The organism is Candidatus Borkfalkia ceftriaxoniphila (assembly GCF_004134775.1).
GTDB lineage: Bacteria > Bacillota > Clostridia > Christensenellales > Borkfalkiaceae > Borkfalkia > Borkfalkia ceftriaxoniphila.
Genome location: NZ_SDOZ01000002.1, coordinates 1 through 57,671, shown reverse-complemented (window position 1 = coordinate 57,671; position 57,671 = coordinate 1). Strand labels below are relative to the sequence as shown.

The window sequence follows — 57,671 nt, the reverse complement described above, 5'->3', positions numbered from 1 at the left end:
AAGAGGAGGAGGGCGAATTTGCCGCCAAAGGCGAACTCATCGAGGCGCTTCGCAAAGATTTGAACGAACCCATCTCCGCGCTGCATAAAAAGCGCCGTTTGGGCGTTTCCGTGTACGAGGCGATCCTCATATATCTCAAAAATAAGGGCGCGCCCGACGTTTTGGACATCGAAAGCACGTTTTACGACAGTCTGACCAAAGAAAAACTGGAAACGTACGAAAAGATGCTCATGGAAGTCGCCGCCGCCGCCAAACAGTGCGGGGGCGTCTACCGCTCGCCCTTTGAAAACGTCAACCTGACCGAATTCGACAGCGACGTGCGCAATACTGTCTATTACAGCGCCGAAGTGATGATCGCGGAGATCCGCCATTTAAAGAATTATCTGAGTTTGTTCCTCGATTTTTACCGCCAGCGCGTGAGTGCCTTTACCGATAAAAAATTGCAGACGCTGGTACAACTCATCGAAGTGCTGCGCGGCGAGGAGATCAAGGAATATTTCGACTGCGATGAGAACGAGTTTTACGTGTTCTTCAACGCCAACCGCCGCCTCGACAGACTTTTGGGCAATTATTTCAAAAATTTCAAAGCGCTCATTCCCGTGGATGTTAACGAGGCTGTCATCGAGCAGGAACTGGATAACTGGGGCGACAATTACAAAAGTTCCAAGGTTTTGGGAACGCTCGCCAAACGGCTGAGAAAGGCCGCGATCGTCAAACTTTCTCCGCAGGAAGAGTTGAAGTATATCGGCATTGTCGCGCAGATATACAGCGACCTCAATCTGATCAAAACGAACACCCGTCTTTCCGCGAACTTTACCGACCGCGGAGGGAAGATCAATTTCAAGCGCCGCGAGGATTTCCTGGAACCGCTCATGCAGATGCACGCGCTCTGCGAAGGCGTGTTCATGGACTATAACGCGGACAGTTTCAACAGCGTTTTGGTAAAATCCGTCGGCAGCGGTTACGCCGTCCCCATTCTCGACGGTTTGAAACAGGCGATCGCGGGATTCGAGGCGGGCAAAAACAATTTTGCCGCCGCCGTCAACGCCGATCCCGAAGGGTGGTACGACGAAGATCTTCTCGATTATTTCAACGACAAGGCGAGCGCGCTCATCGACAATATCGATATGCTCGCGGGCTGGTGCATGTTCAAGCGTATCTCGCACGAACTGGACGAGGCGGGGCTGACTTTTATCACCGATTCGCTCGCGAGCGGCGCTATATCTTCGGATAATCTTCTGGATAGTTTCCGCAAAAACGTATACCGTAATTTTCTAGAAACCAACATCGGCGCGGATGCCGTGCTCTCCAAATTTTCTTCCAGCGTTTTGGAGGAAAAGATCGAACAGTTCCGTGCGCTCGACGAGCAGTATTCCGAACTCGCAAGGGAGCATATCCGCCGCGCGCTCATATCCCGACTGCCTTCCACTTCTACGGAGGGGGCGTTGAGTCTGGAAGTGCTCGCGTTCCAGCGCCATTTGAAGAGCAATCTGCGCGGCATGACGCTGAAAGGTTTCTTTGCGGATATTCCCGAACTTCTCACCGCTTTGGCGCCCTGTATGCTGATGAGTCCCGTCACCGTGGCGCAGTATCTCGAACCCGAACCCGATCTCTTCGATCTCGTTATTTTCGACGAAGCGTCGCAGTTGCCGACGAGCGAAGCGATCGGCGCGCTCGCGCGCGCAAAGAGCGCGATCATCGTGGGCGATCCGAAACAGTTGCCGCCTACCTCGTTTTTCAGTTCGGGCTATGTGGACGAGGAAAATCTCGATAACGAAGATCTGGAAAGCATTCTCGACGACTGTCTTGCTCTGAGCATGCCCGAAAAGCACCTTACCTGGCATTACAGGAGCAAACACGAAAGCCTGATCGCGTTTTCCAATATCATGTATTACGGCTCTAAATTATGTACGTTCCCTTCGCCCGACGCGCTCGAAAGCAAAGTGCGGCTTGCGCTCGTGGAGGACGGCGTGTACGACAGGGGCTTTACCAAGCGGAATAAGGGCGAGGCGGACGCGCTCGTAAACGAAGTGATCCGCCGCCTGAAAGATCCCAAACTTTCGCAGTCGAGTATCGGCATCGTCACGTTCAGCACGGCGCAGCAGGATTATATCGAAAGGCGGCTATCCGACGCGCTCATCAAAAACCGCCTGGAAGACGCGGCGTTTGAGAGGGAAGAACCCATCTTTGTCAAAAACCTCGAAAACGTACAGGGCGACGAGCGCGACGTGATTCTTTTCTCCGTCTGTTACGGTCCCGACCGTACGGGCAGGATCTCCCTTAACTTCGGACCTTTGAACCAGGTCGGCGGTTGGCGCCGTTTGAACGTGGCCGTGTCCCGCGCCCGCGAAGAGATGGTCGTGTTCGCGTCGATGACCTCGGCGATGATAGATTTGTCCAAGACCAACAGCAAGGGCGTCGCGGGACTGAAAGCCTTTTTGGAATTCGCGCAGAAGGGCAAGACGACGCTCGCCCTCAACGCGGAAGAATTGCAGAGCGCAAAGAGCGGCATCGGCAAATATATCGCGCGCGAACTGAAAACGTACGGCTACGAATGCCGCTACGACGTGGGTATTTCCGAATTCAAGATCGACTGTGCGGTCGTCGATCCCAAGAACAAAAAGAGATTTATCCTCGCCATATTGTGCGACGGTTCCACCGCGTTCCGTTCGAGCGCAAAAGACCGCTGTATCTTGCAGACGCAGATCTTGAAACACAACAACTGGAACGTCGTGCGGCTGTTCAGCATTAACTTTATCAACAATCCCAAGCGCGAGATCAAGCGTATCAAGGATATTCTCGACCGCTTAACGGGCGTGGAAAAGCAGACGCGCGACTATCTGACCAAATATAAAAAGGCGTACCGCTACGCCAAACTCGAACAGCAGAACAATCTGGCGCAGTTTGTGACTTCGGGCGAAAACGACGCGGAGATCGTGGCGCGGCTCAAAGCGATCGCCTCGGCGGAAGAGCCTTTCAGCGAACAATTTTTGATGAAGCGGTGTCTGAATTCTTTGGGCGTTTTGAAATACGGCGCGAAAGTGGAAGAGCGCATGCTCAATCTCATCAATCTTTGCGAATTGAAACGGGAAACGCTGTGCGGCAAAACGTATCTGCGCAAGACGGATAAATGCCTCGACTGCGACTTTTACCGCTACGAGGCGGGCGAGCCGATCCGTAAGACCGAACAAGATTTCACGCCTTACGAGGTCATCGCACTCATCAAAGGGCTTTTGGAAAACAAAGTCAGTCTGTATTGCGACGAACTGATCGCGCTCGTGTGCACCGAACTGAAAGTGGCGCGCCCGAGCGACCGCTTTACCGAATTTATCAACCAATGCATCATGCTGGGCGTGCAAAAGGGCATCTTTATCCGCTCCATCAGCGATCGGATCAGTTTCTGTTAATATGAACGATACGAAAGAAGAACGAAAGGGATGGCTCAAAGGACGGGGCAAATTATTCAATTTTCGTCCCGTCCTCGCAATATCCTCGGGTTTCGGCTTGGGGATATTTTTGTGCTATGCTTTTTCTCTGCACGCCCTTTGGATCGGCTTGCTCCTTGCGGTCGGCGGCGGAGGCGCAATTTGTCTGTTCCTTCGTAAAAAGGAGAAGAGCGCCTTGCCCGCGCTCCTGTTCGCCGCATTTTTACTGCTCATGTTTTGTCTGGGCGCGCTGTCCTTTTCCGCGCGCCTTTCTTCTTACAATGCGGACAACGCGGCGGAGGGGACTTATACGGTTTCCGCAACGGTCAAGGATATCGCGGGCAAAAACAGCCTGTATCTGACCGACGCGATGCTCACCGACGGGGACAGCGTCAGGGCGCTGGGCGGGAATATCCGCGTTTACGTGAATTCGTTGCCCGACGAAATAGGGATCGGAACGAAAGTTTCGTTCGAGTGCGAGTTAAAACCGTACGATTCTTCCGCGTACGGGCGTTTTAACGTGACGCCGATTTTGGAAAATACGAAATATATGGCGAGCGTTTCGGGCGACAAAATCATGGTACGCGGCGAGAAAAAGTTCGATTTGTTTTATGCAGCGCGCGAACGTCTGCGGAACGTCCTTTTCGGAACCATGAGAGAGGAAGAGGCTGCCGTTTGCTACGCGATGCTGACGGGCGACGGCAGCGCCGTCGAAAACGGGCTTTTGCAAAATTTCCGATACGGCGGGGTGGCGCATATTTTCGCCGTGTCGGGATTGCATATCGGAGTCATCTATGCGATTTTGTCTTTTCTGTTGAAACGTATTCGCATGCCCAAACTTTTGCGGTGCGCGTTGATATTCGCGCCTCTATTGTTCTACGTCGGCGTCTGCCGTTTTTCGCCTTCTTCGGTACGCGCGCTCGTCATGTGCACGGTACTCATGTTCTCTAATGCGGCGGGATTGAAATACGACGCGCTCAATTCGGTTTCGCTGGCGGCGCTCGCCGTGCTGATCATCAATCCCGTATATCTTTTCGGCGTCGGCTTTTTGCTTTCCATAGCCGCCGCGGGAGGGATCATTGTGCTCGGCGGCACTTTTACCCGCGCGTTTCAAAAAATCAGGTGTCCTCGAAAACTTGCCTCATCCGCGGGCATATGCCTGGCCGCGCAGATATCGACCTTTCCGCTTTTACTCGATTGTTTCGGGTACGTGTCCGCGCTCAGTCTGGTCACGAATCTACTGTTTATACCGGTCATCAGCGCCATATACGCGTTTCTCTTCGCCTTTTCGCTGCTTGCGTGCGTCATTCCCGCCGCCGCAGGAGCGCTCTTATATATCCCCGAACTCCTCGTGAGCGTCGCCGTCTTTCCCTTATCGGCGCTCGATATGAAAATTCTTCTCATCAGCGGCTTTTCGTTCGGCGGGTATATCGCGTTATGGTACTTCGTTCTGGCGGTCATGTCCGATAAGATCAATTTGCGCGCCGCACCGAAAGCGGCCGTCTGTCTGCTTTTGTCCGCCGTATTGATATGCGGTGTCGCTGCGGGAAACGGTGCGTTTGAAACGGGGAACGCGGTCTTTCTCAGCGGCGATTACAATGCAAGTTTTGTCTATATCCGTTCCGACGGCGATTATCTCGTCTGCTTCGGAAAGCCTTCCGCAGCGTCCGCGCAGTCTTTTTCCCTTCGCTATCGCCTCAAAGGGGCGGACGGGCTCATCGTGCTCGGCAGCGAAAAGGAAATCAACGCCGCCGTTCCCGTCATGCAGGCGGAAATCCCCGCAAAAACTTTGTACGCCGCGGAACGCGGCGATTATCAGCAAAGTTTTCATTCACTCGAAGTAAAAAATCCGCAGGGCGAGTTTTATCTGGGAACGGCGCGTATGCGTTTTATCGACGAAAACACGCTCTTTGCGGAAGTCGGCGGCGCGCGATATCTTTTTGCCGGTAAGAACGCGGCGGCCGTATCGGGCGAATACGACGTGGCGGTTTCCGCAAAGGAAGACGGGCTGGACGGCGTTCGCGCGAAGGAAAAGATTTGTTTTGAAAGTGCTTCCGACAAAATCAGCGTCAGGCACACGGGAGACTTGCAAATCCGCGCGAAAGATGGTATAATTTTTGTGAAAAGGCGAGGTGTTTGATGAAGTTCGTAATGTTCAAAAAAAGTCTGGAAGAGGGCGTTTCGCCCATTTATCTTTTCGACGGAGAAGAAGAATATTTTAAAGAGCGGGGCGAAGATATGCTCAAAGAGCGCTATCTGAGCGAACCTTCGCTCAATTACACCTCGTTCAACGGAGAAAATCTCAAAGGGAGCGAGATGATATCGCTCGTTCGCGGGGCGGAAAGTTTTCCCTTTTTAAGCGAAAAGCGTCTGGTCAAAGCCGTCGATTTTTACCCAACGGAAAAAGAATACGAATCGTATTTAAAGAGTTATTTCGAAAACCCGCAGGAAAGCACCATTCTTTTGATCATGAATTCCCGCGCGCCAAAAGGGAAAGTCATGGATCTCAAAAAGATCAAAACCGTGACGCACGTAGACTGCTCCAAAGCGGACGACGAAACGGTAATGCGGTGGATCTTTACGCAATTCAAGAGGGCGGGTATTTCGGTCGATGCCGAATGCTGCGAACGCATCGCGCGCTATTGCCTTTCGGATATGTCGCGCGTGGCGGGCGAAACGGAAAAACTCAAAGCGTATGCCTTGCAGGGCGGCGTGATCACTGCGCAGGTCGTAGACGACGTCGTGTATCGCGACACGGATTACAAAATGTACGAACTGACGGGCGCCATCGCGCGCAAAAATTACACGGCCTATTTGTCCGTCATGAACGAACTCATATCCAAGGGCGTGGACGAGATGAATATTTTGAACGGCGTCTGCAATTATTTCCGTACGCTGTTCGAGATCGTCGCCATGGGGCGCAGCGACGCGGACACCGCCAATCTGTTGGGGCAGAAAGAATATTTCGTGAAAAAACAGCGCCAGCAGGCAATGATGATGAGCAAACAGCGCGTCAAAGATTGTTATTTGAACGTGTTTAATGCCATTAACGACGTGAAAAACGGTAAAATTTCTCAAACAGGCGCGCTTCTTTGCGTCAATGCGGCGATTTTTTTCGGCGCATGACAGAAATTGCGCGGCAAGTTGTGCAATTTGCTTTCTTTTTTTCACAAATTCATGTAAAATAGATATGTGTAAAACCAGGTTTACGGAGACAGGGCGATGCAGGAATTTTTGCAAAAAATAACCGCGGTATTCGCGGATTTCAATATCGTCGACGCGTTGGAGATCTTTTTGTTCGCGTTGGTGTTTTATTACGTTTTCAGGATCTTGAAGATGAGCAACGTACGCCACGTCATCGCCATCATTTCGATTTTGGTGTTGGCGACGGGCACCGTATTTCTCTTTTCGGAAAACATTAACAATCAGATTTATTTCATCGTGCCTCTCGTTCTGGTGGGGTGGATCTTAATGACTTTTAACGTGGAAGTCAAGCGCGATATCCTAAGCATGAATACGTTCGTCAATTATACGGAACTTGCCAAGCATCAGACGACCGCTTCGAAGGACGAGGTGGAGCGCTATATCGGTGATATCATCAAGGCGTTGCAGAATATGTCCAAAGACAACATCGGCGCGCTGATCATTTTATCCAACGATAATCTGCCCAGGCAGGTGTTGGATAGCGGCGTCACGCTGGACGCCAATATTTCCACGCAACTCATCGAGGGGATATTTTTCCCCAAAGCACCTCTGCATGACGGCGCCATGGTCATCAACAATTATAAAGTACAGGCGGCAGGCTGCTTTTTGCCGCTGACGCAGAACGTCAACATTCCCAAAGAACTGGGCACGCGCCACCGCGCGGGGATCGGCATTACCGAAACTTCCAACGTGATCGCGCTTATCGTGTCCGAGGAAACGGGGATCATCACCATAGCCCAGCGCGGAAAAATTTCGCGCTATGCAGATTACGATCTGCTCAGGAAAACGCTCAACGATTATTACTGGAAAGATCTGAGCGCGGACGGGAGGAAAAAATTATGAGAGAAAAGAGTTTTTGGAGAAAGATCGCCGGAATTTTTATTGATAACGTGCCAATCAAATTGCTTGCGATCGCGCTCGCTGTCTTTGTGTTCATCGTGATCAATTTCTGACGGAGTATCGGATTCAAATGTACGAAAGCTGTATTAAAATACCCGAAATCTTATTGCCTGATGTGGAAGACATGACCGCGTGGGCGGTCATCGCCTGCGACCAGCATACCTCGGATGAAAAATATTGGGAAGAACTGGACGCTTCGATCGGCGAAAAGCCATCGTCGCTCCGTCTGATCCTACCCGAACTGTATCTGGAAAGCGACTGTGATAAAAGATGCGCGGCAGTCTTTGCCTCCATGCGGAAATACCGTGCGGAGAACGTGTTCAAAAAATTGCCCGCGGGCTTTGTGCTCGTGGAGCGCTCTACATATTTTTCGCCGACGAGGTTCGGCATCGTTCTCGCGCTCGATCTCGAACGCTATTCCTATGAGAAGGGGAACACCGCGGCGATCCGCGCCTCCGAGGCGACGATCGTCGAACGCATACCGCCCCGCCTGAAGATACGCGAGGACGCGCTTTACGAGTTGCCGCATATAATGGTACTGTACAACGACCCCGAAGATATCGTCCTGAAAGATTTGAAAGCGCAGCGTAAAGATCTCCCTTTGCTGTACGATTTCGATTTGAATATGAAAGGCGGTCACGCGAAGGGATATTTCGTGCAGGACAGCGAAAGAGTTGCGCAAAAACTCGATTCGCTCTGCAATGAGGACGGGCTGTTGTTCGTCGTGGGCGACGGCAACCATTCGCTCGCCACGGCTAAGGCACATTGGGATAAGATCAAACAGGATCTGTCGCCGAAGGAGCGTGCCGATCATCCCGCGCGCTTCGCGCTCTGCGAGGCGGTCAACGTCTACGACGAGGGCATCCGTTTCGAGTCCATCAACCGTATCGTCAAGGGGGTAGACGCGGAAAAGTTCGTTAAGGGTATCCGATTTACGGGCGGACAGGACGGCGCATTGTATATCAAAGGGAAAAGACAGGCCCTCAAGGTCGATGACGACATCGCCCGCGCCGTGGCGGAAACGGACGCCTATATCGATGCGTATATCAAGGCGAACGGCGGAAAAGCAGATTACATTCACGGGGAGGACGCCGTGCGCGAATTGACGGAGAAAAACGTCGGTTACGTCGGCATCGTTCTGCCGAAAATGGATAAAGGGGCGCTGTTTACGCAAGTCGTAAAGTACGGCAATTTGCCCCGCAAAACGTTTTCCATGGGGGAGAGCGCTGAAAAGAGGTACTATATAGAAGCCAAGGAGATTACGAAATAATCATGAGTTTAACAGTTTGCAAATTCGGCGGCACCTCACTCGCGGACGGCAACAATATACGCCGCGTCACAGAGATCGTGAACGGCGACCCTTCGCGCAGATTCGTCGTCGTTTCGGCGCCCGGAAAGCGGTTTTCCGACGATATCAAAATTACCGATCTGTTATACGCCTGTTATAAAGAGAGCGTGGAAAAGGGCGATTGTTCGGAAACGTTCGCCAAAATCAAAAAGCGTTTTCACGCCATTGTCGAAGAACTCGGTCTGGATATGGACATCGAGGCGATCCTGCGGGAAACGGAACGGGAGATCGACCGACGCAAGAGCGTGGATTTCACCGCATCCCGCGGAGAATATCTCAACGCGCGCATCGTAGCGGCGGCGCTCGGCGTTCCCTTTATCGACGCGCAGGACGTCGTGTTTTTCGATCGGAAAGGCCGTTTCGACGAAAAGAGATCCTATCCGCTGATCAGCCGCGCGCTGACGAAAGCGGGACGCGCGGTCGTTCCCGGATTCTACGGTACCGACGCGGAGGGGAATATCAAGACTTTTTCCCGCGGCGGCAGCGATATCAGCGGTTCCATCGTCGCGGCGGCGATGAAAGCCGACCTTTACGAAAACTGGACGGACGTGAGCGGTTTTCTGGCGTGCGATCCCCGCATCGTCGAGCATCCCGTCAAGATCGAACGCATATCCTATAAAGAATTGAGGGAACTCTCGTACATGGGCGCGAACGTTCTGCACGCGGAGGCGATTTTTCCCGTGCGGAAACTGGATATTCCCATTCAGATCAAAAACACCTTCCGCCCGCAGGACGAGGGAACGCTCATTCTTCCATCGAAAAAATATGTGGCGAGCGGCAACATCGTGACGGGCGTTGCGGGGAAAAAGGGTTTTACCGTCATTTTTCTCGAAAAATCTCTGATGAACGGCGAGGTGGGCTTTGCCCGCAAGGTGCTCTCCATTCTGGAAGAGGACAACATCTGTTTCGAACATATGCCGTCGGGTATCGATACGCTTTCGCTCGTGATCGAGAGCAGTTTTTTGAAAGAAGGCGTGCTCGATAAACTCGTGGAGCAGATCAAAGAAGCGGTTTCTCCCAGTTACGTGCGCGTGCTGCACAACGTGGCGCTGGTGGCGACGGTGGGGCACGGCATGGCGTACAGCGTGGGAACTTCCGCCAGGCTGTTCGGCGCGCTTTCCCGCGCAAATATCAACGTGAAGATGATCGATCAGGGTTCCAGCGAGATCAATATCATCGTCGGCATCGACAATGCCGATTACGAAAAATGTCTGAAAGCGATTTACGGCGAATTTTTCGGCGGCAACCGCTCGGAGAATACTATTTACTGAACAGGTGTATGTTGAAAGATTTGCTTATCAAAAAGTCACTGTATATCGGCAGTTATATTGTGGCGGCGCTGATCATCGAATTTATTACGTTCAACGTGATCGGCCTCGCCGTTTTCCCGACGTATTTTTGGCTCGATCTGGCGATTCTTCTCTTTATCGGCGCGGTCATTTTCATCGTGCCCAGTTTTGTCGCGCAATCGATACTGATCTGTCTTATGCTCTTGATACAGGTCGTGTTGGCGGTCGTGAACGAGGCTCTTTACAGTATGAGCAATATGGTGTTCAGTCTGACCATGCTCAATCTCGTGAAGGAAGTGGGCGGCGTTTTCAATAACGACTTCGTCAATTACTTTCTCGGCGCGGGGCTGCTGCTGATCGTGGCGGCGGAAGGCTTTCTTTTGTGGCGTATGCGTAAGATCGGCGCAAAGCATTCTTTCAAATGGCAGGCGGTCGTTCTTCTTTTGAGCGTATTTTGCCTTACGTCTGGCTTTTCGTCCGTGCTGTATTTTGTTTCGCTCGATTCCTTTATCACGACCGAGGCGTCGGACAACCTGTATATTTATAAGGACGATACATATCTTTTCGACACCCAGTTTATCGGGACGAAAGCGTATAAAAAATTCGGCACGTTCGGGTTCTACTATAAAAATATCGGGAATTTCGTCAGCGGCGACGGTAAAAAGAGCGCCGAACAACAGGACGAAGAGACGGCTTTAAAAGCGCTGGACGATTATCTTGCGGAGGGGCGTTTCAATTCCGATCTGGACGCGCTCGATCTGACGCCGTACGGCGGCAACGGGGCGCTGCGCACGGGAACGTTGAACGGTCAGAACGTCGTGCTCGTCGTGATCGAATCTGGCGAATGGTACGCGATCAACGGCGAATATACGCCCACTCTGTACGCGCTCGCCACGCAAGGCGTTTCGATGACGCAGTATTATGCGCGCGATAAGACCAATCATTCCGAGGCGATGTCGATTCTGGGCAGTTATCCCGCGCTCATCGAAAATACGATCACTTCCTCCGTCAGCAATCCGCAGGGGCTGATCGGACATTCTTTTGATTTTTCCCTTCCCAATATTTTGCAGGAAGGCGGTTATACGACCAATTATTTTCACGCGAACGACGGCGATTATTACGGCAGGAACGAAACGTTTGCCGATCTGTACGGATTCGACTACGCGCATTTTTTGGATACCATGGAAAGGTTGAAGGGCTATTACGACAAGAAAGAGTTCATCGATCTGGACAGGGACAGCGAAGTCCTTTCCCAGTACATAGACGATTTTTCCAAAAAAGACGCGGGCGATGAAAACTATTTTTCCATGATGATGACGCTCATCAGCCACGGCAGTTATAACGATCTGATCCAGTACGGCGATTACACCACGGTACTTTCGGAAAAAGAAAAAGAGGACTTTTCGAAAAATTGCTCGGTCAAGGGACAAGAACGCTATTACGAGCGCATCGATGATTTCCCGCATACGTACGTGAACGAGGCGCATCGTCTCAACGTTTCCAAAACCAACGAAAAGGGAAAACTGACGGACGCGTACCTGCGCTATAAGCGATATCAGGCGGGCGTCATGGATCTTGACGTAGGCGTCAACCGCCTTATTCATCAACTGGAGGCGAAAGGGGAACTCGACGATACGGCGTTCGTATTCTATGCCGATCACAACTGCTATTACAATCAACAGAACTATCTGCTCAAAGATATCCCGACTACCGAATACTGGAATACGGAATTATATAATATTCCGTTCTTTATCTGGTCCGGGAATTGCATGGATCTGAATATCGGATCTGACTTGTACAAGGGGCTTACATATACGAATACGGACGAAAACGTGCATTCTTCCTATACAGGCGATTATTATTATGACATAGATCATCGCTGTGCGGGGGAAAATCTCGGCGGCATACAAATTTCTAAGTACTGCAATTCATTCGATATTCTTCCCACGCTGCTCGATCTTTTGGGCTACGATTTCAATTTGAACTTATATCAGGGCGTGAGCGTTTTCAAAGACGCCGAATCGGTATTTATCAGCCGCGAGTCGGGAATGTTCGATGCAAATATCTATTCGGACGGCGACAGCGTTTTTGTGAAGGCGCTGCCGAGAGCCTCCGAAACAGACCCGCTTTACTCGTTCGACGGGCAGATCTGTTTCAACGGTGACGCCGTATCGATACGGCTCGACGGCGAAGCCGTCGAGATGGACGCTTCCGGACTGGAAAAATATTTGTTTACAGACAGCGCGGGCGATTATATCGTGTACGATTTGGACGCGATTTTGAGCACTGCCCCCGAGGATGCCGACGCGGTAGATATGAGAGATTGTTTATCCGACGGTGTGAACGAGTTTTTACGCCGCACGAGCGAATATTATAAAAAACAGGAATTTTTGGAAATGATCTATAAATACGATTATTTCCGTACCCGTTCCGCAGAAGAACTGATTTTCAAATAAAAAGAAAGCCCGACGAAACATCGTCGGGCTTTTTCCGCAAAAAAACTGTGCAACCGCCTTTGAAATAACGCGCCGAAGCGTTAAAACCGCAGGTAACTCCTTCAAAGCTACCTTATGGCACACGAACAAATCCGCTTAGTGCTGCTATATCCCTATCCTGACACGGTTCACGGCGGTCCGTTGCATAAGACCTTGAAATCAACATCCCTTACGGAGCGCGGCCTTCCACGCGCTAATCCGGGGGCGGTATTCGGTTCTGCTGTAGCGGATTGCAGATACAGGGCACCGCTGACTCCCCACCTAGCACAGCGTAATCATTTTACCTTAAATCGCGGGATTTGGCAACTGATTTCGCCCGATTTGCATAAAAAAATAAAGGGCAAAATTATTTTCCGACTTTCTTCGCAAAACAGTTGACAAATAAATTTTTTCCTATAAAATAATACGAAAATATTATGTTTTTACAGGAAAAAATATGGGCGCATTTCGTTACGGGTTGCGGTATTGGAAAAAGCACGTTCCCGCGTCTTTGTTCGTCAAATTTTTAGGCGGCGTTGCGATCGTGATCGACTCTTTTTTCCCGCTCTTGTTTGCTCTGTTCGTGGATTACATCATCAATTACAATCCCGACGCCGTAAACAATGCGGGGGTTTTTAATTTTTTAATAAACGGTGATTTCGGGGCCCCTGAAACCTGGCAGTTATTTTTCAATATCGCGCTCTTTGTGGTTATTTTCGTAGTCGCAAGGCTTGCCATTCTCTATTTGAAAAACACGCTGTTCCAGTACAGGGGCTTAAAATTTGAATCGGAACTGCGCGACATCAGTTATAAAAAACTCGTTGATCTGGACAGCGCGACGATCACGCAGTACAACACGGGCGAACTTTTGACAACGCTCAATTCCGACGTCATCATCTATAAGGAAATGTACTCCCGCTACACGGTGGCGTTGAGCGACAGCATACTCGTACTGATCATAACGAGTATATTTTTGTGGCTGCAAAATCCTTATTTTCTGATCATTCCCGCAGTCATCGCGCCGCTTCTTGTGGTGGCGCTCGTTCGCTATATGCGAGCGGCGCGCCGCATTTCCGAAGATATCCGCAAGCGGAACGGCGAACTCAACTTGACCGTGCAGGAAAATATCGGCGGCGTCCGCCTGGTGCGCGCCTTTGCCAACGAGGACGTGGAGGAGAGCAAGTTCGACGCGCGCAACAACGGCATCAAAGACGCTTATATCGCGCAGGTAGATACTTCCTCCAAATACAATATGCTCTTCAATATTATCCGCCAGGTCGCCTACATTTCGGCAATCGCGCTCGGCGTCGTCCTGGCTTTTCAGGGACGGATATCTATCGGCGCCATGACCGCCTGTTCGACTTTCGTCGTCAAGATCATGGACCATATCACCGCGCTCAACAATAACCTGTACCAATTTCAGTACGGGCTGGTATCGGGCGGGCGCATCATGGAATTTCTCGAAAAGGAGAGCCGCGTCGCCGAACCCGACCCTGCGGAAAGCCTGCGTGAAAAGCCGAATATCGAATTCGAGAACGTCACCATTACCGCGGACGGAAAATCTCTGCTGAAAAATATCAACCTCAGCATTCCCTACGGAAAGAAAGTCGGTATCATGGGCGGAACGGGCAGCGGGAAGAGCGTGCTCTTAAAATCGCTCGTACGCATCTACGAACCCACGCAGGGGCGCATCAGTATCAACGGCAAGGATATCCGCAAATATCATTTAGACGATTTACGAAACGAATTTGCCTACGTGTTTCAGGACGTATTTCTCTTTTCCAATACCGTTGACGCAAACATCGCTTTTTATTCGCCTGAAACGGGAAAATCCAATATTTTAAAAGTCGCCCAACTCGCGCAGGCGGATAAGTTCATCAAGGGACTGCCGCAGGGTTATTCGACCATTGTCGGCGAAAAGGGCCTTGGGCTTTCGGGCGGACAGAAACAGCGCGTGTCCATCGCGCGCGCCCTGTTGAAAGACGCGCCCGTGCTCGTTCTGGACGATGCGTCCAGCGCGCTGGACGTTCTCACCGAGCGCAAGGTAATGAGCGGGATCAAAGAAAAGAGTCCCGACAAGACCGTGATCATCGCCGCGCACCGCGTGACTTCGGTCGCGGACTGCGACGAGATCCTGTATTTGCAGGACGGAGAGATCATCGAGCGCGGAACCTTTGAAGAGATGATGGCGCTGAACGGCAGATTTGCCGCGATCTATAAAATGCAGACGACCGAGGGCGATATCGATAACCTCGTGGCGGTGACGCAGTCCGAATCGGACAAAGAGGCGATATAATTATGGCACAGCGCAATACGTATTTTCAGGACGAAGAGGTCAAAGAGGAAAAAATTGACGTAAAAAATCTTCGGCGCCTTATCGGTTACGTCCTTCCGCACAAAAAACTGTTTATTTTGGTTTTATTGCTCATGCTGATAACGGTGGCGTCGTCGCTTGTATCGCCGCTGCTTTTGAAGTATCTGATCAATTTCGTCATTCCCGAATCCAGTTATAAAAAGTTTTTCTGGGTGCTCAGCGGCTTTGTCGTCGCGGGGCTCGTGGAAATATTTATCACTTTCTATCAGCAGCGCTCCATGGGACGCATGGGGCACGGCGTCATCGCGGAGATACGCAAGGATATCTTCTATAAATTGCAGACGCTGCCGTTCGATTATTTTGATAACCGCCCTGCGGGAAAAATTTCCGTGCGCGTGACCGATTACATTACCGAACTAGCCGATTTTTTCACCAACTACCTGATGAATTTTATACTCAATATCATCAAAATCATCGTGGTGACGGTGTTCATGCTCGTGCAGAGCCCGTTCTTGACGCTCGTCGTCTATTCGGCGATCGTGCCGCTCACGGTAGGGATCATGCTCGTCCGCAAAGTGATCCGAAAACTTTTCCGCAAGAGCCGCGCGCAGTCGTCCAACCGCACCGCCTACATCGTCGAATCGATCATGGGCGAAAAGATCATCAAAAATTACAACCGCAGTCTTTACAACGAACAGGTTTACCACGATATCCAGCAGGATGCGTGCAATACCTGGTTCAAGATCGTCCGTATCAACGAATTGAATACGCCCATCGTGGAAATTTTCTGGTACTACGGCTCGATCATGCTGTACGGAGTTTCCTTCTTTTTGATGAGCCGCGGCATGTGGGGCGTCGATACGGGCACGGCGGTCGCTTTTGTCAGTTATATGGGCCTGTTTTCTACGCCGCTCACGCAACTTTCCGCCATTATTCAGAATCTCGCGCAGGTTTCCGCAAACCTCGAACGTATTTTCGAAACGATCGACACGCCGTCCGCCATCAACGACGAGGGCAACGAGATCGAGTTGAAAAACATCGCGGGCAAGATAGACTTCGACGATGTCACTTTCGGTTACGAAGAGGGCATCAATATTCTGGAACACTTCGATCTGCACGTGGAACCGGGGCAGAGCATCGCGCTCGTCGGACCTACCGGCGCGGGCAAGACGACCGTCATCAACCTTCTGACGCGCTTTTACGACGTCAGGGAAGGGGCCGTGCGCATCGACGGCGTGGACGTGCGCAGCGTCAAACTGAAATCTCTCCGCCGCGAGGTCGGCGTGCTCATGCAGGATCCCTTTATCTTTAAGGGAACGGTCATGGAAAACATCCGATACGGCAGGCCCGACGCGACCGACGAGGAGTGTATCGCCGCCGCCAAACAGATATTTGCCGACAGTTGCATCGAGCGTTTGCCCAACGGCTATTTCGAAGAACTCGCCGAAAGAGGCGAGGGGCTGTCGGCGGGCGAAAAACAACTCATCAGTTTTGCGAGGATCGTCGTGAAAAATCCCTCCGTCGTCGTTCTGGACGAGGCGACGAGTTCTATTTCTTCGGATATGGAGATACTCATTCAGCGCGCATTGGAGGCGCTGTTGAAGGGGCGCACCAGTTTTATCGTCGCTCACAGGCTTTCCACCATACGCAATTCCGACCGTATTTTGTATATTTCCAATAAGGGGATCGCCGAATCGGGCACGCACGAGGAATTGATGGCGAAAAAGGGATTGTATTACGCGCTGAATAAAAAAACTTAATCGAAAGGAGAAAAAAGATGCCGCATATCGGAATCAAAATGCTCAAAGGGCGTACGCCCGAGCAAAAAGAAAAACTTTCCGCCGCGCTCGTAAAGACGCTCGTCGAACAATTGGGCTGTTCCGAGTCGCACGTGAGTTGCACGATCGAAGATTTCACCGCGCAGGAATGGCAGGAAATCTTTGAGCAGGAAGTCACGGAGAAATCTGGAAAACTCTATAAAAAACCTGAGTACAACCCCAAAGATTTGTTATAAGGAGAAAAGAATGTCAGAAGAATGTACGCACGAGTGCGGCAGTTGTTCGGAAAACTGTTCCGAACGCGATATGCATAAAAAGCCGCATGAATTGAGCAATATCAAAAGGGTGATCGGCGTAGTCAGCGGCAAGGGCGGCGTGGGTAAATCGCTCACGACGGCTCTGTTGGCTGTTACCGCGCAGCGGAACGGGCTGCGCACCGCCGTTATGGACGCGGATATCACGGGGCCTTCCATTCCGAAAATGTTCGGCATATCGGAAAAAGCGTCGGGTACGGAAATGGGCATTTTGCCCGTGATCAGCAAGACGGGCGTGGAGATCATGTCCATGAACGTACTATTGGACAACGACTGCGATCCCGTCATCTGGCGCGGCCCAGTTATCGCGGGGACCGTCCTGCAATTCTGGACGGACGTCATCTGGAACGACGTGGACTATATGTTCGTGGATATGCCCCCGGGAACGGGCGACGTGCCGCTGTCGGTCTATCAGTCTTTGCCTCTCGACGGTATCGTGGTCGTCACGACCCCGCAGGAACTCGTTTCGATGATCGTGAAAAAGGCGGTGAATATGGCGGAAAAGATGAACATTCCCGTTTTGGGCATTGTCGAAAACATGAGTTACGTCAAATGCCCCGACTGCGGAAAGGTCATCGAGATTTTCGGGAAGAGCCGCGCGGACGCGCTTGCGAAAGAATTAGGCGTCGAAAACGTCGCTAAGATCCCTTTCGACAACGCGCTCACGACGTGCAGCGACAGGGGGCTTATCGAACTGTTCGAAGGCGATTATTTTCAGTCGTTTTTCGAAAAACTGGAAAAGAGCGTCGGCGAATAAAAGTCTTGGAAACCCACGAGGCGAAAGAGCGCTTATGGCATTCGGGCGATGAAACGTACTATCCCGAAGGGGGGCGCGACGCAGATTACTGCGTGCTGAAATTCACTGCCGAAACGGGACGGTATTACAGCAACTTCCATTCGGAAAACTTCGATATATAAAAAAAGACCGCCGAAATTTTCGGCGGTCTTTTTTACTTTTATTACTCTTCTTCTTCCACAACGATGACTGCCGTCATCGCAAAGCGCTTGACCGAATCAATGGCGTTTTCGCAACTCGATTTGCTCTGGTATTGTTCGCCCGTGCTCAAAAGGTGGCCCGAACCGTTCAAAAGACGGAAATAAAATTCGCCTTTTTTGTTCTGCGCAATGGTGAAATTATCCTTTTCAATGTTCGATTTGTAGGTTTTAATGCCGTTTTTTGCGCCCTGCACCGATTTATAATCGACGCTGGAAAGCAGTTTTTCGCCGTTGGATGCGCGCAGTTCGAAACTGTAAGAGGGCGTACCGTCGTCGTTCTGTCCGCTGACGGAAACGACCCATTTCCCCGAATAAATTTTTGCGAGAGCCTCTTTGCTCTGTGTCTTTCTCGGCTTTTTCGGTGCTTGTTTTTTCTCTTCCGTTACCTGTACTTTCTCGGGCTGTTCTTCCGCGGCGATTTCTTTCTTCTCGGGCTCCGGTTCGGTTTCCGCGGGCGCTTGGACGGCGGGTTCGGGAACGGGCGTTTCCGCCGTTTCTTCTTCTTTTTCGTTCAGCTCCACGGGCATTTCTTCATAGGGGATCACCTGCTGCGGTTCTTCGTCCGCGGGTTCGGAAGTTTCTTCGACTGCGGTATCCGGCTGTTCAGCGTCATTTTTCTTTTTGCCGCTCTTTTTGCAGGCGGCTACGATCGCCCAGATGATGACAGCCACGAGTACGACGACCACGACGAGCAAAATGATGCCGAGGATGGGGTTGTTCTTGAAATATTCTATGATTTTATCCACAGTTTTCACTCCCTTTCGTTATTTTTCTAATATAATGGTAATACAAATTCGGTACAAAGTCAAGTATTTATAAATTTTTCAAATGTGATTGACATTGTTTTTTAAATAATATACAATAAAACAGAAAAAAATAGGTGTTTTATGAAATTTTATGATACTGTGATTCTCGGGGGCGGCGCATCGGGCATGATGTGCGCGCTCCGTCTTGCCGAGCGCGTCTGCAAAAAAATCCTGATCCTCGAACGCAACGACCGACTGGGTAAAAAACTTTCGGCGACAGGCAACGGGCAGGGAAACGTGACCAACGCCGCGATGGGCGCCGAGCATTACTTTACCACGGAACAAGAAAAATTACAAAAGATCATAGAGGCGTTCGACGAACGCGCGCTGCAAGAGTATCTCGTCCGTCTGGGCGGTTTATTTTTTGCGGATGAGGAAGGGCGGGTTTATCCCTTGTCGCGGCAAGCTTCTTCGGTCACTGATCTTTTGCGCATGCAGATCGCGCGCAGCGAAGAAATTTCCGTAGCGTTGTCGGAAAAAGCGATCGGCGCAGAAAGGAACGGAAAGGAATTTTTCGTCCGTACGGAATCGGATACCTATCGCTGTGCGCATCTCGTGCTCGCTGCGGGCGGAAAAGCCGCAAGACATTTCGGTACCGACGGGAACGCCTACGCGTTGGCGAAAGCGTTCGGACATTCGATCGCGCCGCTCTCGCCCGCGCTCGTTCAGATGAAAACGCCGCAGGACCTGATCCGCGGCATGAAGGGCATACGGACCGATTGCGAAGTATCCCTGTATCATAAACAGAAATTGCGTAAAAGCGTGCGCGGCGACGTGATATTTACCGATTACGGCGTCAGCGGCAATGCGATCTTCAAGTTATCGTCCTATTTGTCGGGCGAAAACGATTTGCTGCAAATCAATTTTCTGCCCGAAATCGACGAACGCGCGCTCACGGAAACGCTCGAACGGAAAATCGCCGAATATCCCGATCAGCCCGCAGAATACTTATTATGCGCGATCGTAAACAATTCTATCGCCCGCAGCCTATTGAAATCGTGCGGAATCGGCGGCAATGCGCCCTGCGGAAAAGGCGCGGTGCCCGCACTTGTCGCATCGATTCGTGAGTTTCCGCTCGCCGTGACGGGCACGCTGGGGTTCGACTATGCGCAGGTGACGCGCGGCGGCGTGCCGACGGAAGAAACGGACGAACGCCTGATGAGCAGACTTTGTCCCGAATTGTATTTTACGGGAGAAATTCTCAACGTAGACGGCGAATGCGGCGGTTATAATCTGCAATGGGCGTTTTCCTCGGCGGAATGCGTCGCGGCTGCCATCGCGGAAAGGGGCTTTTCATGCGGGAACAAATAAAATTGAAATTGGGCGAATCGGAAACGCTCCTTCGTCCGCGCGTCGAGAAAAAATGCAAATGCAAGTGCGCGTATCTCAAAATTTTGAAAAAATCATTGGACGCGCGCGACAAAAATAATATTTTTTGGCTATATACGGTCGAAGCGTACGCCTCGAAGCCCGAAATCCGACCGCAGCCGCTTTCAAAAGTCAAACATCCGCCAAAATATGCGCTCGTCGCGGGCACGGGACCCGCAGGGCTGTTCTGCGCGGTGCGTCTTGTCGAACGCGGCATTCTCCCGATCGTATTGGAACGGGGCGGCACGGTGGACGAACGTGCGGCGCAGAACGAAAACTTTTTTAAAAATAAGATGCTCGACGAGAATTGCAACGTGCAGTTCGGGGAAGGGGGCGCGGGCACGTTTTCCGACGGGAAACTCAATACGCAGACGAACAGTCCGCTCAACAAAGAAGTGCTGGAAACGTTCGTGCGTTTCGGCGCGCCCGAGGAGATCCTGTATCTCAATAAACCGCATATCGGCAGCGACCGTCTGCGCGGCGTGGTCAAAAATATGCGCGCGTATCTGTTGGAAAACGGCGGGAAAGTGCTGTTTCATACGCTCCTGACCGACGTGGTATCCGATTCCGAAAACAACCGCATCAAAGCCGTGAAATGCCGCGATCTGAAAAACGGGGATGTTTTCGAACTTCCCGCGGAAGTTCTGGTGCTCGCAATCGGACACAGCAGCCGCGATACTTTTTCGATGCTCAAAGAAAGGGGCGTCAAAATGGAACCGCGCCAATTCGCCGTAGGGATGAGGATCGAACATTTGCAGGAAAAGATCGGGTTTTCGCAGTACGGCGAAAACTACAAAAAACTTCCCGCCGCCGATTATAAACTGGTCAGTCATGCGGGCGCGCGCACGGCGTTCACGTTTTGTATGTGTCCGGGCGGCTACGTCATGCCCGCGTCATCCGAAAAGGGCGGCGTCGTCACCAACGGCATGAGCGATTACGCGCGCGACGGTCAAAATGCGAACAGCGCGCTTTTGGTGCAGATCGATTTCTGCGATTACGACAGGGGAGACGTGCTCGACGGCGTGCGTTTTCAGCGGGAACTCGAACAAAGAGCTTTTCGTCTGGGAGGAGAAACGTACGCCGCGCCCGTGCAGCGGCTGGCGGATTTCATAGCGGGAAAAAAGAGCCGCGGCGCGGGAGAAGTCTTGCCTACGTATGCCGCAGGCGTGACCTATACCGACCTGAACGCGCTTTTTCCGCAATATGTGAACGAATCGCTGAAAGCGGCGGTTTGTGATATGGATAAAAGGCTGCGCGGCTTTGCCGACGGCGACGCGCTTTTGACGGGCGCGGAAACGCGATTTTCTTCCCCCGTACGGATCTTGCGCAGCGAAAATCTGGAAAGCGTGTCTTTGGAAGGCGTTTTTCCCTGCGGGGAAGGCAGCGGATATTCGGGCGGGATTACGAGTTCCGCCGCCGACGGGCTGCGCGTCGCGGAAAAGATCGCGGAAAAATATAACGAACATTGATTTTTTTTGAACGTGTCATATTTTTTTCATAAAATAATCATATTGACGGGTTATAATACAGCCATACAAAACAGATTACACAAAACTTTTTTCATATTCTCTCACTATAGTATAAGCGCCCGCGAAAGCGGGCGCTTATACTTTTATATCTGTTCGATGTTGATGACGTTGGAATTTCCGGGCTTGCCGTTGGGATTGCCGCCCGTAATCACGATACGGTCTCCCTTTTTCACGAGTCCCGTCGCGACCGCCGCGCGTTTCGCGTGGTAGAAAAGCACGTCCATGGAAGTGAACTCTTCGCTCATGACGGGGATCACGCCCCAGGATAGGGCGAGTTTTCTGTATGAAAGGGGTTCGACGGTCATGCCGATGATATCCATTTTCGGACGGAAACGGGATACGAGCCTTGCGGTGCCGCCCGTCCTCGAACAGACGACGATGGCTTTCGCGCCGATATCTTCCGCCAATACGCACGCGGAATGAGAGAGCGCGTCGCTCGGATCGGGCGAGATCAGGCAGCGGCGGTCGCCGTACTTGTTATTGAGGTGCGATTCGGTTTCCAAGGCGATCCTCGCCATCGCTTCCACAGCCTGCACGGGATATCGTCCCGCGGCGGTCTCGCCCGAAAGCATGATGGCGCTCGTTCCGTCGTAGACCGCGTTTGCAACGTCGCTGATCTCCGCACGGGTGGGACGGGACTGGTTGATCATGGATTCCAGCATTTCAGTGGCGGTGATACAGCGCTTGCCGCTTAAGCGGCATTTATCGATCAGATGTTTCTGAATGGCGGGCAACTCCTCAAAGGGGATCTCCACGCCCATGTCGCCGCGGCCGATCATGATGCCGTTGCTGACTTCCAAAATTTCGTCGATGTTGTTCACGCCCGCGCGGCTCTCGATCTTTGCGATCAGATCGATATCGGGATTGCCGTTCGCTTTTAAAAGATTGCGTATATCTATGATGTCCTGTGCTTTGGATACGAAAGAACAGGCGATAAAATCGATCTCCTGTTCAATGCCGAACAAGATATCCGATTTGTCCGCTTCGCTCAGATAGGTCATCGTCAGAAGTTTGTCGGGGAAAAACATACTCTTTTTATTGGAAAGCACGCCGCCGATCTCGACGACGGTCCTGACTTCGGTTTTGGTGACTTCGGTCACTTTAAAGACCATCAACCCGTTGTTCAATAAAATGGTGTCGCCCTTGGCAAGGTCGTTGACGATGCCTTTATAGGAGACGGAAACGCGCGTCTGGTCGCCCTCGATCTCTTCTGTGGTAAAGGAAAAGGCGTCGCCCTCTTTCAAAGTGATTTTTCCGTCTTTGAAAGTTTTGATGCGAAGTTCCGGTCCTTTCGTATCCAGCATGATGGGCAGGGGGATATGCAGTTTTTCGCGCACTTTTTTGATCAGATCGATATTTTTTTTGTGCTCGGCGTAATCCCCGTGCGAGAAATTCAGTCTTGCAACGTTCATGCCTGCAAGCGCCATTTTCGTCAGTGTTTCTTCATTCTGGCAGGCGGGACCCATCGTGCATACGATCTTCGTTTTTTTCATAGATTTTTACCATCTCCAAAAATTAAAAATTTTTCCTTATACATTGTATTACAAAACGCTTGAAAATTCAACTGTTTTGGCGGTCCCGCCGTAAAATGCCGCAGCCCCCGTTTGCTTGACAAACACGATAAAAAGAGTTATAATGATCCGACAATCGATTCGAGTAAACTATACGGTCGCGTGACGGAAACGCCATGAGGAAAGTCCGAGCACCAGAGAGCAGAACGCCGGATAACGTCCGGTGAAGGCGACTTCAAGGAAAGTGCAACAGAAACAGACCGCAGAGCAATCTGCAAGGATGGAAAGGGGAGGTAAGAGCTCACCGACGGCGCAGTAATGCGCCGTGCCGTGCAAACCCCGTTCGGTGCAAGATTGGGCATATGTCGCATGGGCTGCTCGCCCGATATATGCTGTGAATATCGCTCGAACGCATCGGCGACGATGCGTCTAGATAGATGACCGTACCAGACAGAACTCGGCTTACAGGTTTATCTCGGATTTATTGTGCCAACCGAAAAAGGCGCGACTTTTGTCGCGCCTTTTTTACTTTAAACCAAACGCATCGCGTTGTCGTTGAACTTCTTTCCCGTCGCCAACTGATAGACTTCGTTCGCCTGAAAATCCTTTTCGATGAGCGCCTGCGCCGTTTTGGAAAGTTCCGCAAGGTCGGAGCGCCTCGCGATCAGCGGGAACTGAGATTTTTTTAAAGCCGCCAGGATATCCGCCGCCTTTTCCCGATTGACGGCAAGTATTTTTAGATACAATTTGTTTTTCAGGCTCTGGCGGATGAGTTCTTCGGTAATATTCAAAACCGATGCGGCGAAGATACGGCGGATCCGAGAGGAGATGTAGCGCTTGGTCGTGATCTTTTCGATGAGCGCGCCGTAGTCGGGGTTATCCTTGGCGAGTGCCTGAATGCGGTTTTCCAGCCCTTCCGTACAGTCGGCGATCTTTTTCAGTTCGGAGGCTGGCTTGCTCATCACCGAATAGACTGCGATCTTTTCGTACAGCGCGGGCGAGGTAAAATTTTTCACGTCGCGGAACACGTATTCGGGCACGTTGCGTCGGATAAAGCGATACTTTTTATCTTCCGCCGCTTTGCGGATCGCCGCCGCCGAGGAATAATCCGCGTACTGCTTTGTATCGGTATAACCCGCGCCCACGCGCGGAATGGGTAAGATCTGCGCGCCGCATTCAAATTGAAAGAGCGCTTTTTGGTATTCGATCCCAAGAATATTGTTGGGGGAATTTAAAAGATCCATGTCCACTTCGGGCGGCGAAATCTGTTCAAGCGCCTCCGCGCGCGCCCGCACGGGGCTGAGGCCTGTTTTCAGTTTCTCTTTGACGGCGGCTTTCAATTCGCGGCTCTCCTCGGATAGCGCTCTGGCGGTCGCGGCAAAACTTTGCGCCGTGCCGCTCTCCGCGCCGAATGCAAGCGCGGTAAAATCGGGGATGGAAGATAAGAGTTTCACGCCGCCTTTGGCAAAGAGTTCCGCGGGCGATACGGCGAATGCCGCGGGAAGTTCTATGACCGCGTCGGCGCCGCCCCGCACGGCGTATTCCGCGCGGGAAAATTTATCCGAAACGGCAGGTTCGCCGCGCTGGGTAAAGTTCCCGCTCATCACGCAGACCAAAAAATCGCACCCGCTTTGCTCCCGCGCGCGGTCGAGCATATATTTGTGTCCGTTGTGGAAAGGATTATATTCGCATATTACGCCGCAAATCTTCATTTTTAACCCGAAAACCTTTACTTTTTTTGAGAAATATACTATAATACTGTATGGTAAACGCACTGATATATAAAATTATTATATACCAAAAGCGAAAAAAAATAAAGCGATTGGAGCATAGGAGAAAAATGGCTACTTTCATGGACAACATCAAAGCGAAGGCGTCCGCTTTAAACAAACGCATCGTTCTTTGCGAGGGGGAGGACAGCCGCGTCGTAAAAGCGGCTGCCGATACCGTTCGTCAGAAGATCGCAAAGATAACCCTTCTCGGCGTAGAGGAGGAGATCAGAAAGGCGAATCCCGACGTCGATCTGACGGGCGTGGATATCGTAGATCCCGCGAAGAGCGAAAAGAGAAAGGAATATGCGGCGCTTTTGTATGATCTGAGAAAGTCAAAGGGCATGACGGAAGAAGAGGCGGAAAAACTTTCTTACGACAATACGTATTTCGGCGTTTTGATGCTGAAAGCGGGCGACGTGGACGGGCTCGTTTCGGGCGCGTGTCATTCGACGGCGAATACGCTGCGTCCCGGTTTGCAGATCGTGAAGGCGGCGCCCGGCGTTCCTTTGGTTTCCAGTTATTTTCTGATGGTGGCGCCCGAGGGCGGCAACCAATACTGCGAGGACGGCGCGTTCGTATATTCCGACTGCGGTCTTAACGAAAACCCCACGTCGGAACAACTCGCGGAGATCGCGATCATATCCGCAAAGACCGCCGAGCGGATCGCGGGCATGGAGCCGCGCGTCGCGATGCTCTCCTTCTCCACGAAAGGCAGCGCGAAACACGCCGATATCGACAAAGTGACGACGGCGCTCGCGCTCGCGAAGGAAAAGGCTCCCTCTTTGAATATAGACGGAGAGTTGCAACTTGACGCAGCCATCGTCCCGTCCGTCGCAAGTTCCAAGGCGCCCGGCTCCAAAGTCGCGGGGCATGCGAACGTGTTGATCTTCCCCGATCTGGACGCGGGAAATATCGGATACAAACTTACGGAGCGTCTCGGCGGGTTCCAGGCGATCGGACCTCTCTGCCAGGGATTTGCCAAACCCATCAACGACCTTTCCAGAGGCTGTAAGTCGGACGACGTCGTCGCCGCGGTGGCGATCACCGCGTTGCAAACGCAATTATAAAAATTAAACGAAAAGGGGTGTTATAGAATCATGAAAATTTTGGTAGTAAATGCCGGAAGTTCTTCTTTAAAATATCAACTCATCGATATGGACACCGAGGGCGTTATCGCCAAGGGCGGCTGCGAGCGCATCGGTCTTCCCAAATCCATTCTCAAACACAAGACGGACAAGGGCGAAAAGATCATCGAACAGGATATGCCCGACCATAAAGTGGCAATCCGTCTGGTTCTGGAGGCTCTCGTCCATCCCGAATACGGCGCGATCTCTTCGATGAAGGAGATCGACGCGGTGGGGCACCGTCTCGTACACAGCGCCGAAGATTTCAACTGCTCCGTGCTCGTCAACGACGAGGTAATGGAAAAATGCCGCAACAATATCGAGTTGGCGCCCCTGCACCAACCCGCAAACATCACGGGTATCGAGGCGTGCATGGAAGTCATGCCCGGCACGCCCATGGCGCTCGTGTTCGACACCGCTTTCCATTCCACCATGCCCGATTACGCGTATATGTACGCCATCGACTACGACGATTATAAAAATTATAAGATCCGCCGCTACGGATTCCACGGTACCAGCCATAAATTCGTATCGCAGGAAGCGGCGAAGTATCTCAATAAAAAGCCCGAAGATTTAAAGATCATCACTTGCCATTTGGGCAACGGATCTTCCATCAGCGCGGTGAAGGGCGGCAAGTGTGTGGATACGAGCATGGGCTTTACGCCCCTTTGCGGCGTGCCGATGGGCACCCGTTCGGGCGACATCGATCCTTCCGTGGTCGAATATCTCTGCCATAAAAAGGGTTACGATTTGGCGCAGGCGATCGAGTATCTCAACAAAAAGTGCGGCGTTGCGGGCGTGAGCGGCGTTTCCAGCGATTTCCGCGACCTGACCAAAGCGGCAGCCGAAGGCAATGAGCGCGCGCGTCTTGCGCTCGATATTTTCAATTACCAGTGCAAAAAATATATCGGCTCGTACGCGGCGGCGATGGACGGCGTAGACTGCGTCGTGTTTACCGCGGGCATCGGCGAAAATACGGCGGAGGTGCGCAGCGCCATCTGCAGGGATATGGATTTCTTCGGCATCAAAATCGACGAAACTAAGAACCTGACGAAAAACGACGGCTCCATCCGCGATATTACCGGAAAAGGCTCAAAGGTGAAAGTTCTCATCATTCCCACCAACGAAGAACTGGTCATCGCGCGCGAAACGAAAGCGCTCGTGGAAGGCAAATGATTTTCGCAAATTCCGATAAAAAAAGTTGACAAAGATTTTTAAATATTATATAATTTTTAAGGTCAATCAAGATTTGAACGGAAAATAGTTAATAAAGAGGTGTATAAACATGGCGGTACCCAAGGGAAAACAATCGAAGCAAAGGACTAATACCAGATTTGCCAATTTCAAGGCAACGGCGCCTACCCTCGTGGAGTGTCCCCACTGTCACGAGTTGAAGCAGCCCCATAAGGTATGCAAAAAATGCGGTTACTACGACGGCAAAGAAGTTGTTTCCGTGGAAGAGAAAAAGTAATCGACGAATTAGTTTTTGTTTGCGGCGGATCCAATCGATCCGCCGTTTATTCTATGGAGGAGTGAGATGTTAACTATACATAGCGGTGCGCGCGTCTTATTCGACGGCGACAGCGTAACGGACTGCGGACGCGATCGGCAGGATCGCCACAGCTTGAGCGGTTATAACGACAAGATCGCAAGAAACGCGCACGCGGGCGTGGAGTTTTTCAACCGCGGCATTTCGGGCGACCGTTCCAAAGATCTTTTGGCGCGTATCGAAAGCGACCTGCGGGATACGAAGCCGGACGTCGTTTCCATTCTCATCGGCATCAACGATACCTGGCGCCGATACGACGAAAACGATCCCACGACGGCGCTTGCCTACGAGCAAAATATGCGCGGAATTTTGAAAACGGTGCGCGCGTTCGGCGCTAAGATCATACTGTTGGAGCCGTTCCTGCTGCCGACGCTGGAAAGATTTCAGATCTTCCGCGAGGACTTGGATTTCAAGATAGACGCGGCGCGGAAATTGGCGCGCGAATTTGCCGACGCGTACGTGCCTTTGGACGGACTGTTTGCCGAGGAAACGCTTACGACCGAACCCGCGCTCCTTTCCTTCGACAGCGTGCATCCGACAGAACTCGGCAACGAAAAAATTGCGCGTTGGTGGCTCGAAAGGGTCCGTTTCGAAGTTTAACGAATTGTTTTATTGGATATAAATCTCCCGAACGTTTTTCATCGGGAGATTTTTTTCTTGACAAATTTTGGGAACGGTATTATAATAATTGCAAGTAAATCAGTTGCAATTAAACGAGGTTAATCAGAATATGACGGAACAGAAATTCGATATCAGCGGCATGACCTGCGCCGCGTGTTCGGCGGGTATCCAAAAAACGGTCGGTAAAATGGACGGCGTGCGCGTTGCGGAAGTCAGTCTGATGGGGGAGAGCATGCGTGCGGAATTCGACGAGAACGCAGTCAGCAGCGAAGATATCGTGCGCGCGGTGGAAGCGCTCGGTTACGGGGCGCGTATCGCCGCGGATACGCCTGCGGGCGAACGCGTGACGGAAGAAATTCCGCATATCGTGGATGAAGCGAAAAAATTGCGCACGCGCTTTCTGCTCTCGCTGATCTTTTTGATCCCGCTCATGTATTTTACGATGGCGCATATGCTCGTAGGCGCGCCGCTGCCCTCTTTTGCGAAACCCGCCGTCAATTTCGCGCTCGTGCAACTCGTACTCACCACGCCGATTCTCTTTATCAATTACGCCTTTTTTACAAGCGGCGTCAAGGCGGCGATCAAGCGCGTTCCCAATATGGATACGCTCGTTTCGCTCGGTTCGGCCGCTTCCTATATTTACAGCGTCGTCGTTATGTTCGTCATCGGCGTGCGCATGAATGAGGGAGATATGTCATCGGCGCATAAACTGGCAATGGACGGAATGTTTTTTGAATCGGCGGCGATGATACTGACGCTCGTCACGCTCGGTAAATGGCTGGAAGCGCGCTCCAAGAAAAAGACGGGCGAGGAGATCGAAAAACTTTTGAAACTCGCGCCCGACACCGTCACGGTGGAGCGGGAGGGCGAACAGGTGCAGATTTCCCTGCGCGATCTGAAAATAGGCGATATCGCAGTCGTCAAGCAGGGCGACAGTATTCCCGTGGACGGCGAGATCGTCTTTGGCGCGTCCTTCGTCGATAAATCCGCCATCACGGGCGAGAGCCTTCCCGTGGAAGTTGCGGAGGGCGACTACGTGACGAGCGCTTCGGTGAACAAGGGCAACATACTCAAAGTGCGCGCCGAAAAAGTGGGCGAGGACACCGTCCTTTCCAAGATCATCAAACTTGTGCGCAGCGCGGGTACGAGCAAAGCGCCCATCGAGCGCACCGTGGATAAGATCGCGGGCGTGTTCGTGCCCGTCGTCCTTCTCATCGCGCTCGTGACGTTCATTGTTTGGGTGATCATCGGCGCGGCGGGCGGAAACGTGCAAATTTCCCGCGCGCTGAATATGGCGATCAGCGTTTTGGTGATCTCCTGTCCCTGCGCGCTCGGGTTGGCGACGCCCGTGGCGGTCATGGCTGCGACGGGCCGCGGCGCAGCGCTCGGCGTCTTATATAAGGACGCAGAAGCATTGCAAAAAGCGCGCGGCATTCAGATCGTACTTTTGGATAAAACCGCGACCATTACCGAGGGAAAACCGCGCGTGACCGATATCGTCGCGTTCGGACGATATACGCGGGAAGACGCGCTGTCAATGGCAGGCGGCATTGAACTCAATTCCAATCATCCCTTGGCGGAATGCGTGGTGGCGAAGGCAAAGGAAGAAAAAATTTCTTTCCGCAAGATCGAAGATTTCGTCTATTACAGCGGCAAGGGCGGATCCGCCCGCGCGCAGGGAAAGGTATGTCTGATCGGCAATGCCCGTTTGATGAAGGAGAACGGCGTCGCATTGAAAGAGTGCGAAGAAGAGGCTGCAAAACTTTCGGGCGAGGGAAAGACGGTTCTGTACCTTGCGGAAGGCGGGGACTTGGTCGCCCTCATCGGCGTGGCGGACACGCTGAAAGAGGGCAGTAAAGAGGCGGTCGCACGTCTCATAAAAGAGGGGCTTACGCCCATCATGCTCACGGGCGACAGTCAGTCCGCCGCAAAGGCGATCGCGGCGGAGGTTGGCATAGAGCGCGTGTACAGCGAAGTTTTACCCGAAGACAAACTCGCGGCCGTACGCGAAAATCAGAAAGAAGGTATGACCGCGATGGTCGGCGACGGCATCAACGATTCGCCCGCTCTGAAACAGGCGGACGTCGGTATGGCGATGGGCAACGGCACCGACGTAGCCATCGACTCTGCGGACGTGGTGCTCGTCGGCGGCGATTTGCGCTCGGTCAATTCCGCCATCGAATTGAGCCGCGCGACCGTGCGCAACATCAAAGAAAATCTCTTCTGGGCGTTTATTTACAATGTGTTGGGGATCCCCGTCGCGGCGGGCGTGCTGTATTCGGTGGGTGTCGTCCTGAATCCGATGATCGGCGCGCTGGCGATGAGTTTAAGTTCCGTATTCGTGGTGGCGAACGCGCTGCGCCTCACCGCGTTTAAACCCAAATCGGGCGCGAAAATCAAGAAAAAAGGAGAAAGGAACATGAAAAAGATCTTAGTGATCGAAGGCATGAGTTGTTCGCATTGCAGTGCGCGCGTGGAGAGCGCGCTCAACGCGATCGAGGGCGTGCATGCGAGCGTAAACCTCAAAAAGAAGACCGCGGAAGTCGACGGCGACGCCGCGGACGAGATCCTGATAAAGGCTGTGGAAGACGCGGGCTATTCCGTCAAAAAAATCAAATGACAAGAAAAGCGGGCCACCCTTGACAGGCGGCCCGCTTTTCTTTGTTGGGAGTATTGAGTTATCGAGGAATGAGCAAAAAATCAGTTTCCGCAGCCGCACGAATTGCCGCAAGAGTTACCGCCGCCGATACGGTTGTTTCCGCATCCGCAGCCGAGGTATTGCATTGCGATCAGCGCCGCAAAGCATGCCAACTCCGTATTGGAAATGTTACACGAACATTTCAATAAGTATAAAAGTGCGATCCAGAGAATAATATCAGAATTCATGAAAGAACCTCCTTTTGACAAATTTTGCGCAACTATGTTTTTATCCGACAAAATCGGTAATGTGCATATATTGACATATACGCCTCCGTCGTTTACAATGATAGTATACATTTTGGTATCGGAGGTGTTTCATGGAATGCGATATGCTTTTATTGGACAGGCGGACGCAGTCTTTGGTAGAGGATTATGTACCGAGCGGTGAGATCTTGGAAGGGATCGTCTGCTTTTTCTCTATTTTTTCCGACAGTACGAGGGTACGGATCTTATCCGCGCTCGCGATCACGGAAATGTGCGTGACCGACCTATCCCGCGTTCTCTCCATCAATCAGACCACAGTCTCCCATCAACTGCGCTTTCTGAAAAACGTGGGCATCGTCAAAACGGAGCGGCACGGCAAGATCATCTTTTACAGTTTGAAGAACGAAACGGTAAACGACGTCCTTTTAAAAGGGGTGGAATTTCTGGGATATTGAATACATAAACACGGATAAAAAGGGCGGCTTTTTAAGTTGCTCTTTTTTATTGCAAAAAGTCTCCGCTTGTAGTATAATTTATGGGAAGAAGAATACGAAGTTTTCTGCGCTTACGTATTTCTATATCATAATATGAACGTAATTCAAGAAAAGTTAAAACTTTTGCCCGACGATCCGGGCGTATATATCATGAACGATCGCGACGGCAACGTGATCTACGTGGGAAAGGCGCGCAATCTGAAAAACAGAGTGCGTCAATATTTTCATGCCTCGGTAAAGACGGAAAAGGTCATGGCGATGGTGCAGAACGTCACCGATTTCCATTATATCATCACCAAATCTGAGATCGACGCGCTCGCGCTTGAAAACAACCTCATCAAAAAATACAAGCCGAAATACAATATCCTCCTCAAAGACGATAAAACGTATCCCTATATCAAAGTCGCGATCTCCGAAAAGTTTCCCTCTTTTTCCGTTTCGCGCAAACTGAAAAAGGGAAGCAAATATTTCGGTCCGTATATGGGCGGCGTGCGGGTGCGCGACGTTCTGGAAATGGTCAACGTGGCGTTCGGCGTGCGGCTTTGTTCGACGAACGTCGGTGAAAAACCCAAAAAACCTTGTCTGAATTATCATATCCACCGCTGCCTTGCCCCGTGTGCGCATCTGTGCACCGCCGAAGAATACGGCGAGCGCGTGCGGCAGGCGATCAGATTTTTGGAGGGCGACGAAACGGAAGTGGAACGCCTTCTGACGGAAAAAATGCAGAAATTCGCCGCGCAGGAAGAATTCGAACTGGCTCTAGACTGCCGCGAAAAACTCAATATGCTCTCCAAGATCAAATTGAAGAGGATCACCGCGCTCAACCGCGACCTCAACGCGGACGTCATCGCTTTCGCGACCAACCAGATGTACGCCGCCGTCAATATTCTCATCACGCGCCGCGGCATCATGCAGGGCGCGAGCACGTTCGCCGTGGAAAATACTTCCACCGACGCGGAGGCGCTTTCGTCCTTTATTTCGCAGTACTACGCCTCGCACGAGATCCCCGACGAGATCATTACGCACGACTACTGCGAAAGCAAACTCATCGAGGACTTTTTCCGTTCTCGCTATCAGAAGAACGTAGCCGTGATTTCGCCGCGGCAGGGCATTCGCAAACAACTCTTGGAAATGGCGGAAAATAACGCCGCCGATTATCTGGAAAAGGCGATCGATAAGATACGCCATAAAGAAGATATGACCGTGACCGCCTGCGAGCGCTTGCAGGAAATTTTAGGGCTTTCGCGTTACCCGCGGCGCATGGAATGTTACGATATTTCCAACATCAGCGGCGTGGATAAAGTCGGCTCCATGGTCGTCTTTATCGACGGCGAGGCGGACCGTTCGAGTTACCGAAGGTTCCGTATCCGCACGGTGGAGGGCGCCAACGACTTTGCGAGTTTGCAAGAAGTTCTGACCCGCCGCTTGTCAAAACTCGGCACCGAGGAAGAGGAACGCTTTCCCAAGCCAGATCTCGTCATCATCGACGGAGGCAAGGGGCAACTCTCCGCCGTCAAGGAGATTTTCGATCGTATGGGCGTTGCGGATATCGATCTTATATCCCTTGCCAAACGCGAAGAGGAAGTTTTTACGCTCGATTCTAAGGAGAGCATACTGCTCGATAAGCGCGATTACTGTCTGAAAATGTTACAGCGCATCCGCGACGAGGCGCACCGCTTTGCCATCACCTATTTCCGCAATATTCATTCCAAGCGCTCGCTTTCGTCCGTTCTGGAAGAGATTGAAGGCGTGGGAAAGAAAAAGCGCGTCGCGCTCGTGGAAAAATTCGGCTCGATCGATAAGATCATGCATGCGTCGATCGGGGAACTGATGCAGGTGGACGGCGTCGGGGAAAATCTGGCAAAACAAATCAAAAAATTCTTTGAGGATAAAATATAAATGATAAAAAAATATCCGCTGATCGTTTCTGATTTCGACGAAACGCTGCGAAACGACGAGGGTACGATATCTCCCGAAAACGCGGAGGCGATCCGCAAATACATTGCCGCAGGCGGCATTTTCGCCATCTGTACGGGGCGCATGATGACTTCTATTCTGCCGCACGCCGAAAGTCTGCGGCTCGACAGCCTTCTCGTAGGCTATCAGGGCGCGCTCATACTCGATTTAAAGAGCGGGAAATATCTCCGCGACGAACATATGAGCGTGAAGGAGGCGGTGCGCGTCTGCCGCACGCTCGAAAAAACGGGGCTGCACATTCACGTGTACGATCGCGACAAATTTTACGTGAACGCGGACGACGGGCTTCTCGCCGCCTATGAACGAATCTGCAAAGTCAAGGGCAAGATCGTTACGAGCGGCATGGCGGATTTCGTCGTGCAGAACGGGATTCAGCCGCAGAAAATTCTGGCGATGGTAGAGCCCGAACAAAAGGCGGCGGTCTTTGAAAAGACCGCGCAACTTCTGGGCGAAGATTTTTACGTGACGACGAGCGCGGGCGCGCTCGTGGAAATTACGAAAAAGGGCTGTGACAAAGGGAGCGCCGTGCGATTTCTCGCAGATTATTATCGCGTCCCCATCGAAGACGTCATTGCGATCGGGGACAATATCAACGATATTCCCATGATCGAAGCCGCGGGGCTGGGCGTCGCGGTGGGGAACGCCGTGCAGCCGCTCAAAGACGCCGCGGACGAAGTGACGCTGACGAATAATCAGAACGCCGTGGCGCATATCATTGAAAAATACGGAATGGGGGAAAATCCATGAACGAAGTAACGCAGAGCGAAGACGTTTTGCTCGATTCTTTTTGCCGCGATCTGGGGCTGGAAGTGGTCTACGCGGGGCGGGGGAAAGTGACGCTGGATACATACAGCGTGTGCCGTCCCGGTTTGCAGTTGGCGGGCTATTTCAAATTTTTCGAATCGGAACGCATCCTCGTGCTCGGCAACGCGGAATATGAATTTCTGCGCGATCTGACGAGCGAAGTGCGCCGCGAGCGTTTAAGGGAGATCCTGTCCTATCCGGACCTTCCCTGCATCATCATGGCGCGCGATCTGCCCGTCGTACCCGAAATGATAGAGGAAGCGCGCAAAGTCGCCTGCCCCATCCTTCGAAGCGACCGCATGACGACCACGATCATCAACGACCTGTTTTTATATCTCAACCGCAAATTGGCGCCTTCCACAACGATGCACGGCGTTCTGATGGACGTATCGGGCGTGGGGATCCTGCTCACTGGACACAGCGGTATCGGCAAGAGCGAAACGGCGATGGAACTGATCAAGCGCGGGCACAGACTGGTCGCGGACGACAGTGTGATCGTGCGCAAGATCATGGATTCGCTCGTCGGCACGTCTCCCGAAATGATCCGCTATTTTATGGAACTGCGGGGCATCGGCATCATCAATATCAAGAATATGTACGGCTCGGGGTCCATACTCAACGAAAAGGAGATCGAGTTGGTCATGGAACTGGAAAACTGGGAAGAGGGCAAGGCGTACGATCGACTGGGCGAAGGCTCCATGTACGAAAATATTCTGGGCGTCAACGTTTTGAAACACACCGTCCCCGTCAAACCCGGGCGCAACCTTTCCATCATTATCGAAGTCGCGGCGCGCAATTTCCGTCTGAAAAGCATGGGCTACGACGCGGCGCAGGAACTCATCGGCAGAACGATCGGAAGATAAAAAAAGGCATACGGAAAGTATGCCTTTTTTCTTTATATAAAGTACTTTGCCAGACATAAACCGCCCGTATCGGTTCATATATATATACGTATGAAAAAGCGGATAGTAAGGATCTGCGCGATCGGATTGATACTGGCAATCGTGACCGTTTCGGTTTTTTTTGCCTATCCCGCGCTCACGGAAAAAGAACAGGCAGAAGCGGAAGGCGTCAACGATATTCTCCGCGTCTGGCATATAGACACGTTTGAAGGCGGCAAGGGTTCGCGCGCTTCTTTTCTCGGCGCCGCGGCGAAAAAATTCGAAAAGAAAAATAAGGACGTTCTCGTCATGGTGGTACCGCATTCCGTATCCAGTGCAAGGGTCGCGCTGGACGCGGGCGAGGCGCCCGATATGATCTCTTTCGGCACGGGCGGCGCGCTCTGTCCGGAACTCTTTCTGCCTCTCGAAAAATACGATTTTCCGTATTCGAAACAGAACGGCAAGACGTACGCCGTGCCCTGGTGCCGCGGCAACTATATGTTCTTTACGCTCGACGGCGATTTTACCGACATGACGGCGGAAAACACCGTGATATCGGAGGGAAATTATTCCATGGCGCTCGTCGCGGCAGCGTGCGAATCTCTCGCGGGCGGGCAGGCGAAAAGTTCCGTTTCCGCCTACGTCGATTTTCTGAACGGTAAATACAAGTATCTGTTCGGGACGCAGAGGGACGTCGCCCGCCTCAATACCCGCGGCGCAGCGTACACGGCAAAGCCCGCCGAAAGTTTTTCCGATCTCTATCAATACATCGCCGTTTTGTCTTCCGACGCGGCGAAATACAATGCCTGCCTAGATTACGTCGCGCTTTTGTTATCCGAATCCGTGCAGAAAGATTTGAAGGGCGTGGGCATGATGAGCGCTTATTATTCCATATACGACGAGTCGAACGCCGCCCTGCAAGATGCGGAAAAGATTTCCGCCGCCGCAGGCGTGAGCGCCTTTATCGAGGAAAATTCTTACGCCGAAATGCGTGTTCTCGCCGCGGAGGCTCTCGGCGGGAACGGCGAGTCGTTAAAAAAAATGAAAAACTTCCTTATATAGCGTTGTAAAAATCCGCGTTTTGTAGTAAAATATAGGAGAACAGATAAATTGATCGAATTCCAGGAAATACCGTCCTATTTGCCGCACGTACGTTTCAGCAGGGACTTTTCCTTTTCCCGCCATACCACGGTGGGGATCGGAGGCACAGCGCCCGTCGCTCTCTATCCGAAAAACGAGAAAGAACTGACGGATACGGTGAATTTTTTGCTCGAACGGCAGATCCCTCATTTCTTTTTGGGGCAGGGCGCGAACGTGCTCGTTTCCGACGAAGGATTTCAAGGCGCGGTAGTTTGTACAATCGGTATGAAAAAAATCTCGCGCATGAGCGAATGCCGCGTCTATGCGGAGTGCGGCGCGACCGCCGAACAGTTGGTGCGTTTCACCGCGGAAAACGCGCTGACGGGCGCGGAGTTTTTGGCAGGGATTCCCGCAAGCGTGGGCGGGCTCGCGTTTATGAACGCCGGCGCCGACAATACCTACGTGCAGTCGGTTATCGAAACCGTCCGCGTCGTCCGCAGCGGGGTTCTGACGGATGTACCTGTCGATGAATGCGGATATTCTTATAAAAAGAGCGTGTTTCAGACAAACGGAGACTGTATCGCGGGGTGCGTTTATAGGTTCCGCGCGGGGAACGTGACGGAGATCGCCGCCAAAGTGCGCGCGCGCCGCTTTGCCCGAAGCAAACTGCCCAAAGGCAGAAGCGTGGGCTGCGTCTTTCTGAATCCGCCGCAGGGACCCGCGGGAGAACTCATCGAGCGCGCGGGCTGGAAAGGCTTTTCGATCGGCGGGGCGCTCGTATCGCCCGAACACGCCAATTTCATCATCAATACGGGAAACGCCACGGCGAAGGATTTTCGCGAACTTGTGGGGCGGATCCGACGGGATATATATACGAAAACGGGAATTAAATTGCAAGAGGAGTTCCGTTACATAGGAGAATAGCATCATGTTGCTGACAGGCGATTATCACACACACACAGTTTACAGCCACGGAAAAGGAACCGTGCTGGAAAACGCGATGCAGGCAAAGGCGCTCGGCTTAAAGGAAATAGCCATCACCGATCATGGTTTCGAACAGTTGGCGTTCGGTATCAAGCATAAAAAAATGCCCTCGCTCATTCGCGACGTCAAAGAGGCGACCGAAAAGACGGGCGTGCAGGTTTACGTGGGTATCGAAGCGAACCTCTGCGGCGAAAACGGCCGCACCGACCTCAAAAGCGAAGATTACAAAGATTTCGACGTGTTTCTGATGGGCATTCACCGCTTTGTGAAATTCAATAACTTCAAGAGTTGGTACAATCTCTTCTGGTCCAATTATATTCACACGGCGCTCCCCGTCAAGCCTCCCAAAAAACTGGTAGACTACAATACGCGCGCCTATATCAACGCCATCGAAAAATATCCGATAGACGCCGTCACGCACCTCAACTTTCTGTGCTTTTGCAACGTGGAAGAGGTGGCGAAAGCGGCGCGCGATTACGGCACGTATATCGAACTCAATTCCAAAAAAAAGCATCTGAGCGACGAGGAGTTGGAACGCGTGCGCGACACGGGCGTGCGCTTTCTCGTCAATTCCGACGCGCACTCGGTGGACCGCATCGGCGACACCGCGCTCGTGGACGAACAACTCGAACGCGTGAAGATCCCGCGCGATCGCATCGACAATATCGACGGCAGACTGCCGAATTTCCGTTTCCGAGAATATAAAGAGAGAAATTTATAGCGTGAGTACTTCCGTAAATTTTACCTATGAGATCAAAAAAGAAATCATTCGGAACGGGTTTGAAAATACCTGTTGCAAAACGGCGGCTCTGTCCGCCTTTTTGCGTGCAACGGGCAGCATCATCACCCGCGGCCCGCACGTCGGTTTCGAGATCGTGACGGAGAGCGAAAACGTCGCGGAATACTTTGTGGGGCTCATAGAAAGCATGTACGGCGCGGAACTCAAGATCGCGGAAGTCGGCACGGACAACCGCAACGGCCGCGACAGGTTGGTTTTAGACTGCGTGGGGGAGCGTTCTTTCTTTATCCTCTCCGAACTCGGCCTCGCCGAATTCGACGGCGAGGGCGTCAATCTGAAAATGGAGATCGATCCCTATCTCGTGGAAAACGCCTGCTGCCGCCGCGCCTATATCCGCGGCGCGTTTCTGGGCAGCGGCAGTTGTACGCTTCCCAAAGAGGACGAGTCGGGCTCGGGCTATCATTTGGAGATCGTTTTTTTCGGCGAGGCGCTGGCGGATAACTTTTGCGACCTTTTGGCGCAATTCGACGTGCTTGCCAAGTGCGTGCAGAGAAAAAATTCATACGTCGTCTACCTAAAAAGCAAGGACAGCATTTCCGACTTTTTACAACTGTGCGGGGCGGAGAACTGTCTTGAAAAACTGGACGGACTCGCCGAACGGCGGGAAATGCGCAACAATATCAACCGCGTCGCAAATTGTATGCAGAAAAACTACGATAAGAGCGTATTGGCGTCCGTAAAGCAGATCCGCGCGATCGAAGTCATCGATTCGGTCATCGGGATATCGGGGCTGGACGAAGCGTTGGAAACGGTGGCGCGGGCGCGGCTGTCGGACAGGGAGGCGTCGCTCAAAGAACTGGGGGAACGGCTGGGGATCAGCAAAAGTTGTTTGAACCACAGGCTCAGAAAACTGGTTAAAATTTCCGAAGAATTGACGGAGGAGTGAATTTCGAATGGAAAAAGTAGTGTTTCAATATAAAAAAGGATCGTACAGCGCGTACGATGCGCAGCGGATCGTCTTTGAGGCGTGCAAATTCGAGAGCGATATTTCGATCGGGACAGAACGCAAGCGCGGCAACGCAAAAAGTATCGTGGGGTTGATTTCCATGCAGTTCGTCAAGGGCGAAGAATACTACGTGACCGCCGAAGGGCGCGACGCGGCAAAGGCGGCGAGCGCGATCGCAAAATTTATTTCGACGCTCGCAGATTAAATTTTTACTTTATTTTACATAAGCACAAGGATTATCATGACAGATTTCGTTCATTTACATTTACATACCGAATACAGCCTGCTGGACGGGGCCTGCAAGGTCGACGACCTCGTCGATCATTGCGTGAAAAATAATATCAAGTCCATCGCCGTCACGGACCACGGCAATATGTACGCGACCTTATACTTTGCGGAGTTGTGCAAGAAGAGCAATATTCAGGCGATCATCGGCTGTGAACTGTACATGACGCAGGATCTGCACGATAAGAGCGCGAATTCCGATTTCGAACATCTCATCCTGCTTGCCAAAAACAAAGTCGGCTACCGCAACCTCGTCAAACTCGATTCCATCGCCTTTGTCGACGGCTTTTATTATAAGCCGCGCGCAGACTACAAAACGCTCAAAGAGCACAGCGAAGGGCTTATCTGCCTTTCCGCGTGTCTTGCGGGGCGTCTGCCGAAACTGCTCCTTCGCGGCGATTACGAAAAGGCGAGAGCCTTCGCGCTGGAAATGAAAGAGATCTTCGGGGAAGATTTCTATATCGAGATCCAGGACCACGGCATCGAAGAGCAGCGGCGCGTCCTTCCCATGCTCGTTCAGATCGCACGAGAACTGGATATTCCGCTGGTCGCAACCAACGACGTGCATTATATCAATCAGGAAGATTGGGAAATGCAGGACGTTCTGATGTGTATCCAGACCAAAAAGACCATAGACGATCCCAAACGCATGCGTTTCGACAGCAAGGAGTTTTATCTGAAAACGCCCGAAGAAATGGCGGCACTGTTTTCGAATTTTCCCGAGGCCATCGAAAATACCGTCAAGATCGCCGCGAAATGCACGGAGCCGTGTTTTGATTTAAAGGACAACGGCGATCCCGTCAAGGATATGTCGCTTATCCCCGGGTATCAGCCGGACGACGGTTCCGACCCGAAGGAGTATCTGACGCGGCTGACCTGGGACGGCTTGAAACGGCGTTACGGCGAGATCACAGATGCAGTCAAAAAGAGGGCGGATTACGAACTGAATATCGTCATCGGCATGGGCTTTGCCGAATATTACCTGATCGTCATGGACTTTATCCGCTGGGCGAAAGACCGCGGTATCCCCGTAGGTCCGGGGCGAGGCAGCGGCGCGGCGAGTATCGTGGCGTACGCGATCGGGATCACCGACATCGATCCTTTGAAATACGACTTGTTCTTCGAGCGCTTTTTGAACCCGGACCGCGTCACCATGCCCGATTTCGATATCGACTTCTGTAACGAAAGAAGACCCGAGGTCATCGAGTACGTGCGCGATAAGTATCATCCCGAAAACGTGGCGCAGATCGTTACGTTCGGAACGCTCGCATCCAAGGCTGCGATCAAGGACGTGGGGCGCGTGCTGCGCGTGCCGTATTCGGAAACGGACAAAGTCACCAAACTGATGGACGGAAAATCCACCATCAGCGAACTTCTGGGCTGGAATATTCCCAAACTGCAAACCCAACTGAAAAACAGCGATCTTTCCGAAGATAAGCGCGTCGAGATTTCCAAAAAACTGGAAGAACAGGAAAAAAAGCGCAACGCGGATTTCATTGAATTGTATGAAACGGACGAAGCGCTGCACCGCGTCATCGATATGGCGCTGAAACTCGAAGGCATGCCGCGGAATACCTCCATGCACGCTGCGGGCGTAGTCATCTGCCGCAAGCCGATCGCGGACAACGTTCCGCTTTCGCGCAACGGCGAGGATATCACTACCCAATTCGACATGAAAGAAGTCGAATCCATCGGTATGCTGAAAATGGACTTTCTGGCGCTCACGACGCTGACCGATATCAAAAAGGCGTGCGATTACATTCTGGAAGACACGGGCCGCGCCATCGATTTCGACGAGATCGGCTACGACAATCAGGAAGCGTACGAACTCATTTCCGAAGGCGATACGGACGCCGTGTTCCAACTCGAGCAAGGCGGCATGAAGAAATTCATGAAAGAGTTGAAACCCGGCTGTCTGGAAGATATCATCGCAGGCGTGGCGCTCTACCGTCCGGGCCCGATGGCGTACATTCCCACCTATATCGAGAATAAACTCAACCCGCAGAAAGTCAAATACGATACGCCGCTTTTGGAGCATATTTTAAAAGTTACCTACGGCGTGATCGTCTACCAGGAACAGGTCATGCAGATTTTCCAGGACCTGGCGGGTTTTTCGCTGGGACAAGCGGACCTGGTGCGCCGCGCGATGGGTAAAAAGAACAAAGCCGAACTGATGGCGCAAAAGGATAAGTTTATCTTCGGCAATAAGGACCAAGGCGGCAACATCGAGGGCGCGGTCAACCGCGGCGTGCCGCAAGAGGTCGCCGCGAAGATATTCGGCGATATGGAGAGTTTCGCGAGTTACGCTTTCAACAAGGCGCACGCCACCTGTTACGGAGTGCTTTCCTACCGTACCGCCTATTTAAAGCGTTTTTATCCCAAAGAATTTCTGGCGGCGATCCTAAATAACCGCATTGAAAAGATCGAAGAGATCACCAAATACATTATCTATCTCAAAGAGAAGAATATCCCCGTTTTACAGCCCGACGTCAACAAGAGCAAGACGTATTTCTCGGTGCAGGGCAACGGCGTCCGTTTCGGGCTGAGCGCCTTGAAAGGCGTCGGCGTCGCCGCGACGCAGGAGATCATCAACGAGCGCGATGCGAACGGCGAGTTTAAAAATTTCCCCGATTTCGTGTTCCGCTGTGCGCCGTTTGTAAACAAACGCATGGTGGAAGGGTTGATTTCGGCGGGCGCGTTCGACTGTTTCGACGTGAAGCGTTCGCAACTTCTGTCTGTTTACGAGAGCGTGCTCGACCGCGCGAATAAGATCGCCAAGCAGAAACAGAGTATGCAGATGAGCCTGTTCGGCGACATTATCGAAGAGGACAATTCGGATATCGATTACCCCGATATCCCCGAACTGGACACCAACGAAAGGCTTTCCAAAGAGAAGGCCGTGCTCGGCGTCTATATCAGCGGACATCCCTTTGAGGGCTACGCGCACGCCTTTGCGGACTGTACCTTTTCCTGTGCGAAATTGCAGGTGTACGAGGAGGATGAGGACGGCCATCGTACTTATACGGAACTCACCGACGGTACGCAGGTGACTATGGGCGGGATCATCGGCAATTATAAGAAGATCAACACCCGTTCGGGCTCGTCCATGGCGTTTATATCCGTGGAAGATCTGTTCGGCAGTATCGAATGCGTGGCGTTTCCCAATGTATTTGACCGTATCAAAACCGTTCTTGCGCCCGATAAGATCGTCTATATTACGGGAAAAATGCAGTTGGACAGCGAAAAGCCGCCCGTCATCATACTCGATAAAATGCAGGAATACAACCCGGAAACGGGTACGACCGTGGCGCCCGCCGAGGCTGTCGTACAGCGCGAACCGACGCTGTGGCTGAACGCGTCGCTTTTATCGGAAGAGGAATTCGCCGATTTCGCGGAACTCTTTTCCCATTACACGCCGGGAAAAATGACGGTAAAAATCAAGCGCGGCAGTAAACTTTACAAACTGACGGAGATCAATTACTGCCGCGGACTCGTCGACGAACTGCTGCTGTATCTTCAGAAAAACGATATCAAGTTGGTCAAATAAAATATTTACGGAAAGTTACCGAAAATGATTTGCAATCCTCGCTGTTTTTGATATAATGATAGGGCAGTTATTTTAGTAAGATCGCACCGAAGAAGAGAGGGTGCGCAGTTGGAGGATTGTTATGAAAAGAATCGGTGTTTTGACCAGCGGCGGCGACGCTCCCGGGATGAACGCCTGCATCAGGGCGGTTGTAAGAACGGCAAAATATTTCGGAATGGAAATATACGGCATTCGGCAAGGTTATGCGGGGCTTATCAACGACGACATGGTCGCCATGGAAATGCGCAGCGTTTCCGATATCGTACAGCGCGGCGGCACGATGCTCCGTACGGCGCGCTGCGTGGAAATGTATACCCCCGAAGGGCAGAAGCAAGCGGCGAAAACGCTCAATGACCGCGGCATCGAAGGTCTCGTGGTCATCGGCGGCGACGGCTCGTTCAAGGGCGCGAAGAGCCTGACGGAAAATTTCGGCATTCCCACCATCGGGATCCCCGGTACCATCGACAACGATTTGGAATATACCGATTACACTTTGGGATTCGATACGGCGGTCAATACCTGCCTCGATATCATCAATAAATTGCGCGACACGATGACCTCACACGAACGTATCAGCGTGGTGGAGGTCATGGGCAGGCACTGCGGCGACATCGCCCTGTATTCGGGTATCGCCAGCGGCGCGGAGATCATCGTCGTGCCCGAGATCCGCTACGATATGGACGATATCGTCATGCGCGTGAACCGCAGCCGCGCCAACGGCAAACATTCCAACATCATCGTTCTGGCGGAAGGCGTCGCCACGGCGGAAGAGTTCACGAAAATGCTGCAGAGCGAAACCACGTATTCTGTGCGCGGCACGACCATCGGCCACGTGCAGCGCGGCGGTTCCCCCAGTATGGCGGACAGAATGCTCGCGGCACAGTTCGGTAACAAGGCTGTGCGCCTTTTAAAAGACGGTATCGGCGACCGCGTTGTCGGTATCCGTAAAAACGAGATCATCGATCTCGACATTATCGAAGCGGTCAGTATGAAAAAGAAATTCAATTACGAACTGTACGAAACCCTGCAAATGATATCCTTGTAATTACGAAAGCCGCCTTTTTCGGACGGCTTTTTAATTTATTGAAAAAATTTTACGTTTTAGATTGAAAAAACGCTAAAAATATATTATAATACTAAGAGAAGTCTTTCCCACCCGTACGCGGGCGGGCGAATACGATTTGCGGAGTACCTTTTTATGATATTGACGGTTTGTCTGAATCCTTGCACCGACGTGACCATCGAAGTTGATTCCCTGAACATCGGAAAACTGAACCACGTAAAGAATAAGACCCTTAGTTTTACGGGAAAAGCATTGAACGTGGCGATCGGCGTCGCGCGGCTGAAAGGGGATAGTTACGCCACGGGTTTTATGTATAACGAAAACGGATCCCTCTTCGAGCAGGCGCTCGACAGAGAGGGCGTGCCCAGCGCATTCGTCTGGAACCGTGGTCGGGTCCGCGAAAACTATAAGTTCATCGATAATAAGTCTATGCTTACGGAAGTGAACGATATCGGCGAACCCATCAGCGCGAACAAGCAGGAAGAGTTGTTGGCGCTCGTTGCGTCCCTTTCTAAAAAGAGCGACGTGATGGTGGTATCGGGCAGTTTGCCGCAGGGTGTGGACAGCGGTTATTATACCAAACTTTTCAACGTGGCCGCGCCGGGTTCTTTGAAGATCGCCGATGCGGAAGGCCCCAGGCTTTTATCCGCGCTGCAGGCGGGGCTGGATCTGGTAAAACCCAATAAGGACGAACTGCAAAATACCTTGCAAAAAGAACTCAAAACCCGCGAAGATCTTTTGAAAGGCTGTTATACGCTTTTGGATAAAGGCGCCAAGCGCGTGCTCTTGTCGCTCGGAAAGCGCGGCGCGATCATCACCGACGGCACCAAAAACTTTTTCTGCAAGAGCATCAACGTCGCCATCAATTCGACGGTGGGCGCGGGGGACGGTATGCTCGCCGCCGCAACGATGCGGCTGACGGAAGGCGCGCCGCTCGACGAGATCCTGCGCGCGGGAGTCGCCGCGGGCACCGCGACGGTCACGACTTTCGGACAAATTTCGTTCACGAAGAATAAATTTGACGAAATCTATGCAAATTTAACGGTAGAGGAGATCGTAAATTAGTTGTTAACAATCACGGATATCAAAAACGACGAAGAAGTCAAAGCGATCATGTACATGTCCGAAAAGCAGATAGAGGCTCTGGGATTTACCGAACATTCCGTCCGCCATTCGAGCATTGTCAGCAAATGGTCGGGCGAATTGCTGCGCGGCATCGGCGCGAGCGACCACCGCGTGGCGCTCACGGAGATCGCGGGCTTTCTGCACGATATGGGCAACAGCATCAACCGCGACAATCATGCCCAGAGCGGCGCGATTCTCGCCTATAAGATCTTAACGCGCATGGGTATGCCCTATAAGGACGCCGCCGAGATCATGATGGCGATCGGCAATCACGACGAAACGGAAGGTTTGCCCGTCAGCGACATCACCGCCGCGCTCATTCTGGCGGATAAGGCGGACGTGCACAAGAGCCGCGTCCGCAAGAATATCACCAACGTGAGCATGGAAAACATGAATATTCACGACAGAGTAAACCTCGCCGCGGAGCGTTCGGTCATCTATGTGGACGAGGGGAATCGGGAGATCGTTCTCAATATCGTCATCGATACGGAAAAATGTCCCGTCATGGACTACTTCGAGATCTACTTCAAACGCATGCAACTTTGCCGCCGCGCGGCGGATTTTCTGGAACGCAAATTCGTACTCATCATCAATGACGTAAGATTTTTATAATGAAAAAGCCTTTCCCGTCGGGAAAGGCTTTTTTTTATTTTTCTTCTTCCGTACTTTTCTCGTCGGAAATTTTCGTAACTTTGACCTGCTGTATTTTTTTAAGAGTGGAACTCGTAACTTCGAACGATAGCCCTGAAAATTCAAACGTGGCGCCCGCTGCGGGAATTTCGCCCAACTGTTCGATGATCCAGCCGCTCACGGTATACGCCTCGAAATTATCGTCGTCCTCGTCCAGTTCGTAATAGGCAAACAGATCGCAGAGGGGGGCGTTCGCGTCCACGAGCGTCGTCGTATCGTCCAGTTTCTTGAAATAGTTGATCTCTTCGTCGTGTTCGTCCCAGATCTCGCCCACCAGTTCTTCCAGAATGTCTTCGAGCGTGACGATGCCCGCCGTACCGCCGTATTCGTCGAGAACGACCGCCATATGCGTCTTTCTCTTTTGCAGTTGTTTCAATAGCGAGGAAATTTTAAGGTGTTCGGTCGTATAAACGGGCGCATTCAAAATCGCGCGCAGATCGTGCTTCTGCCCGAAATAATTGAGGAAAAAATCCTTTTCGTGCACGACGCCGACGATGGTGTCGATGGTATTTTCATAGACGGGGATCCTCGAATATCCGCAGGAAGTGAAGATTTTTTTTACCTCGTCGGGCGAGGCTTTTACATCCACGGCGGTAATATTCACGCGGGGGATGAGAATGTCGCCCACTTCCAGATCGTCGAACTCGATGACCGAACGGATCAGTTTGGTTTCTTCCTGGTGCAAAGTGCCGCCTTCCCGAGCCTCTTCGACGATGGTCATGATCTCGTCTTCCGTGACGACTTCCTCGTTCTTTAATTTGAAAATCTTGGAGAGCACGAATTTATAGCCCGTGAATACGATATTGATGGGAAACAGTATATAGTAGAACAGCATGATCAGCGGATATCCGACCATCGAGAATTTCTCGGGGTAAACTTTCGCCATCATTTTCGGGGTGATCTCACCGAAGATGAGCACGGCGACGGTCGTGACCACGGTCGAAACGGTAACGCTGTTCGCACTGTTGGTCATCAGACTCGCGAAAAACAGTGTCGCGAGCGACGAAGTGGTGATATTGACGATATTGTTCCCGACCAAAATGGTGGAAATCAGTTTATCGTAATTCTCCGCCAGTTTCAGCGTCTTTGCGGCGCGGGCGTTTCCGTTCGCGCTCATTGTTCGCAGTTTAACTTTGTTGGCGCAGGAATACGCCGTTTCCATCGATGAAAAAAAGCCCGATAAAAGCAATAAAATGATTATCGCGATCAATAATGGGGCTGCGCCGTCAGGCATAAAAAACAAAACCTCCCGATCGTAGCGGATTTGCGGCCAGAAATACCGCAGTATGCTACCTGAAAAAAATAATTACCTATATTATATCATATATTTTATAGAATAGTATTATTTTTCGCAATTTATTTGAAAAAACATCGTTTTTTTCAAATCATTCTGCGCGTTTCGATATAGTAGGACCAACGTTGCGCGGAAATTTCCTCGATGACTGCGTAATCGGTCGCCGTGTGCAGGATATAATTGCCCCCGAGATACAGCGCAACGTGCCCGATCCGCTCCACGCCCGTTTTATTGTAACGGGTGGAGTTGGTAAAGAAAATAAGGTCGCCGCGCGAAAGTTCGCTTCTGGGTACGTGTGTGCCCTGCGATACCTGTGTGCGTGTCGTCAATTCGAGATTGACGCCCGCGCCGTAATAAAACATATACTGCATCAGCGACGAGCAGTCGTATTTCGTCTTGTCGAATCCCGAAAGGAACTTTCCGTTTCCGTTGTGCAGGCGCGTCGCGCCGTACACGTAGGGGAAGCCGAGCAGATTATATCCTTCGCCGATCACCGCCTCTACGCGGCTGTCAGGCGAGGTTTCCAATTCGAACAGTTCGGTGTACGAACTTCCCGCGCTCACATATGCGGGTTTGTTCTTGTAAACGGTCTCGTACCAGTTGCCTTCTTTTCCTTTCAGCAAGACCATATCGCCCTTATCTATGTAGCCGAGAGAGGAAGCGGACGTGCTGGGGGCGGAACGGATATTCAGGCCGTTCACCTTGGAACGCACATATTGGTCTTTGGGAATGGTGACGACGGGAACGTCGGTTTCTGGCTCCTGGGGCGGCAGAGGCTTTTCGTCCGGCGCTTCGGGTTCGGGAGCGGGAGGGAGCGTTCCGCCGTCTTCGTCGGGCAGTAAAGCACCGTTCTCGTTATCGGCAGAGGGCCTTTGCGTCAGGTGAAAGGAAGCAAAAGTAGCGCCGAGAAGGATCGCGACGGAGATCGCCGCCGCTGCGATTGTAACGTAAGCTTTTTTCATATATTTTTTCTCCTTTTTTTGGAGAAATTATATCAAAAATCCTACCATTTTACAAGGAATAAATTTTTCCTGTTTTGGAAAAACCGCCGCCTTTCTATCCAACTATACCTTTTTTTCGTCCGATTGGTAAATATTTGACATTTGTCAAGCGAATGATTATAATGCTTGATTATGGAGATCTATTGGATTTTGTTGATCTGCCTTGCGGCGGTCGTATTGTTTATACTCGTCTTTTTTGCAATCGTTTCCGTGCTGATCCAGAAAACGCGATTCGGGGTACGCTCGGACGGAAATCCCGCGCTGCGCTATTTTCAGGCAAAAGATTTCGAAAACCTGCAAGCGGAAGATATATCTTTCGTTTCGGACAAAGGGCAGACGCTGCGCGGCTGTATTTATTCGGATATGCGCGTGAAGGAGCCGAAAGGGCTCGTCATTTGGGTGCACGGATTCGGCGCGGGACACAACGCTTATACGACGGAGATCGCCTATCTGGCTGCGCAGGGATATCTCGTTTTGGGGTATGATAATACGGGCTGCGTGCTGAGCGACGGGAAGGGCGTCGGCGGACTGATACAAGGGGCGATCGACGCGTCCTACGCCGTTCGTTACGTGCAGAACGAGCCGCGCCTCAAACAATACAAGCGCGTTTTGGTAGGGCACAGTTGGGGAGCCTATTCCGCGATGAATATATTTTCTTTCGGCGAGCACGTCGACGGTGTCGTCGCCATGTGCGGATTCGATACCGCGCAGGGCGTCGTGACGGATATGAGCCGCCGCTATTTCGGAGGGTTCAGCGGTTTGATCCGCTTTTACAGCAAGATCTTGCACCGCCTGCGCTTCGGGAGGCTCGCGTCCGTTTCTTCTCGGAAATCTCTGTTGAAGAGCGACGTTCCCGTCCTGCTTTTATACGGAGAAGACGACAAAGTCGTACCGTTCCGTACGAACGGCAGAAAGATCATCCGCGCCGTACGGGATAAAAAGAATATACGCGCGATCACTTATCCCGACAAGGGACACAGCGTTTATCTCACGATAAAAGCGGAAAAATATATTAAGGAAGTTTTCGCAAAACTCGCTTCTTCCAAAAAGATGCCCTCCGAAGAGTTCGAGCGGTATCGTTCTTCCATTGATTATGCGATGTTGACGGAAGAAGACGCGGCGGTGATGGGAGAGATCCGCGATTTTCTGGAAAATATTTTTTGCTGAACGGACTTTTGTGTTCAAATGATTAAAAGTGTAAAAGGTGGGTAAAATCTTTTTGTTTCGCCGTCTGTGCCGTTGACCGCGCGGTATTTAAGTGTTACAATACGCAAGGTACGGAGGGTAGACGATGAAACATAAAATGCTCGCGCTCGTCGGCCTGTTTGTGTCGCTGGGCTTTCTTTTACAAATATTATACGGCTGCGAATCCAAGGATACGGGGACGTATCCGGTTACGCAGATCAAATTTTATGTGGACGATTCGCTGTATGATGCGGTCATCGTGCGAAGCGACCGTTTCGTTATGCCGCCCGCGCCCAAAAAAGAAGGATACCGTTTTGAAGGTTGGTTTTGCGATGCGGAATTGTCCGAGGCGTTCAAGCCCGAACGGTATGTATGCGACCGCGCGCGTTTCGATATTGAAGTTTATGCCAAATTCGTGAGCACGAAATCGGAAGAAACGTTTCCTGACCTGTTTCAGAATTTCGGACAAACGATTATGTAACTCTTGACATTACATCCTGTTGGGAGTATAATAGACGGGAATTCACCAAGGGAGGGGGGACGCCGTGCAGATTTCCAGCCGTCTGACCGTGGCGGTGCACACACTGCTCGCCATCGAATATTTTCATCTCGAATATAAAGTCACTTCGGAATTTATCGCGTCGAGCGTATGCGTGAATCCCGTCGTTATCCGCCGTATTTTATTGCAATTGAAAGATGCCGGTCTTGTCGACGTGGCGCGCGGCAGCGGCGGTGCGACCTTGAAAAAGCCGCCGCAGTCTATCACTTTATTGGATGTATACCGCGCGGTCGATTGTATGGAAAAAGACAGTATGTTTCATTTTCACGAAAATCCCAACGCGAACTGCCCCGTAGGCAGCCGCATCCACGCCGCTCTCGATGACAAACTCGCCGCGGCACAATGTGCTTTCGAACAGTCGCTCGCGGAAACTTCGATCGCCGATCTGATGAAATTTATGCAATAAAAACCCGTCTCCGAAAATGGAGACGTTTTTTTTGATTTTTTTGATGTAACGCTTGACATTACAATAATCGTTTGCTATAATGTAGTTGTAATCAAAAAGATTACAACAAATTTCAGGAGGTTCTATTATGAAAAAAATTGCGATCGTCGGCGCGGCGGGCAGACAGGGGACGTGTCTTGTGAACGAGGCTGTAGCGCGCGGGTATGAAGTGACGGGTTTCGTTCGCAACGCGCACAAAATTGCAAATTCCAAAGCAAAGACAGTTGTGAAAGATTTGTTTGATATTACGGCGGATGATTTAAAAGAATTTGACGTAGTGATCGACGCGTTCGGCGCCTGGACGGAGAAAACATTGCCCTTGCATATTACTTCCCTTCAGCACCTTTGCGATCTTTTGAGCAATACGAAGATTCGATTGCTGGTCGTCGGCGGGGCAGGCAGTCTCTATGTTGATCCCGCGCATACCGTGCAGGTGATGGATCTGGACAATTTCCCCGAAGCCTTTAAGCCTTTGGCAAAAAATATGGGCGCGGCGCTAACGGAACTTCGTACACGGAACGACGTACTGTGGACATATCTTTCCCCCGCTGCGGATTTTCAGGCGGACGGTGCGCGAACGGGAAATATTCTGCTCGGCGGCGAAGAATATTTCGTCAATGAGAAGGGTGTCAGTGCGATCAGTTACGCGGATTATGCGATCGCCATGATAGATGAGATCGAAAAAGCCGACCACATTCAAAAACGGTTTTCCGTGATCGGCGCATAGTTTGTATTGAAGGAGGAAAGAAAAATTGAACGATTTTGAGCGGGCGAAAACCGTTTTGAAGGGCGCGGAATATATCCTTGTCGGAGGCGGCAGCGGTCTTTCCGCCGCCGCGGGCCTGACTTACTCGGGCGCTCGCTTTAAAAAATTTTTTTCAGACTTTATCGAGCGCTATCGAATGACGGATATGTACTCGGCGGGTTTTTATCCGTTTTCCGCGCAGGAGGAAAAGTGGGCGTATTGGTCGAAACATATTTTCGTCAATCGTTATCTTCCTCCCGCGCTCCCGCTGTACCGCGATCTTTTTTCCTTTCTTGAAAATAAAAATTATTTTGTGATTACGACGAACGTCGATCATCAGTTCTATAAAGCGGGCTTTCAAACAGAGAAAATTTTCGCAGTGCAAGGGGATTACGGAAAATTCCAGTGCGCAAATGGATGTCATTCCTCTTTATACGACAACGAGGCGGCCGTGCGGGAAATGGTACGCAGTCAAAAAGATTGCCGCATTCCCGCATCGCTCGTGCCCGTTTGTCCCGTCTGCGGCGCAGATATGGAAGTGCATATCCGTAAGGACGCCCGTTTCGTGCAGGATGATGCATGGTACGAGACGGCTTCGCGCTATGACGCGTTTGTCAATAAGGCACGGCAAGGCAAGACCGTGCTTTTGGAATTGGGCGTCGGTTTCAATACGCCGGCGATCATCCGATTTCCTTTCGAACGGTTTGTCTGTCAAAATCGCCGCGCGCACCTTATCCGTGCCAATCTCGACGACTGCGACGCTATCCCCGAAATTACCGACCGCACGATTTCCCTCTGCGGCTCGCTGAGCGATACTTTGAAATTGCTGTTTTGCTGACGGAATTTGTTTGAAATAAAATCCGAAAAACATTTGACAAAATTTGCATTATGACTTATAATATCTAAGCAAGTTTTTTGTACGGCAATTTCGCTGTTATGGCTCAGCAGGTAGAGCACGTCCTTGGTAAAACGCGCAAGCCATAAAATCGGGATGCCGAAAACCCTGTAAAAATCGGCGAAAAACTTCATTTGCTGTTATGGCTCAGTAGGTAGAGCACGTCCTTGGTAAAATGCGCAAGCCATAAAATCGGGATGCCGAAAACCCTGTAAAAATCGGCGAAAAACTTCATTTGCTGTTATGGCTCAGTAGGTAGAGCACGTCCTTGGTAAGGACGAGGTCGCGGGTTCAAATCCCGCTAACAGCTCCACATAAAAATACACAAATCGTTGCGATTTGTGTATTTTTTTCTATTGTTTTATTCATTTTTAAGAATATTTATGCAGACGCAAAAAAGCCCTAAAATTAAATGGTAGTAAAAATTTGCAAAATGGTGGTAAATTTGCAGACGAATTTTTCGTCTCATTCGTGAAAAAATGTTCCTTCCGAAAAAACTGCCCGAATCGCCCGAAAACTGCCTGTTTCTGCCCCAATGGTAGTAAAATGGTAGTAAATCAGTTGCGCCATTTTAGTTAACTCTTTACAAAAAATCGGTTGCATTTTTCGAACTTCCTATCCAAATGTTCAAAGTGTTGCTTCGCATAAGCCTTGAAAGAAAGTTAAAATCTTACGAAGTTATGCTTTTTCGACAAAATTTTGAAAAGTGTGATTTTATGTGCGCAATTATATTTGAAAAGTGTAAATTTAGGCACGTATAAATACTTGAAAAGTGTGAAAAAGGCGGATATGTTTTATCAAACGAACGCATCGTTTCTCAAAAAGATAAAATAATTTATCTGCCCGTCTATTATATTATGTTCATTCAAAATGCTCCCCAAAAAGATAATTTGATTTTTTAAGTGATAAAAAGTAAGGCGGCTGCCGTATGGCAGCCGCCGTGATATTCTTTGGAAAAGTTGTGCCTAAAAGTATTATAATTTCAGGTATAACTTTTTTGCTTTGTTACATCTCCATATCTCCGCCGAACATGGCGTCGATTTTCTTTGTCGCCTGTTTGAAATAACTTCTGTCCACGCTGTTGTAGGTGCGGATGGTCGTCGTTACGTCTTTGTGGCCGAGCAGTTGCTGAATGACTTTCGGATTCTCTCCGCTCTCGAACAGCATACTCGAATAGGTGTGCCGCAGTGTGTGAAAATGAAAGCCGTATTCCGCAAACCCCGTCTTGCGCATCAATTTATCGAACATCGCGCGCGTGCCGTAGTAAGTGCGCAAGTCGCCTTCTTCGGTGCTGAACACAAAATCATCGTCGTCCGTAAAGGAGATACCCGTTTCGTATTCCATTTTCCGCCGTCGGTTGCGGTGTTCTTTCAAGCATTCTACAAGTATTTGGGGCATGGGTACGCTGCGCACGCTTGCCGCCGTCTTGGTGTCCGAAATCACCGTTTCGTAGTCGGAAACGCGCCACGCATCGTCGTAGTGCGGGATAACGGTTACAGCGTTGTCCACCCAAATCGTCTTGTCGGTAAAATCCACGTCGCGCCAGCGGAGCGCAAGCACCTCTCCGATGCGCAACCCCGCAAAGAGCGACGTATAGCATATCGGTTTCAGAATCGGACTTGTGTCCAAAGCCTTCACAAAGTCTTTGCGCAGTTCGGGTGGAATCGCCTTGTATTCTTCCGTCGTCTGCACCTTGCGTTCGCGCGATGCAAGTCTGGTCTTTGCCACGGGATTGCTTTTGAGGAAGTCGTTGTCCACGCAATATTCGAAAAACTGTCCGAGCAAAAACTTCGATTTCTTGACGGTCGCCAATGCATACCCGTCCGATATCATCTTGTTGAACAGACGTTGCAGCATAGGGGCGGTGATCTCGTCGATTTTCATCTCGCCGAACACAGGGTATAACGTATTTCTCGCGGTGCTCAAACACCGCTCGAACGTTCGGGGCGAAACGGACGGGCGTTTGAACGTCATCAGCCATTCCTGCATCAACGTCCGAAAGGTCTCGTTCTTGATCGCGCTGCACCCGATTGTGGGATTGTCTGCTTTGACGGCAAGCATTTTCATCGTCACTTCCGATTTGGTTTTTCCGTAAACGCTCTTGCGGATGCGTTTGCCGTTTTCGTCGGTGCCGAGCGTGACCACGCCCACCCAATTGCCGTCTTTGCGCTTACTGATACAGCCTTCGTTATTGCCTCTGCGTGTGGGTTTCTTTGCCATCAGACTACCTCCGACAGACTGCCTACCTGCCACGCCACGAACGCCAGAATGCTGACTACCTGACGGTTGCCGACTTTGGTCACGGGGAACGCCTTGCTGTGCATGAGAGCACGCACGTTGTCCCGACCCAAGCCCGTAAGTTCGATAAGATTTTCGCAATCGAGAAAACTTTTGCCGTATTTGCGGGTAAGCCGCAAGACCTCGTCGGCGATCAGTTGCTCGCGGTTCAAAGTCGTTTCGGTTTCCTTGTTGTAATTTTTATAAATCATTTTACTCCTTATGCAAGCTCGTGCGGCTCGCGAATTTTTTATGAATATTCAGTTGTCAATGTTCAAAATAAGCGGCAATAGCCGCCGTAAATGGCTTATTCGGTAAGCGCTTTGATTTCCGCGCGTATTGATATAAGTTTGTCTTCAAGTTCCGACATTTCCCGTTTAATGCGTATTAGCGCATTTTCTTTCATCAAGAGTTCCTGAACAATCGAGTCGGCTTCCAATCCCGTTTAATGCGTATTAGCGCATTTTCTTTCATCAAGAGTTCCTGAACAATCGAGTCGGCTTCCAATTCAAGCCGAAAACTTTTTGATATAGTACTGAATGTATTTTTGTGCTCCACAGATAAAATCCTCCTTTTTTTGTTATTTGTGTTGAATTCGAACGGGGTATCCCCGTTGCGAAAAGCGGAAAGAAACTGAAAGTCAGTTACTTTCCTTATCCTGTTTCTAAAAAACCTACAGTTCCATTTGTTCCAGCTGCCGTTCGGTTTCGGCAAGTTCGAGTTTTTCCCGAAACTCCCGAAAGCATTCCGCAGCTTCCGCGTCCGCTCTTGCGGCAATTTCCATCGAAGTCAGAATACAGTCCGTCAGACTTTCCCGATATACTTTCTGCCGCGCTTTGGCGTGGCGGAGTTCGCACGCTTTCAGCAGTTCGTTGCGGCGCTTTTTGAGTATCTCTTTGATGACGATATTGCCCATGCGACGATACAGGTCGCGCTGAAATTTTTCCGCATAGAGATAGCGGTCGGGGTTGCGGATTTTGTTGCGCTCGCACAGCCGCAGAATTTCACCGTCGCGCGCAGCAAGTTCGGCGGTCAGCTTTTCATACGCAATTTTGCCCCGCCCGTTTTTCAAAATGCAACTTGTGATCGCATCTACGGTCTCGCGGCAATGGCGCATATTTTCGCTCTCGTAGCCGATTTTACCTTCGTAGGGGATTTTCCCGTAAAGCGATTTTACAAGCCTTTTAAGCGTAAAAGAATATGCCGTATAGGGTTGTGAAATGACGGCTTGCGCTTTGTCCGTCAACAACTTGCGCATGCGCCTGACACCCTCGGCGGGTTGCATAAAATGCTTGACGATTTCGGCTTTGAACGTATCCAGCGCTTCCGACCGTATTTTGCCGTGCCGATAGCGGAGCGTTCTCGTTTTACGATGAAAGCGCTGCGGCTCGTTCTCAAAAAAACAGATGTGAATGTGGCGGTTATCCGTATTCGTGTGCAGTCCGGCGAACCACGTCATATTATCGGGATTCAGTCCTGTCGCGCGGAATAGTTTCGGCAAGGTTTTCAGTAAAAGAGCCCTTGCCGCCGTAGCGTCCGTCAGGTTGGATTTGCCGTAGCTTTCTTCAAAACTCACGACCATATCCCAAATGCAACTCTGCGTTCTACGCAATTTTTCGCGCAACTCTTTCTTTTGGGATTTAGTCAACAATCCTTCCGCTCCGAACGCTCCCGAACTCTTCTCGCCGTCATCCGTATAGTCGAGGTAGTCGATCGCTTTCGTAGATTGCACGCCCTTGTCGATGTAGCCAAGATAATCGTCCTTCTGCGCACTGCCGTAAAAATCTCTTTTTGGCGCGCTTACATCATAGTAGCGAACCCGTGCAATAACGTCAGGCGGCACGGCGGAAAGCCTCCTTCAATCGTTTCAACTGTTCAACCAAACGCGGCGGCAATACGTCGTATAAACCCGCTTCCAGACATTCGCCGTTAAATGCCTCTCCGTACACAAGACTGTCAAGCAGATAGTAAACGTTGCACAGCAACATTCGATACGTCGCTTGTTCCGTCTGATCGAGCGCGACAGAGGACTGCAGGGCGGAAATTTGCTGTTCGAGTGCGGACAGCCTGTCCGAAAATTCTTCCGCGTTTACGGCAGAAATAGGGGACGCTCTCTGTCTTGCCGCAAGTCCCGCCGCAATCAGGTCGGCAAGATACTTGGATTTGCTTCGCTCGCCGCTCTTTGCAAAGTCTTCGGCAAGCGCATCGGCGAGTACCTTGTCATAGATGTACAACGTCGAATAGTAAAAGTCTTTTTGTTTCAATTTCCCTCCTTTTAACAACGAAAAAGACAGCCCGTAAAGGGCTGCCGCAAAGTTAGAAATATTTAATTTGTAACTATGCCGCAATCAGACAAAATTCTCTGATACAATCAATAGGCATCACCTCCGTATAAAAGTAGGGGACATTTATTCCCAGCATCTTATATACTAATTTTCACCCATAGAAAAACAGGGATATGCGGCTTAAATTTCAAAAAATGACTCAAAATCAGTTTCAGGACGGCAAAAACAGGTCTAAACAGGCAAAAAATTTTTCTGAATTTTCACAAAAAATAGTCCGATAGCCCCGAACATGCAAAAAAGCAGAAAACAATCAGTCGATTGATTTCTACTTTTTCGGTTTTTGTTTCTGATTTTGATAATGTTTCGTTCGATTTTTGTGCGCCTGTAAATCTTGAAACTGATATCTCGCTATCTCTTTTGTAAAGTCTTCGGTGTAAACTCCGGGAATAAACTTGTAATCGTCCCAATGCCAGTCGCGGACACCGCAAGGATTATCCGGATCGTAGAGATTTTTCAATGTGAGATCGGTCGGGTACAATGTTTTCCGTTTTCCAAGAAAGGTCAAGATATATCCTTGATGTTTTCTTTCGCCCGGTGGAGGCGGAGTTCGCTTAATCAAGCCTTTGTTTTCGAGATTTTTTAACGCTGTTTGTATCGTGCGTTCAGATACCGCGAGTTGCTCGGCGAAGAAACTGACCTTGACAGATTTTCCGCTGTTGACGCGGACATAGTTCAGAATAATTTCTTCCCTTTCCAACGGCGTAGGCTTGCGAATTTCCGGTTCAATCTCGTCGTCCCACCCGTCATGTTTCAGCTTCCGCTTATCTATAAACTCTATGTATCCGTATTTAGACTTTTTACGCATATGTTATAATTTCTCCCTGTTGATTTTTATTATATCATAAATTGACTATAAAAACAAGTTTCTTGCAGGCATAGATGTTTTGGATTATATAACATAATCGCCATTATGAGAAGGTCGGGAATGAAATCAAAGATATTACTGACGATTTACCCTTCGAGATACCGGATAGTTGGGTATTTG

Annotated in this window: 47 protein-coding genes, 1 tRNA gene, 2 other RNA genes and 1 pseudogene (1 of these 51 running past the window's edge); 39 read left to right on the top strand and 12 right to left on the bottom strand. The window is 51.1% G+C overall.

The genetic code is table 11. The annotated features are described in order from the left end of the window. From ESZ91_RS00455 to ESZ91_RS00425, 7 genes are all read left to right on the top strand, one after another. On the top strand, positions 1 to 3,407 hold the 3' portion of the coding sequence (locus ESZ91_RS00455) for a DUF4011 domain-containing protein (protein WP_129223022.1). Its footprint begins 2,269 nt before the window's first position; only the last 3,407 of its 5,676 coding nucleotides appear in the window; the start codon falls outside the window, past its left edge; it ends in the stop codon at positions 3,405 to 3,407. Between the two features lies 1 nt (position 3,408). After that, entirely contained in the window at positions 3,409 to 5,565 is a 2,157-nt protein-coding gene (locus ESZ91_RS00450) for a ComEC/Rec2 family competence protein (protein ID WP_129223020.1), read from the top strand. Further along, positions 5,565 to 6,551 (top strand): DNA polymerase III subunit delta, encoded by a 987-nt coding sequence (gene holA, locus ESZ91_RS00445; RefSeq protein ID WP_236082719.1) that lies wholly within the window; start codon positions 5,565 to 5,567, stop codon positions 6,549 to 6,551. The genes ESZ91_RS00450 and holA overlap by 1 nt, the downstream gene beginning before the upstream one ends. Positions 6,552 to 6,647: 96 nt before the next feature. Next, entirely contained in the window at positions 6,648 to 7,472 is an 825-nt protein-coding gene (locus ESZ91_RS00440) for a diadenylate cyclase (protein ID WP_129223016.1), read from the top strand. A gap of 127 nt (positions 7,473 to 7,599) precedes the next feature. Further along, positions 7,600 to 8,799: a DUF1015 domain-containing protein gene (locus ESZ91_RS00435; protein WP_129223014.1), complete on the top strand. Its 1,200-nt coding sequence runs from the start codon at positions 7,600 to 7,602 to the stop codon at positions 8,797 to 8,799. 2 nt (positions 8,800 to 8,801) lie between these two features. Then, the gene (locus tag ESZ91_RS00430) at positions 8,802 to 10,148 is read left to right on the top strand and encodes an aspartate kinase (RefSeq protein ID WP_129223012.1); all 1,347 of its coding nucleotides are present in this window, start codon (positions 8,802 to 8,804) and stop codon (positions 10,146 to 10,148) included. Between the two features lie 8 nt (positions 10,149 to 10,156). Beyond that, entirely contained in the window at positions 10,157 to 12,622 is a 2,466-nt protein-coding gene (locus ESZ91_RS00425; RefSeq protein WP_161970977.1) for an LTA synthase family protein, read from the top strand. Positions 12,623 to 12,667: 45 nt separating this feature from the next. On the opposite strand, the gene ffs is transcribed toward ESZ91_RS00425, so the two are convergent. Beyond that, positions 12,668 to 12,931: signal recognition particle sRNA large type (gene ffs / locus ESZ91_RS00420), an RNA gene on the bottom strand. Between the two features lie 166 nt (positions 12,932 to 13,097). Here ffs and ESZ91_RS00415 point away from each other — a divergent pair. The 5 genes and pseudogenes from ESZ91_RS00415 to ESZ91_RS00395 form a co-directional block, all read left to right on the top strand. After that, a complete protein-coding gene (locus ESZ91_RS00415) occupies positions 13,098 to 14,936 on the top strand; it encodes an ABC transporter ATP-binding protein (RefSeq protein WP_129223008.1) in 1,839 nt (612 codons plus the stop codon). Positions 14,937 to 14,938: 2 nt separating this feature from the next. Further along, entirely contained in the window at positions 14,939 to 16,714 is a 1,776-nt protein-coding gene (locus ESZ91_RS00410) for an ABC transporter ATP-binding protein (RefSeq protein WP_129223006.1), read from the top strand. After that, positions 16,714 to 16,968: a tautomerase family protein gene (locus tag ESZ91_RS00405; RefSeq protein ID WP_268878045.1), complete on the top strand. Its 255-nt coding sequence runs from the start codon at positions 16,714 to 16,716 to the stop codon at positions 16,966 to 16,968. The genes ESZ91_RS00410 and ESZ91_RS00405 overlap by 1 nt, the downstream gene beginning before the upstream one ends. 10 nt (positions 16,969 to 16,978) lie before the next feature. Further along, positions 16,979 to 17,803 carry an Mrp/NBP35 family ATP-binding protein gene (locus ESZ91_RS00400; RefSeq protein ID WP_129223002.1) on the top strand — a complete coding sequence of 275 codons (825 nt, stop codon included), beginning with the start codon at positions 16,979 to 16,981 and terminating at the stop codon, positions 17,801 to 17,803. Then, positions 17,800 to 17,964: pseudogene (locus ESZ91_RS00395) on the top strand (pyridoxamine 5'-phosphate oxidase family protein); the annotation flags it as partial. The gene ESZ91_RS00400 and the pseudogene ESZ91_RS00395, both read left to right, overlap by 4 nt. Before the next feature lie 41 nt (positions 17,965 to 18,005). On the opposite strand, the gene ESZ91_RS00390 reads toward ESZ91_RS00395, so the two are convergent. Then, positions 18,006 to 18,788 carry a YegP family protein gene (locus tag ESZ91_RS00390; RefSeq protein WP_129223000.1) on the bottom strand — a complete coding sequence of 261 codons (783 nt, stop codon included), beginning with the start codon at positions 18,786 to 18,788 and terminating at the stop codon, positions 18,006 to 18,008. 141 nt (positions 18,789 to 18,929) lie between these two features. Between ESZ91_RS00390 and ESZ91_RS00385 the strand changes: the two genes are divergently transcribed. Together ESZ91_RS00385 and ESZ91_RS00380 are read left to right on the top strand one after the other, a co-directional pair. Continuing rightward, entirely contained in the window at positions 18,930 to 20,159 is a 1,230-nt protein-coding gene (locus tag ESZ91_RS00385; RefSeq protein WP_129222998.1) for a BaiN/RdsA family NAD(P)/FAD-dependent oxidoreductase, read from the top strand. Continuing rightward, complete coding sequence (locus ESZ91_RS00380) at positions 20,144 to 21,685, top strand: NAD(P)/FAD-dependent oxidoreductase (RefSeq protein WP_129222996.1); 1,542 nt, start codon at positions 20,144 to 20,146, stop codon at positions 21,683 to 21,685. Before ESZ91_RS00385 ends, ESZ91_RS00380 begins: the two co-directional genes overlap by 16 nt. A gap of 143 nt (positions 21,686 to 21,828) precedes the next feature. On the opposite strand, the gene pyk is transcribed toward ESZ91_RS00380, so the two are convergent. After that, positions 21,829 to 23,238 carry a pyruvate kinase gene (pyk, locus tag ESZ91_RS00375; RefSeq protein WP_129222994.1) on the bottom strand — a complete coding sequence of 470 codons (1,410 nt, stop codon included), beginning with the start codon at positions 23,236 to 23,238 and terminating at the stop codon, positions 21,829 to 21,831. A gap of 160 nt (positions 23,239 to 23,398) precedes the next feature. Here pyk and rnpB point away from each other — a divergent pair. Then, an RNA gene (gene rnpB / locus ESZ91_RS00370) (RNase P RNA component class A) lies at positions 23,399 to 23,738 on the top strand. Positions 23,739 to 23,786: 48 nt separating this feature from the next. Here rnpB and ESZ91_RS00365 read toward each other — a convergent pair. Further along, the gene (locus ESZ91_RS00365) at positions 23,787 to 24,968 is read right to left on the bottom strand and encodes a tRNA(Met) cytidine acetate ligase (protein WP_129222992.1); all 1,182 of its coding nucleotides are present in this window, start codon (positions 24,966 to 24,968) and stop codon (positions 23,787 to 23,789) included. Positions 24,969 to 25,018: 50 nt separating this feature from the next. Here ESZ91_RS00365 and pta point away from each other — a divergent pair, with 50 nt between their 5' ends. The 5 genes from pta (at position 25,019) to ESZ91_RS00340 (ending at position 30,942) form a co-directional block, all read left to right on the top strand. Then, positions 25,019 to 26,095 carry a phosphate acetyltransferase gene (gene pta / locus ESZ91_RS00360; RefSeq protein ID WP_268878038.1) on the top strand — a complete coding sequence of 359 codons (1,077 nt, stop codon included), beginning with the start codon at positions 25,019 to 25,021 and terminating at the stop codon, positions 26,093 to 26,095. A gap of 30 nt (positions 26,096 to 26,125) precedes the next feature. Continuing rightward, the gene (locus ESZ91_RS00355; protein WP_129222988.1) at positions 26,126 to 27,328 is read left to right on the top strand and encodes an acetate kinase; all 1,203 of its coding nucleotides are present in this window, start codon (positions 26,126 to 26,128) and stop codon (positions 27,326 to 27,328) included. A 109-nt stretch (positions 27,329 to 27,437) separates the two neighbouring features. Beyond that, complete coding sequence (gene rpmF / locus ESZ91_RS00350) at positions 27,438 to 27,623, top strand: 50S ribosomal protein L32 (RefSeq protein ID WP_129222986.1); 186 nt, start codon at positions 27,438 to 27,440, stop codon at positions 27,621 to 27,623. Between the two features lie 66 nt (positions 27,624 to 27,689). Continuing rightward, on the top strand, positions 27,690 to 28,301 hold the full coding sequence (locus ESZ91_RS00345; RefSeq protein WP_129222984.1) for an SGNH/GDSL hydrolase family protein: 612 nt from the start codon (positions 27,690 to 27,692) through the stop codon (positions 28,299 to 28,301). Between the two features lie 130 nt (positions 28,302 to 28,431). Then, the gene (locus tag ESZ91_RS00340) at positions 28,432 to 30,942 is read left to right on the top strand and encodes a heavy metal translocating P-type ATPase (protein WP_129222982.1); all 2,511 of its coding nucleotides are present in this window, start codon (positions 28,432 to 28,434) and stop codon (positions 30,940 to 30,942) included. 80 nt (positions 30,943 to 31,022) lie between these two features. Here ESZ91_RS00340 and ESZ91_RS00335 read toward each other — a convergent pair whose 3' ends face one another. Further along, complete coding sequence (locus tag ESZ91_RS00335; protein ID WP_129222980.1) at positions 31,023 to 31,208, bottom strand: hypothetical protein; 186 nt, start codon at positions 31,206 to 31,208, stop codon at positions 31,023 to 31,025. Positions 31,209 to 31,339: 131 nt separating this feature from the next. Between ESZ91_RS00335 and ESZ91_RS00330 the strand changes: the two genes are divergently transcribed. The 13 genes from ESZ91_RS00330 (at position 31,340) to ESZ91_RS00270 (ending at position 45,862) form a co-directional block, all read left to right on the top strand. Continuing rightward, positions 31,340 to 31,681, top strand: coding sequence for an ArsR/SmtB family transcription factor (locus ESZ91_RS00330; protein ID WP_129222978.1), 342 nt, complete (start codon positions 31,340 to 31,342; stop codon positions 31,679 to 31,681). Between the two features lie 132 nt (positions 31,682 to 31,813). Then, on the top strand, positions 31,814 to 33,619 hold the full coding sequence (gene uvrC, locus ESZ91_RS00325; protein ID WP_129222976.1) for an excinuclease ABC subunit UvrC: 1,806 nt from the start codon (positions 31,814 to 31,816) through the stop codon (positions 33,617 to 33,619). Beyond that, positions 33,620 to 34,444 carry a Cof-type HAD-IIB family hydrolase gene (locus ESZ91_RS00320; RefSeq protein WP_129222973.1) on the top strand — a complete coding sequence of 275 codons (825 nt, stop codon included), beginning with the start codon at positions 33,620 to 33,622 and terminating at the stop codon, positions 34,442 to 34,444. After that, positions 34,441 to 35,364, top strand: a complete 924-nt coding sequence (hprK, locus tag ESZ91_RS00315) for an HPr(Ser) kinase/phosphatase (RefSeq protein WP_129222971.1) — start codon at positions 34,441 to 34,443, stop codon at positions 35,362 to 35,364. The genes ESZ91_RS00320 and hprK overlap by 4 nt, the downstream gene beginning before the upstream one ends. A gap of 90 nt (positions 35,365 to 35,454) precedes the next feature. Continuing rightward, positions 35,455 to 36,444: a type 2 periplasmic-binding domain-containing protein gene (locus tag ESZ91_RS00310; protein ID WP_129222969.1), complete on the top strand. Its 990-nt coding sequence runs from the start codon at positions 35,455 to 35,457 to the stop codon at positions 36,442 to 36,444. A gap of 48 nt (positions 36,445 to 36,492) precedes the next feature. Further along, positions 36,493 to 37,386, top strand: coding sequence for a UDP-N-acetylmuramate dehydrogenase (gene murB, locus ESZ91_RS00305; RefSeq protein ID WP_129222967.1), 894 nt, complete (start codon positions 36,493 to 36,495; stop codon positions 37,384 to 37,386). 4 nt (positions 37,387 to 37,390) lie between these two features. Next, positions 37,391 to 38,167, top strand: coding sequence for a PHP domain-containing protein (locus tag ESZ91_RS00300; RefSeq protein WP_129222965.1), 777 nt, complete (start codon positions 37,391 to 37,393; stop codon positions 38,165 to 38,167). Between the two features lies 1 nt (position 38,168). Continuing rightward, positions 38,169 to 39,131, top strand: a complete 963-nt coding sequence (gene whiA / locus ESZ91_RS00295; RefSeq protein WP_161970976.1) for a DNA-binding protein WhiA — start codon at positions 38,169 to 38,171, stop codon at positions 39,129 to 39,131. Between the two features lie 7 nt (positions 39,132 to 39,138). Next, positions 39,139 to 39,396 (top strand): HPr family phosphocarrier protein, encoded by a 258-nt coding sequence (locus tag ESZ91_RS00290; RefSeq protein WP_129222961.1) that lies wholly within the window; start codon positions 39,139 to 39,141, stop codon positions 39,394 to 39,396. A 36-nt stretch (positions 39,397 to 39,432) separates the two neighbouring features. Continuing rightward, positions 39,433 to 43,023: a DNA polymerase III subunit alpha gene (locus tag ESZ91_RS00285; protein WP_129222959.1), complete on the top strand. Its 3,591-nt coding sequence runs from the start codon at positions 39,433 to 39,435 to the stop codon at positions 43,021 to 43,023. Between the two features lie 121 nt (positions 43,024 to 43,144). Next, complete coding sequence (gene pfkA, locus ESZ91_RS00280) at positions 43,145 to 44,107, top strand: 6-phosphofructokinase (RefSeq protein ID WP_129222957.1); 963 nt, start codon at positions 43,145 to 43,147, stop codon at positions 44,105 to 44,107. 153 nt (positions 44,108 to 44,260) lie between these two features. Beyond that, entirely contained in the window at positions 44,261 to 45,190 is a 930-nt protein-coding gene (locus ESZ91_RS00275) for a 1-phosphofructokinase family hexose kinase (RefSeq protein ID WP_129222955.1), read from the top strand. Next, positions 45,191 to 45,862 carry an HD domain-containing protein gene (locus tag ESZ91_RS00270; protein WP_201270827.1) on the top strand — a complete coding sequence of 224 codons (672 nt, stop codon included), beginning with the start codon at positions 45,191 to 45,193 and terminating at the stop codon, positions 45,860 to 45,862. Positions 45,863 to 45,896: 34 nt separating this feature from the next. Here ESZ91_RS00270 and ESZ91_RS00265 read toward each other — a convergent pair whose 3' ends face one another. Together ESZ91_RS00265 and ESZ91_RS00260 are read right to left on the bottom strand one after the other, a co-directional pair. Further along, on the bottom strand, positions 45,897 to 47,174 hold the full coding sequence (locus ESZ91_RS00265) for a hemolysin family protein (RefSeq protein ID WP_129222953.1): 1,278 nt from the start codon (positions 47,172 to 47,174) through the stop codon (positions 45,897 to 45,899). A gap of 146 nt (positions 47,175 to 47,320) precedes the next feature. Then, complete coding sequence (locus ESZ91_RS00260; RefSeq protein WP_129222951.1) at positions 47,321 to 48,196, bottom strand: C40 family peptidase; 876 nt, start codon at positions 48,194 to 48,196, stop codon at positions 47,321 to 47,323. A gap of 171 nt (positions 48,197 to 48,367) precedes the next feature. Here ESZ91_RS00260 and ESZ91_RS00255 point away from each other — a divergent pair, with 171 nt between their 5' ends. From ESZ91_RS00255 to ESZ91_RS00230, 6 genes are all read left to right on the top strand, one after another. Beyond that, entirely contained in the window at positions 48,368 to 49,402 is a 1,035-nt protein-coding gene (locus tag ESZ91_RS00255) for an alpha/beta hydrolase family protein (RefSeq protein ID WP_129222949.1), read from the top strand. A gap of 124 nt (positions 49,403 to 49,526) precedes the next feature. Continuing rightward, positions 49,527 to 49,901 (top strand): InlB B-repeat-containing protein, encoded by a 375-nt coding sequence (locus ESZ91_RS00250; protein ID WP_129222947.1) that lies wholly within the window; start codon positions 49,527 to 49,529, stop codon positions 49,899 to 49,901. 64 nt (positions 49,902 to 49,965) lie between these two features. Beyond that, on the top strand, positions 49,966 to 50,385 hold the full coding sequence (locus ESZ91_RS00245) for an Rrf2 family transcriptional regulator (protein ID WP_129222945.1): 420 nt from the start codon (positions 49,966 to 49,968) through the stop codon (positions 50,383 to 50,385). Positions 50,386 to 50,512: 127 nt separating this feature from the next. Next, positions 50,513 to 51,151, top strand: coding sequence for an NAD(P)-dependent oxidoreductase (locus ESZ91_RS00240; protein WP_129222943.1), 639 nt, complete (start codon positions 50,513 to 50,515; stop codon positions 51,149 to 51,151). Positions 51,152 to 51,176: 25 nt separating this feature from the next. Continuing rightward, entirely contained in the window at positions 51,177 to 52,007 is an 831-nt protein-coding gene (locus tag ESZ91_RS00235) for an SIR2 family NAD-dependent protein deacylase (protein WP_129222941.1), read from the top strand. A gap of 294 nt (positions 52,008 to 52,301) precedes the next feature. Further along, a tRNA-Thr gene (locus ESZ91_RS00230) sits at positions 52,302 to 52,377 on the top strand. 692 nt (positions 52,378 to 53,069) lie between these two features. Here ESZ91_RS00230 and ESZ91_RS00225 read toward each other — a convergent pair. The 5 genes from ESZ91_RS00225 to ESZ91_RS00205 form a co-directional block, all read right to left on the bottom strand. Next, positions 53,070 to 54,284 carry a site-specific integrase gene (locus ESZ91_RS00225; RefSeq protein ID WP_129222939.1) on the bottom strand — a complete coding sequence of 405 codons (1,215 nt, stop codon included), beginning with the start codon at positions 54,282 to 54,284 and terminating at the stop codon, positions 53,070 to 53,072. After that, a complete protein-coding gene (locus ESZ91_RS00220) occupies positions 54,284 to 54,553 on the bottom strand; it encodes a hypothetical protein (RefSeq protein ID WP_129222937.1) in 270 nt (89 codons plus the stop codon). The genes ESZ91_RS00225 and ESZ91_RS00220 overlap by 1 nt, the downstream gene beginning before the upstream one ends. A gap of 461 nt (positions 54,554 to 55,014) precedes the next feature. After that, positions 55,015 to 56,184, bottom strand: a complete 1,170-nt coding sequence (gene mobL, locus ESZ91_RS00215; protein WP_129222934.1) for a relaxase MobL — start codon at positions 56,182 to 56,184, stop codon at positions 55,015 to 55,017. Next, positions 56,174 to 56,605, bottom strand: a complete 432-nt coding sequence (locus ESZ91_RS00210; RefSeq protein ID WP_129222932.1) for a hypothetical protein — start codon at positions 56,603 to 56,605, stop codon at positions 56,174 to 56,176. The genes mobL and ESZ91_RS00210 overlap by 11 nt, the downstream gene beginning before the upstream one ends. 346 nt (positions 56,606 to 56,951) lie before the next feature. Continuing rightward, positions 56,952 to 57,491 carry an HTH domain-containing protein gene (locus ESZ91_RS00205; RefSeq protein ID WP_129222930.1) on the bottom strand — a complete coding sequence of 180 codons (540 nt, stop codon included), beginning with the start codon at positions 57,489 to 57,491 and terminating at the stop codon, positions 56,952 to 56,954. Positions 57,492 to 57,671: the final 180 nt, after the last annotated feature.

Bases quoted from the DNA above. Each gene is read 5' to 3' on its own strand.
- ESZ91_RS00450 (WP_129223020.1), top strand. From the start codon at position 3,409: ATGAACGATACGAAAGAAGAACGAAAGGGATGGCTCAAAGGACGGGGC.
- holA (WP_236082719.1), top strand. From the start codon at position 5,565: ATGAAGTTCGTAATGTTCAAAAAAAGTCTGGAAGAGGGCGTTTCGCCC.
- ESZ91_RS00440 (WP_129223016.1), top strand. From the start codon at position 6,648: ATGCAGGAATTTTTGCAAAAAATAACCGCGGTATTCGCGGATTTCAAT.
- ESZ91_RS00435 (WP_129223014.1), top strand. From the start codon at position 7,600: ATGTACGAAAGCTGTATTAAAATACCCGAAATCTTATTGCCTGATGTG.
- ESZ91_RS00430 (WP_129223012.1), top strand. From the start codon at position 8,802: ATGAGTTTAACAGTTTGCAAATTCGGCGGCACCTCACTCGCGGACGGC.
- ESZ91_RS00425 (WP_161970977.1), top strand. From the start codon at position 10,157: ATGTTGAAAGATTTGCTTATCAAAAAGTCACTGTATATCGGCAGTTAT.
- ESZ91_RS00415 (WP_129223008.1), top strand. From the start codon at position 13,098: ATGGGCGCATTTCGTTACGGGTTGCGGTATTGGAAAAAGCACGTTCCC.
- ESZ91_RS00410 (WP_129223006.1), top strand. From the start codon at position 14,939: ATGGCACAGCGCAATACGTATTTTCAGGACGAAGAGGTCAAAGAGGAA.
- ESZ91_RS00400 (WP_129223002.1), top strand. From the start codon at position 16,979: ATGTCAGAAGAATGTACGCACGAGTGCGGCAGTTGTTCGGAAAACTGT.
- ESZ91_RS00385 (WP_129222998.1), top strand. From the start codon at position 18,930: ATGAAATTTTATGATACTGTGATTCTCGGGGGCGGCGCATCGGGCATG.
- ESZ91_RS00380 (WP_129222996.1), top strand. From the start codon at position 20,144: ATGCGGGAACAAATAAAATTGAAATTGGGCGAATCGGAAACGCTCCTT.
- pyk (WP_129222994.1), bottom strand. From the start codon at position 23,238: ATGAAAAAAACGAAGATCGTATGCACGATGGGTCCCGCCTGCCAGAAT.
- ESZ91_RS00365 (WP_129222992.1), bottom strand. From the start codon at position 24,968: ATGAAGATTTGCGGCGTAATATGCGAATATAATCCTTTCCACAACGGA.
- pta (WP_268878038.1), top strand. From the start codon at position 25,019: ATGGTAAACGCACTGATATATAAAATTATTATATACCAAAAGCGAAAA.
- ESZ91_RS00355 (WP_129222988.1), top strand. From the start codon at position 26,126: ATGAAAATTTTGGTAGTAAATGCCGGAAGTTCTTCTTTAAAATATCAA.
- rpmF (WP_129222986.1), top strand. From the start codon at position 27,438: ATGGCGGTACCCAAGGGAAAACAATCGAAGCAAAGGACTAATACCAGA.
- ESZ91_RS00345 (WP_129222984.1), top strand. From the start codon at position 27,690: ATGTTAACTATACATAGCGGTGCGCGCGTCTTATTCGACGGCGACAGC.
- ESZ91_RS00340 (WP_129222982.1), top strand. From the start codon at position 28,432: ATGACGGAACAGAAATTCGATATCAGCGGCATGACCTGCGCCGCGTGT.
- ESZ91_RS00335 (WP_129222980.1), bottom strand. From the start codon at position 31,208: ATGAATTCTGATATTATTCTCTGGATCGCACTTTTATACTTATTGAAA.
- ESZ91_RS00330 (WP_129222978.1), top strand. From the start codon at position 31,340: ATGGAATGCGATATGCTTTTATTGGACAGGCGGACGCAGTCTTTGGTA.
- uvrC (WP_129222976.1), top strand. From the start codon at position 31,814: ATGAACGTAATTCAAGAAAAGTTAAAACTTTTGCCCGACGATCCGGGC.
- ESZ91_RS00320 (WP_129222973.1), top strand. From the start codon at position 33,620: ATGATAAAAAAATATCCGCTGATCGTTTCTGATTTCGACGAAACGCTG.
- hprK (WP_129222971.1), top strand. From the start codon at position 34,441: ATGAACGAAGTAACGCAGAGCGAAGACGTTTTGCTCGATTCTTTTTGC.
- ESZ91_RS00310 (WP_129222969.1), top strand. From the start codon at position 35,455: ATGAAAAAGCGGATAGTAAGGATCTGCGCGATCGGATTGATACTGGCA.
- ESZ91_RS00300 (WP_129222965.1), top strand. From the start codon at position 37,391: ATGTTGCTGACAGGCGATTATCACACACACACAGTTTACAGCCACGGA.
- ESZ91_RS00290 (WP_129222961.1), top strand. From the start codon at position 39,139: ATGGAAAAAGTAGTGTTTCAATATAAAAAAGGATCGTACAGCGCGTAC.
- ESZ91_RS00285 (WP_129222959.1), top strand. From the start codon at position 39,433: ATGACAGATTTCGTTCATTTACATTTACATACCGAATACAGCCTGCTG.
- pfkA (WP_129222957.1), top strand. From the start codon at position 43,145: ATGAAAAGAATCGGTGTTTTGACCAGCGGCGGCGACGCTCCCGGGATG.
- ESZ91_RS00275 (WP_129222955.1), top strand. From the start codon at position 44,261: ATGATATTGACGGTTTGTCTGAATCCTTGCACCGACGTGACCATCGAA.
- ESZ91_RS00265 (WP_129222953.1), bottom strand. From the start codon at position 47,174: ATGCCTGACGGCGCAGCCCCATTATTGATCGCGATAATCATTTTATTG.
- ESZ91_RS00260 (WP_129222951.1), bottom strand. From the start codon at position 48,196: ATGAAAAAAGCTTACGTTACAATCGCAGCGGCGGCGATCTCCGTCGCG.
- ESZ91_RS00255 (WP_129222949.1), top strand. From the start codon at position 48,368: ATGGAGATCTATTGGATTTTGTTGATCTGCCTTGCGGCGGTCGTATTG.
- ESZ91_RS00250 (WP_129222947.1), top strand. From the start codon at position 49,527: ATGAAACATAAAATGCTCGCGCTCGTCGGCCTGTTTGTGTCGCTGGGC.
- ESZ91_RS00240 (WP_129222943.1), top strand. From the start codon at position 50,513: ATGAAAAAAATTGCGATCGTCGGCGCGGCGGGCAGACAGGGGACGTGT.
- ESZ91_RS00225 (WP_129222939.1), bottom strand. From the start codon at position 54,284: ATGGCAAAGAAACCCACACGCAGAGGCAATAACGAAGGCTGTATCAGT.
- ESZ91_RS00220 (WP_129222937.1), bottom strand. From the start codon at position 54,553: ATGATTTATAAAAATTACAACAAGGAAACCGAAACGACTTTGAACCGC.
- ESZ91_RS00205 (WP_129222930.1), bottom strand. From the start codon at position 57,491: ATGCGTAAAAAGTCTAAATACGGATACATAGAGTTTATAGATAAGCGG.